This window comes from Amycolatopsis thailandensis, from assembly GCF_042723255.1.
Classification (GTDB): Bacteria; Actinomycetota; Actinomycetes; order Mycobacteriales; family Pseudonocardiaceae; genus Amycolatopsis; species Amycolatopsis thailandensis.
Genome location: NZ_JBHXJK010000071.1, coordinates 1 through 45943, shown reverse-complemented (window position 1 = coordinate 45943; position 45943 = coordinate 1). Strand labels below are relative to the sequence as shown.

Sequence of the window (45943 nt, the reverse complement as noted above, 5' to 3'; positions counted from 1 at the left end):
TTCTTGAGGCGGGCCGCGGGGACTCAGATGCCGAGAGCCTCGCGGACCGCGTCGGCCGAGGCGCTGACGGTGGCCTTCGGCCCGATCTTGTCCTCGACGGCGTCGAGGGTCTTGAGGCCGTCACCGGTGATCAGGAGCACGATCTCCTCGTCCGGGTTGAGCTTGCCGGTCTCGATGAGCTTCTTCGCCGTCGCGACGGTGACCCCGCCGGCGGTCTCGGTGAAGATGCCTTCGGTACGGGCGAGCAGCCGGATGCCCTCGACGACCTCTTCGTCGGTGACGTCTTCGATCGCGCCACCGGTGCGGTTGACCACGTCGAGGACGTAGGGGCCGTCGGCCGGGTTGCCGATCGCCAGCGACCGGGCGATCGTGTCCGGCTTGACCGGCTGGACGACGTCGTGGCCCGCGCGGAAGGCCGTCGAGACAGGGGAGCAGCCGGTGGCCTGCGCGCCGAACACCTTGTACGGCGTTTCGTCCACGAGGCCGAGCTGCCCGAACTCGCGGAATCCCTTGTCCACCTTGGTGAGCTGGGAACCGGAGGCGATCGGCACCACGATCTGCGAGGGCAGCCGCCAGCCGAGCTGCTCGGCGACCTCGAAGGCCAGCGTCTTGGAGCCTTCGGAGTAGTAGGGCCGGACGTTCACGTTGACGAACGCCCAGCTCTCCTGCTCGGCGGCGAGCTGGGTGGCGAGCCGGTTCACGTCGTCGTAGTTGCCGTCGACCGCGATCAGGTCGCCGTCGTACACGGCGGTGGTGAGGATCTTGGCGCGCTCGAGGGTCTTCGGGATGAGCACGACCGACCGCCAGCCTGCGCGGGCCGCCGCGGCGGCGACCGCGTTGGCCAGGTTGCCGGTCGACGGACAGGCGAGTACGTCGAACCCGAACTCACGGGCGGCGGCCAGGGCGACGGCGACCACGCGGTCCTTGAACGAGTGAGTGGGGTTGCCGGTGTCGTCCTTGACCCAGACCTTCTTGACGCCCAAGGCTTTCGCGAGCCTGTCGGCCTGGATGAGCCGGGTGGCGCCGGGTTCGGTGTTGGGGATTTCTTCGACGTTCGAGGGGACGGGCAGGAGCTTCTTGTAGCGCCAGATGTTCTTCGGCCCGGCTTCGATGTCCTCGCGGCGCACACGGCCGAAGTCGTAGGCGACCTCGAGCGGCGAGAAGTCTTCGGCGGAAACGAATTCGGGGGCGAGCGGCTGCCGGTGTCCCTCTTCCTTCGACACCAGTTCGACGGCCGGTCCGAGATCCGGGGTCTTGGTGGTGGAGGTCGTGCCGAGGGTTGCGGTCATCGCGAGGTTCCTTTCCTCATCTGCCCCGCCGGTGGCGGGCCGGAATTGGCACCGTGTTCGTCAGCTACCCCGCGATCGCGGGATGACAGGCTGACGCCGGTTGCCGGGGCTTCATCGGGCCGTTCCCTCTGCCCCTCTGGATGAGCGGTATTCGATTGTCGGCACGCGAATGATCGCGTCGCCTCGCCAACACCGTACGACATGAGGCTCAGGTGGGGCCACCGTGCCCGGAACACATCACCGGACAAAGCACACGAGAGGACGAGTGGCAGGATCGTCATCGTGACGACGCAAGCTTCCGCCCCATCGCCGCTGGTCCTGGTTCTCGGTGAGGAAGAGCTGCTGATCGAACGCGCGGTCCGCGCCGCTTCGGACGCGGCCAAAGCGGCCGATCCGACGGCGGATCTCACCCGTATCCGGGTGTCGGACCTCACAGTTCCCGCCCTCGCGGAGATGGTCAGCCCCTCGCTGTTCGCCGAGGGCAGGGTGATCGTCCTCGAATCCGCGCACGACATCTCGCAGGAGCTTTCCGACGGGGTGATGGCCTACGTCAAGGCGCCCGCCGACGGCATCGTGCTCGTCGTCGTGCACAGCGGAGGTGGCCGGAGCAAGGCCGCGAAGGCGCTTCCCGCTGCCTTGAAGAAGGCCGGGGCGGAGGTCGTCGAGTGCCCGAAACTGACCAAGGCCGCCGAGCGGGAATCCTTTGTCCGCAACGAGGTCCGCCGGGTCGGCGGGAAGATCGACGGCGCGGCCGTGCTCGCGCTGATCGACGCCGTCGGCTCGGATCTGCGCGAGTTGTCGTCGGCCGCGACCCAGCTCGTCGCGGACGCCGGTGGCACCGTCGACGAGCAGGCGGTCCGGCGCTATCACCGGGGCCGCGCGGACGTGAACGGGTTCGCCGTCGCCGAGAAGGCCGTCGCCGGTGACAGGACGGCGGCGCTGGAGTCGTTGCGCTGGGCGATGCAGCTGGGTGTTCCCCACGTTCTGGTCGCGGACGCCCTCGCCGACGCCGTCCGGACGATCGCGCGGGTGTCGGGTGCCGGTCGCGGGAACCCGAACCAGATGGCAGGCGAGCTGGGGATGCCGCCGTGGAAGGTCCGCAAGGCGCAGGGGCAGGCCCGCGGCTGGGGGCAGGACGGCCTCGCCACCGCGATGCGGGTCGTCGCGAGGCTCAACGCCGAGGTCAAGGGGGTCGCGGCCAATCCGGAGTACGCGCTGGAACGCGCCGTCCTGGAGGTAGTCGACGCCCACGGCACCAGCCGCTAGCACCTACCGGACCACGCCCACTGCTCAAACGCTCACTGGACCGAGCCCGACGATCAACGCGCCCACGAACCGGGACCGGCGGACTCGTCTCGCCGGAAGTGCGCCAGCGCGACGGCGAGACTTCACCGGTCGCGCGCCCTCTTTCGGGCCGAAGGCCCACGTAAACGCGATGAAGGGGCGCCTCTCCGCCCCACGTGAGTGGGAAGCGGATCGACGCCCCTTCGGCGCGTTTACGTCAGCGCGCGATTAGATCGCGCTGCGCGCGATTAAAGAGAGTTCGCGCGCTTCGCGAGCGCGGACTTCTTGTTCGCGGCCTGGTTGGCGTGGAGAACGCCCTTGGTCACGGCCTTGTCCAGCTTCTTGGCCGCGTCCTTCTGCAGCTCCAGGGCCTTGGCCTTGTCGCCGGCGTCGGCGGCCTCGCGGAACTTGCGGATCGCGGTCTTCACCGAGGACCGGATCGCCTGGTTGCGCTGACGCGCCTTTTCGTTGGTGGTGATGCGCTTGATCTGCGACTTGATGTTGGCCACGGGGGCGCTCCTCTTGTATCTCTCGGTGGTTTCACCGCCGCGCTGTGACCGGCCCTGCGCGCTCGTGAAAGCGGCGCGGGTTTCCTCCATGACGGAATGCCACACAACGGTGAAGGGCAAGCTTAACAGCCGCCCCGGGACGGATCGCGGCCGCCTCCGGAGGAGTGGTTGAGGTACGGTGAAGATCGTAGTGCCTAGGGTTCCGCCGCCTGCCCGTTCCGCGAAACACACAATCAGGGCAGGTGGGACAGGTCCGAGCGGCACCATCGGCGGGGCCGGAAGCGCCGCCGTTCATCTGACGGGACAAAAGCCTGGAGGACCGGTGTTTTCCGCATGCGCGGAAAACGTGAAAGGTCCGTCGTGAACGTCACCGCCCTGTCCTTCGTCATCGTCGCCGCCGTCATCCACGCGGGCTGGAACCTGGCCGCCAAGCGGATCCGCCGCGGCGGGGCCCGGTTCGTCTGGGCCTACTACAGCTTCTCCGCGGTCCTGCTCATCCCCGTCATGGCGGTGTCGCTGGTCGTCGAGCCGCAACGTCCACAGTGGACCTGGCTGCTCGCCGCCGCGGTCACCGCGGTGTTCCACGTCACCTATGGGGTCGTCCTCCAGCGGGGGTACGCCGTCGGTGACCTGTCCGTCGTGTATCCCGTCGCCCGCGGGACCGGGCCACTGATCTCGGTGCTCGCGGCCGTCGTGCTGCTCGGCGAGCGGCCGGGGGTACTGGGCCTGGTGGGCGCGTTCCTGGTGGTCGCCGGGGTGCTGGTCATCGGCAGCGGGCGAGGGCAGGCCCATGCCGACGAGGCTGCTCGCATCGCTCGCCGCAAAGGAGTCCTGTACGGCCTGCTGACCGGGCTCACGATCGCCGCCTACACACTGTGGGACGCGCATTCGGTCACCGGTCTCGGTGTCCCGCCGATCATCTACTTCGGAACCGGCGCGATCGTGCAGAGCCTGCTCATGGCGCCGTACGCGCTGAAGGACCGAGAAGAGGTTTCGTGGCTCTGGCGTGAGCACAAGCGCGAAATCCTCATCGTCGGCTTGTTCTCCCCCTTCGCCTACCTGCTGGTCCTCTACGCCCTCCAGATCGCCCCGGTGAGCCTCGTCGCACCCGCGCGGGAGCTGAGCATCGTCCTGGGCGGCGTGGCCGCCTGGCTGGTCCTGGGAGAGTCGAACGCCGCCCGCCGGCTGGTCGGGTCGGCGGTCGTGCTGGCGGGGATCACCGCGATTGCGATGGCCTGAACCCATCCGGTAGGGATGAGCCATGGACGTGCTGAGCAGCAGGGTGCTGATCCACCCGAAGGACCTCGACGTGTCGACGGCGTTCTATCGGGACACCCTGGGCCTCGCGATCGACAAGGAGTTCCCCGGCGGGACGGTGTTCTTCGCCGGGAACGGGTCGATCGAGATCGTCGGCACCGGGAAGACCGGTCCGACTCCCGACGTCGCGTTGTGGCTCCAGGTCCGGGACCTGCCCGCGGCGCTCGAAGAGCTCGCCGCGAAGGGCTTGGACCCGGTCCGTGGCGCACGCCGTGAGCCCTGGGGCCTGGACGAAGCGTGGATCGCCGACCCGGACGGCACCAGGATCGTGCTGGTCGAGGTGCCGCGTGAGCATCCGTTGCGCACCGACCCGCGCTAGGTCCGGGGCTTGATCGCGCGCAGCTGAGCGGCGAGGGAAGCGCCGAAGCCCGGCGGATCCCAGGTCCAGGTCTGAAGGTCGGTGAAACCGGCGGCCGCCGCTTCGTCGGCCAGCTCGTGCCGGGACACCGGCAGCCACTTCTCGTGCGACGACAGCAGCAGCCTGCCGCCGGGTCGCAGCACGCGGAACAGTTCGGCGAACCCGGCCGCCCGGTCCTCCCACAGCTGCACGTTGTTGACGGTCAGGACCACGTCGACGCTCTCGTCCGGCTCGCCCGTGGAGTCCGCGGTGCCTTGTCTCAGCTCCACTTCGTCGCCGCACCGCCGACGGGCGCGGGAAAGCATCTCCGGGGACGGGTCGACGCCGATCGCGCGACCCGCGGTCTCGGCCGCGGCCCGCAGGCCGACACCCGGGCCGGGACCCACGACCAGGACGGTTTCGCCGGACTCGAGCGACGCCAGTTCGACGACGCGAAGTTCGGTGGCAGCGTTGCCGTGCGCCATCGCCAGGCCACCGAACCGGCCGAGCAGTCCCCTGGGATGGCCGAACGTGCGATCGAGCATTTGGGACAGTGAAGTACTCATACTTCGAGGGCACCACAGCTCACCACGGGCCGCATCGGGGATGACCCCCACTCGCACCCGGAGCGGCATGGGAGCATAGAGGTGGCACACCCCGACCTTCGCGAGGAAACCCGTTGACGACGTTCGCCGACACGACCTTCACGCCCCCGGAGCTCATCCGGAACTTCTGCATCATCGCGCACATCGACCACGGCAAGTCGACCCTGGCCGACCGGATGCTGCAGCTCACCGGCGTGGTCGAGGAGCGGGCCATGCGCGCTCAGTACCTCGACCGCATGGACATCGAACGGGAACGCGGGATCACCATCAAGGCGCAGAACGTGCGCCTGCCCTGGAAGGTCGACGGTCAGGACCACGTCCTGCACCTGATCGACACCCCGGGCCACGTGGACTTCACCTATGAGGTCTCCCGGGCGCTGGAGGCCTGCGAAGGGGCGATCCTGCTGGTCGACGCCGCGCAGGGGATCGAGGCGCAGACGCTGGCGAACCTCTACCTCGCACTCGAGAAGAACCTGCACATCATCCCGGTGCTGAACAAGATCGACCTGCCGTCGGCCGACCCGGACAAGTACGCGGCCGAGCTGGCGCACATCATCGGTTGCGAGCCTTCGGACGTGCTTCGCGTGTCGGCGAAGACCGGTGTGGGGGTGACCGAGCTGCTGGACGAGTGCGTGAAGCAGGTCCCGCCGCCGGTCGGCGACGCGGACGCGCCCGCCCGCGCGATGATCTTCGACTCGGTCTACGACACCTACCGGGGCGTCGTGACCTACATCAGGGTCGTCGACGGCAAGATCACGCCGCGCGAGCGGATCAAGATGATGTCCACCGGCGCCACCCACGAACTGCTCGAGGTCGGGATCATCTCGCCGGAGCCCAAGGCCAGCAAGGGGCTCGGGGTCGGTGAGGTGGGTTACCTCATCACCGGGGTGAAGGACGTCCGTCAGTCGAAGGTCGGTGACACCGTCACCTCCGAGCGCAAGGGCGCCGAGGAGCCGCTCGCCGGCTACCGCGAGCCGAAGCCGATGGTGTACTCCGGCCTGTACCCCGTCGACGGTTCGGACTACCCGGAGCTGCGCGAGGCGCTGGACAAGCTCCAGCTCAACGACGCCGCGCTCGCCTACGAGCCGGAAACCTCCGTGGCGCTCGGATTCGGGTTCCGCTGCGGCTTCCTCGGCCTGCTGCACCTGGAGATCACGCGGGACCGGCTCGAACGCGAATTCGGCCTCGACCTGATCTCCACCGCGCCGAACGTCATCTACAACGTCGTGCTCGAGGACAAGAGCGAGATCGTGGTGACGAACCCGTCGGACTGGCCGACCGGGATGAAGATCTCCGAGGTCCACGAGCCGGTCTCCAAGGTGAGCATCCTGGCGCCTTCGGAGTTCGTCGGCACGATCATGGAACTGTGCCAGGCCAAGCGCGGCACGCTGCTGGGGATGGACTACCTCTCCGAGGACCGCGTCGAACTCCGCTACAACATCCCGCTCGCGGAGATCATCTTCGACTTCTTCGACACGCTGAAGTCGCGCACGCGCGGCTACGCGTCCCTCGACTACGAAGAGGGCGGCGACCAGATCGCCGATCTGGTCAAGGTCGACATCCTCTTGCAGGGTGAAACCGTCGACGCGTTCTCGGCGATCGTGCACAAGGACGCCGCCTACGGCTACGGCAACCGGATGGCGACCCGGCTGCGTGAGCTGATCCCGCGCCAGCAGTTCGAGGTGCCGATCCAGGCGGCCGTCGGGTCGCGGATCATCGCCCGCGAGACCATCCGCGCGATCCGCAAGGACGTGCTCGCGAAGTGCTACGGCGGTGACATCTCGCGTAAGCGCAAGCTGCTGGAAAAGCAGAAGGAAGGCAAGAAGCGGATGAAGACCGTCGGCCGGGTCGAGGTGCCGCAGGAGGCCTTCGTCGCCGCACTGTCCACTGAGGACCCCGGTAGCAAGAAGAAGTAGCCGGTACTCACGAAAAGGCCGCCCGGATCCGATCCGGGCGGCCTTTTCCATATCAGCGGTTACCGCTGACGCGGTTCGCCGTGACGAAGACGGCGACGCGGCGTTCGGCGGCCATCACGCGGTCGTACTCGTCCCAGTCGTCGTGGGTCCCGGTCGCGGCGATGAAGACGTCGCGCAGCAGCCGGGGGAGCCCGGCGGGGTCGAAGTCCGGGTCCGGGTCGTCCGGGCCGACGAGGTGGGTGCTTCCCTGGACCGCTGCCCATTCCCAGCCGCGCCGGAAGGTGATCGTGGCGTGGCCCGCCCGGCGGAACAGGTCGAGCTTCTTCACCCCGCCCATCGCGACGAAGGCGACTCCCGGTGTCTTGGTGACCGGGTCTTCGAACACCCCGGCGTTGACCACCGAGGAATGGACGGTGCCGTCCGCGCGAACCGTCGAGACGGTCGCGAGTCCGTTTTCGCGCAGGGAAAGAGTGCGGACGAGTTCGAGGTCAGCGGCCATGGATCCACCGTAGCCCGCCCGGCCGGTGAAGGGGGCCGAGCGGGCGGGCGGATCAGCAGGTGCCGTCGTCGCGCCAGACACCCCATTCGCCGGTGGTGCCGGGCTCCTCGCCGCGCGTCCACCACTTCGCGTACCACTTGTGCCCGTTGTGGGACACGCTCGTGCCACCGGTGTAGGCCGAGGCGCGATCCCACGCCGGGAGTGAGCAGGTGCCCGGGTTGCCGGACCCGGTCTCCCAGGGCACCTGGCTCGACTTGTAGTAGCCGAGGCCCTGTGCCTGCCAGCGCGGGGCCTGGGCGCCGAGGCGCACCCGGAAGGTGTTCCAGTCGTGGGTCGACCACGGCGACCAGCCGAGCTCGGCGTGGGCCGGGAGCCGCGGGAAGGCGAGGTAGTCGATGTTGGCCGGGGTCACCACGGTTTCGGTCCACAGCGGGGATTCGACACCGCGCACGGCGGATTCGGGCACGCCGGAGAGATAGGCGCCCGGGTTCCAGTTGTAGGCGTCCTGGACCTCGATGTAGCCCGCCCACGAGAGCCCGATCGGCGTGCTGGAGTTGTACTTCATGTCCAGGTACGCCTTGTTCGCCGGCGACATGATCACCTTGCTGCCGCGGGCGACGGCGTTCGTGACCTCCGTGCTGGACGTCGTCGTGCCCCAGAACTGCGGGGTCGCCGTGGCGGGCAGGGTGGCCTTGCCGATCTCGTGCCAGCCGACGACCTGCTTGCCCGCGGCGGCCACCATCGGCAGCACCCGGTTCATGAAGGTGCGGTAGTCCGCGTCGCTGGTGGCCTGGGCCTCGTCACCGCCGAGGTGGAAGTACGGTCCGGGGGTCAGCGCGGCGATCTCCCGGATGACGTCGTTGACGAAGGTGTAGGTGTTCTCCTTCGAGATGCAGAGCGAGCTGTAGCCGACCGCGGTGTCGGTGCGCAGCGGGGGAGCGGTGTTGTTGCAGTTCAGCTCGGCGTACGAGGCCTGGGCGGCGTTGGTGTGCCCGGGCATGTCGATCTCCGGGATGACCGTGATGAACCGCGAGGCGGCGTAGTTCACGATCTCCGAGTACTGCGCCTTGGTGTAGTAGCCGCCGGCGCCGCCGCCGACCTGGGTGCTGCCGCCGTAAGTGGCCAGCCGTGGCCAGCTGTCGATCTGGATGCGCCAGCCCTGGTCGTCGGCCAGATGCAGGTGCAGATTGTTGATCTTGTATTGCGCGAGCTGGTCGATGTACCGCTTCACCGTGGCGACGGGGTGGAAGTGCCGGGCGACGTCGAGCATCGCGCCGCGGTAGCCGAAGCGCGGGTAGTCCAGGATGGTGGCGCCCGGGATGGTCCAAGGCCCCTGCTGGACCGTAGGGCTTTCGATCTTGCCGGGCAGCAACTGCCGCAGCGTCTGGACGCCGCCGAAGAGGCCTTGCGCCGTCGTCGCGCGCAGGATGACTGAAGCGGACGTCGAGTTCAGCTGATAGCCCTGGTCGCCGACGCGCGCGTCGGCGCCGGACAGCAGGAGCGAGATGCCGTCGGCGGGCGTGCCCGCGGGGGCGTCGGAGACGGGCAAGGCGAAGCCGGTCGACGTGCGGAAGACCCCGGCGAGATAGTCCCCGACGGCCTTGGCCTGTGCCGAGCTGGCTTGGGTGTAGATCTTGGTGTTCTCGGTCAGGGCGTAGTCGGAGCCGGTCACCGCTTGGACCGACACCGGTACCGGGACGATCGCCTGCAACGGTGGAGTGGCCGCGTCGGCGACAGGGGCGGCTGCGGTGGTGGCGCCGGCGAGCAGCGCCACCCCGACGAAGGCGCGGCCCAGCCGCGCTCTCAAGGTCTTCACCGGGGCCTCCAAAAGGGCGGGGACGTGACCCGCGTCACGACTGGTCAGATCGTCGCACTTCCGGACCTAAAGGTCTAGACCACCAAGAGGGAACCTTGGCGTGACTCGAAGGTCACATTCCGTGTCGCCGGGAGAGGTCTATCGTCGGAAACGTGTTCGAGAACCTGCGTTTCCCGGTGATAGCGGCTCCGATGGCGGGCGGGCCGACCACTCCCGAGCTGGTGGCCGCGGTGACAGCGGCAGGCGGGTTCGGCTTCCTGGCGGGCGGCTATCTGAGCGCCGATGCCCTCCAGGACCGGATCGCGAAGACGGCCGAACTCACCGGCGAGCCCTTCGGTGTGAACCTCTTCGTCCCGGGTGGCGCGGGAAAGGCGGACCTCGGCGGTCACATCGAGCGCTGGCGCGCGGAGGCCGAGCGCTACGGCGTCGAGCCCGGCGAGCCGGACTGGGATGACGACGGCTATGCCGCGAAGCTCGAGGTCGTGCTGGAGCGGAAGGTCCCGGTCGTTTCCTTCACCTTCGGCACGCCCTCACCCGAGGACGTAGAACGCCTGCAAGCCAACGGAAGCAAGGTGGCCGTCACCGTCACCAGCCCGGCGGAGGCCGATCAGGCCGTGGCGGTCGGCGCGGACGCTCTCGTAGTGCAGGGATTCGAGGCCGGGGCGCATCGGGGGCTCTTCGCCGACGAGGCCGGAGCCGACGGCGGGGGAGCGCAGTACGGCGCGCTCAGCCTGCTTCGCCTGGTTTCGGCGCGGACGGATTTGCCGCTGGTCGCCACCGGTGGGCTCGTGCACGGCGCCGACATCGCGGCGGTGCTGGCGGCGGGAGCCGTCGCGGCCCAGCTGGGGACAGCGTTCCTGCGGGCGGACGAGGCCGGGACGCAGCCCGCGCACCGGCAGGCGCTCGCGGACGGTGGGAGGCCGACGGCGTTCACCAGGGCGTTCAGCGGACGTCCCGCGCGCTCGCTGGTCAACCGCGCGGTCGCGGACTTCTCGGCCACCGCACCGTCGGCGTATCCGCAGGTCAACAACCTGACCAAACCGATCCGCGCGGCGGCGGGGAAGGCGGGCGACCCTGAAGTCATGTCCCTCTACGCGGGACAGACCTACGAACTCGCGGGCTCCGGCCCGGCGGCGTCGATCGTCGAACGCCTCCAGGCCGAAGCCCGCGAAGCCGCTACGCGGTTGAGTCGTCTCCGCTGACCTGCTTCGGGTCGCCGTTGTTCGCGTTCAACGCGGAGTGACGGCGGCTGTAGGCGAAGTAGATGATCAGGCCGATGGCGAACCAGGCCGCGAACCGCAGCCAGGTCTCCGGGTTCAGGAACGTGATCAGCCAGATCGAGAAGACGATCCCGATGATCGGCACGATCGGCATCCCCGGCGTCTTGAACGACCGGGGCAGGTCCGGCTGCTTGTAGCGCAGCACGATCACCGCGACGCAGACGACGACGAACGCGAGCAGGATGCCGATGTTCGTCAGTTCGGCGGCCTCACCGATGGGCAGCAGCCCGGCGATGATCGCCGACGCGCCACCGAGCACCCAGGTCATCCGGTTCGGCACCTTGCGCACCGGGTGGGTCTTGCCGAACCACTTGGGCAGCAGGCCGTCGCGGCTCATCGAGTAGCCGACCCGGCTCGCGCCCATGAGGAAGGTGAACAGCACCGTGGTGATGCCGATGATCGCGCCGACCGCGATGATCAGGCCGAGCCACTTCATGCCGAGACCCGCGAAGGCGCTGGAGAAGGCGGCTTCGCTGTCGATGTCCTTGTAGTTGACCATCCCGGTCAGGACCAGGCAGGCCAGCACGTAGAGCACCATCGAGATGGCGAGCGAGTAGATGATCGCCTTCGGCATGTGCTTCTGGGAGTCGGTCGATTCCTCGGCCGCGGTCGACATGGCGTCGTAACCGAAAACGGCGAAGAACACCGTCGCGGCTCCGGTGAACGCGCCGCTGAGACCGAACGGGAAGAAGTTCGAGTAGTTGTCGGTGTTGATGTGGAAGACGCCGACGACGATCACCAGCAGGACCAGGCCGACCTTGAGGTAGACCAGCAGCGTCTCGAAGCGGGCCGCGTTCTTCATGCCTTGGTTGAGGATGAAGGCGATCAGCAGGCAGAGCAGGACGGCGAACAGGTTGATCTTGTAGGACCCCGGTTCGACACCGGCCTTCTCCGTGCCCGGAGCGCCCAGCATCCAGGTCGGGAGGTCGATGTTCAGGTAGCCCAGCAGCTCGTTGAAGTAGCCGGAGATGCCGATCGCGACCACCGCCACGATCGCCGTGTACTCCAGCAGCAGGTCCCAGCCGATGAACCAGCCGACGATCTCGCCCAGCACGGTGTAGCCGTAGGTGTAGGCCGATCCGGCGCGGGGGATCAATCCGGCGAACTCGGCGTAGGAGAACGCGGCGGCCGCGCTGGCGATACCCGCGATGAGGAACGAGATCAGCACGGCGGGGCCCGCCGTCGTGTTCGCGACCGCGCCGGCCAGGGAGAAGATCCCCGCGCCGATGATGCCGCCGACGCCGATCGCGGTCAGCTGGCGCAGGCCCAGCGTGCGTTGAAGCCCGCCGCCTCCACTGAGTTCTTCGATCTGCTCGATCGGTTTGCGGCGGAATACCCCGGATCCCGAGCCCAGGCTGCGCGGTGCGGACATCGTCGTCTCCCAACAGGTTGTGCTTTTCCGACTGGGTCACAGTCCGAAGGGCACGGTAGCGGGAGTCGGGACTTCGCACCTATCCGGCGACGGTGTCCTCGCTCACTTCGGCGGCCACGCGAGCGGCGATCTTCGCCGGCCTGGACGCGTCGGCGGAGAAGTAGGTCAGCAGTTCCGAGATCTCGACGGGGTCGTCCAGCTGCGGGCAGTGACCCCAGTCTTCGCGCACCATCAGCCTGCTGTGCGGGACCAGCGCGTGCAGCTGCCGCCCGGAGGCGGCGCTGACCAGCTTGTCCTTGCCGCAGACGACCACCAGAAGCGGGATGCGGACCTCTTCGAGCCGGTACGCGTTCGCCAGCTCCTCGACGAGTTGCCTCGCCTGTTCGAGCCGGGTGGTGGTGGAGCGGTAGTCCGGGAACAGTGCCGTGAACCGGCGCACCTGTTCGGCGTCCGCGGCGGTGGCGTCGGCGTAGAGCAGCCGGGGGACGACCTGCTCGGCGACGGCGCGCACGAGGAAGCCGGGGATCGGCAGCGGCAGGGCGGAGTACATCCGCAGCGGCAGCGGATAGCGGGCCACGGTGCGGATGAGCCAGCTGTCCACGAAACCGGGTGCGGCGATCGACACCACGCCCGAGACCGGCAGCCGGTGATTCTCGGCGGCACGCAGGCTCATCGTGCCGCCGAGCGAGTTGCCGGCGAGCACCACCGTGCCGAGTACGGCCTGCTCCTTGATCACCGCCGCGGTGAAGGCGTCCAGTTGCGGGAGCATCGGGCCCGGCCGGAGTGGCTGAGCGTCACCGAAGCCGGGCAGATCGACCGCGACCGCCGGGACACCGGCGGCCGCGAGCAGCTCCAGAACCGGGCGCCAGGTGTCGGCGCTGTCGCAGTAGCCGTGCAGCAGCACCAGCCTCGGCGCCGTCGGCTTGGCCTGCCCGCGGGTGGCGGCCCGCTTGCCGAGCACCCGCCGAGGCGTGCGGTCGACGGGAGCGGGCGGCTGCGGGCCGACCTCGAGCACTCTGGTGCGCACTCCGGCATAGCGCCGGAAAGAGACGCGGATCGGGTCGGCGTCGGTGGTGGTCCGGCCCCCCGGGTCCGCCGGTTCGGGCCGCTGCGATGCGGTCATGGTTTCAGGTTAACCGCGAGAGGTCGGATTTTGGTCGAACTTTGGTCGTGAGAATCTTGCTGAGTCATAACGTTCTTGACACTTGACAAGACTGCGAAATGACTGTTTGACCTGCGCGGAACGCGCGGACGTGCGCAAATGTGCGCGCTTGATCATGGCGGCGGCAAGATCCGCACCCATCCGATCAATGTGCGAAGACGACCTTTCCTGAAGTTTCCCCGTCCAGCATGTTCTTAAACCCGGTTTCGGCTTCCGGGAACGGCAATTCGGCGCCGATCTGCGGACGGACCCCGGTGAGCTCCAGATAAGCGAGGAGATCGGTCAGTTCGTCCCTGGTCCCCATCGTCGAACCCGCGATACGCAGTTGCAGAAAGAACACGCGCTGCAACTCCGCGTGAGCGTCCGGACCGCTGGTCGAGCCCGAAACGACGATGATCCCGCCCGGTTTGAGCGACTTCACCGAGTGGGACCAGGTCGCCTTCCCGACGGTTTCGAAGACCGCGTCGACCCGCTCCGGCAGTCGCGCGCCGGACTCAAAGGTCTGATGTGCGCCCAGATTCTCTGCCAGCGCACGCTTTTCTTCGCTACGCCCAGTCACCCAAACCCGGAATCCGGCCGCACGCCCGAGCTGCACGAGGGCGGTCGAGACGCCGCCGGAGGCACCTTGGACGAGCATCGTCTGTCCCGGCCGCAGTCCGGACTTCACGAACAGCATCCGGTACGCGGTCAGCCAGGCCGTGCCCATGGTCGCGGCTTCGGCGAAGCTCAGGCTCGCCGGCTTCGGCACGACATTGCGCGCCGGGACCACGACCTGCTCGGCGAAGGTGCCCTGGTGCTTCTCGGTGAGGAGGGTGCGTTTCGGGTCGAGCGTGTCGTCGCCCTGCCAGCCCGGGGCGTTGATCACCGAGTGGACGACGACCTCGGTGCCGTCGTCGAGGGTGCCCGCGCCGTCACAGCCCAGGATCATCGGGAACTGCTCGGGTTTGATCCCGACACCGCGCAGGGTCCACAGGTCGTGCATGTTGAGGCTGGCGGCCTTGACGTTGACCCGCACCCAGCCTTCGGGCACCTCGGGCTCGGGTCGCTCGCCGATCACGAGCGAGTCCAGCGGCTTTTCGGCGTTGGGTTCGGAAGCGTAAACGGCGAACATGTCAGCAACCTACATGGCCTGATCGGCGGTGGCAGTGGGTGCGAGCGTAGGCTTACAGGGTGTTCAACGGGCTCGCAGACTGGTGGGACGGCGTCGAGCTGTGGCTCGCGCAGGCCCCGTTTCCCGTGCAGTTCGTGCTGGTCATGGTGGTCGTGGTGCCGCTGTGCCTGGTCGCGGCCTGGCTGCTCGACACGCTCTTCGGGAAGGTCGCCCGGGCCTTCGGCTCGGCCCGCGATGCGAACGACCCCGACCGGTCCTCCTAAGCTGGCGAACCATGTTCAACCGTAGGCGGATCACCGCCGCCCTGATCGGCCTGATCGTGCTGGTGCTCGCAGGCTGGTTCGTCAAGGACGGCATCAGCGGTGACGACACGAAGAGCTCTTCGGCTCCGGCGAGTTCGTCGGCTCAGGCCAAGCCGTCGGGTGCGGCGGCCAAGGGCAAGGTCGCGGGCGAGGAGTCCGGTCTCCCGGTCAAGCCGCTCACGGGATTGCCGTCGCAGGCGTCCGACACCTGGAAACTCATCGAAGCGGGCGGGCCGTACCCGTATCCGCGCAATGACGACGTCACCTTCCAGAACCGGGAGAAGGTCCTGCCCGCCAAGAATTCCGGCTACTACCGGGAGTACACGGTCAAGACGCCGGGCAGCCCCGATCGCGGGGCCAGGCGGCTGGTGACCGGCACCGGCAAGGAGCTGTACTACACCGAGGACCACTACAAGTCCTTCGTCGTAGTGGACCCCAGCCGATGAGCGCGGGCAAGGACGCGGCGGACAAGGCGTTCGCCCGCGGCGCGCATCCACACCTGATCGACGGCGCGCGGACGGTCGACAAGGCCTCGGCGCTCGACGCGATCGCGGAGGCGCTGTCCTTCCCTGACTACTTCGGGAAGAACCTCGACGCGCTCTACGACTGCCTCACCGACCTGTCCTGGCTCCCGCCGGGGGAGCACGTGCTGATCTGGGCCGGTTCCTCGGCGCTCAAGGAGCAGGACCCGAAGGCGTACCTGGCTGTCCGAAGCGTGCTTTCGGACGCGCAGCGGGCGCTGGGTCCGTCCGGGGACCGGACGGACTCCCGGCGCCTCACCCTCGTCCTGCCTGACTAGCTTTCGGGAACCCAGCTCGGCTTGCGCTTCTGCGCGAAAGCCGTGATGCCCTCCTGACCCTCTTCGCTCGCGAAGAACCCGGCGGACAGCTTGTTCATGGCCTCGAAGCCTTCGCCGGGTGTCGCCGGGCGGGGCTTGCTGAGCAGGTCCTTCGTCGCCGCGAGCGCTTTCGGTCCGCCGAGGGCGAGCGCCTTCACATAGCGGGCGACTTCGCTGTCGAGCTCATCCGCGGAGACGGACGAGTTCAGCAGGCCGATCTCGACGGCGCGCTTCGCGTCGAAGGTGTCGCCGGTCAGGAACAGTTCGTGCGCGGCGCGGGCGTTGAGCCGCGGCAGCACGGTGAGCGAGATGACGGCGGGCACGACGCCGATCCGCACCTCGGAGAAGGCGAAGGTCGCTTCGTGCACGGCGACGGCGATGTCGGTCGCGGCCACCATGCCGATGCCGCCCGCCCGCGCGGGTCCCGCCAGCTTCGCCACGACAGGCTTGGGGCTGGTCCACAGCTGTTCGAGGATCTTCGGGAACTCGTTGACGCCCTGGTCGCCCGCACCGGCGCCCCGGGCCTCTTTGAGGTCCATGCCCGCGCAGAACACCGGCCCGGTGTGGGTGAGCACGATGACCCGGACCGCGTCGTCGGCCTGCGCCTTGTCCAGCGACTCGCTCAGTTCACGCCGCAGCTGGGCGGAGAGCGCGTTGCGGTTGTGCGGGGAGTCCAAGGTGATCGTGGCGGTGCCGCCCACCACGTCGTAGTGCACCAGTTCGTCAGCCATGCCCCACCTTCGCACGGGCGAAGTCGGGCCGGGCAGTGGCCTGCGCCACCATGGCGGTGGTGGCGCAGGCGCCGCTCAGCCGATCGTCGTCGTGGTGAAGGTCGGGCTCGGGTTGGGGAAACAGGCTGTCGGCGCTGAGACGTCGAAGCCCGCGCTGACCACGGCGGTGAACGTCAGGCCCGGGTCGGCGTAGCCGGCGCCGCCCAGTTTCGTCTCGATGGTGCCGGACGCGCCCGCGGTGAGATGCGCGGTCACGGTCGGCAGTTCGAACGTCGAGCCGCCCGCGATCGGGCCGGGGAAGCTCAGCGTCGCGACGTTGCCGGAGACGGTGATCTTCGGCGGGGTCGAGCCGATGCCCGAGCCGCCCGCGAGGTCGGCGCCGACCCAGGTCGAGTTGGCCGGGATCGGGATCTTCAGGGCGAAGTCCTTGATGTTCTTGACCTTGTAGCCGCTCACCTCGGCCGGGACGGTGTTGGCCGCCGGGTCGATGACGACGTCGAGCGCGGCGCCGGGCGCGACCGTGGCCGGCGCGGTGACGTCGGCGTCCTGGTTCAGCTTGAGGTACTTGTTGCCGACGAGCGGCGGCTTCGCCTCGCAGTCGAAGACGACGGTCGTCGCCGCCGAAGCCGGGACAGCTATACCGACTAGCGGGACGAGTACGGCCGAGGCGCAGACGAGGGCACGGATGGCAGCCTTCATGTTCCACCTACCAGGGGGGTTCGATGGGGAGAAAGGATGCTGCGCAGCGTTTAGAGAGTTACCGGCAAGTTAAGTAACTCGTCAAGAAATCTCCGTTCCCATACGCGGGGAGTCACGGAACTGGGAACGAGACCCTCCGAAGATCGGCATCAAGTGTCCGAACGGGACGGGTCATGCTACTGAGCCGATGAATGATCAGGCGGCGAGCCGGGCGGCGGCGACGTCGTAGCGTTCCAGGACGAGCCCGGCGATCCGCGGATCCGGTCCCAGCGGTCCGGCGACGATCACCGACGGGTCGGCTTCGCGGGCCAGGCGCGCGATCCGGTCCGGCAGCAGCCCCGGCGCGAGGAACCATCCCGCGACCGCGAGCCGTTGGGCGCCGTTGAGCCGCAGCCGCGCGATGGCGGCGGGCACGTCCGGCTGCGCGGCGCCGGCGAACGCCGGTGTCGCGAGCAGTCCGCGACGCAGGTGCCAGCGGGTGGTGATCCCGGCGACGGCGTCGTTCGCCGCGACGTTCGACGAGCCGACGCCCGCCAGCAGGACACCCAAGCCGGGATCGTCCAGGTCCGCGCCCGCCTCGGTGAGCCGGTCCAAGGCGACCGTCTCGATGAGCGGGTCGATGCCCAGCACCGCGGAAACCCGCACGTCGAGGCCCGGGCGGTCCGCGGTCACCTCGGCGACGAGCGCGGGAAGGTCGACCCGGGCGTGATAGGCCACGCCGAGGAGCAGCGGCACCACGACGACCTCGCGGTGCCCTTCGGCGTGGAGACCGCGCAGGACATCGGTCAGCGACGGCTCCGAGAGGTCCAAAAAGGACTCGCGGATGTCGAGACCCGGCGCGAGCCCGCGGGAGACGTCGAGCAGGGCGCGGATGGTCGCCGCGGACCGCGGATCGCGGCTGCCGTGGGCGACGGCTACCAGTGGCGGTGGGGTCATGCGAACCTTTCGCCGACGAGTCCGGCGGCGAGGGTGTCGCCATCCTTCGGGTCGATGACCAGGAACGCGCCCGTCCGCGGGCTGACGCCGTAGTCGTCCACGCCGATCTCTTCGGCCAGCCTCAACGTCACCCTGCCGATGTCGTTGAGCTCCAAGGTAGCCGGATCGTCCACACTGGACAACGTCTGCTCGTCGAACCGGGCGTGGAGCTCGCCGACCAGGGCCTGCACCGTCCGCGTGCCGTGCTTCACCAGTACCCGCGCGCCCGGTTTGAGTGCCTTGGCCGAGAGCCAGCACAGGGTCGCGGTGATCTCGTCGGTCACCGTCGGCTGCCGGTCGGCGGCGGCGATCAGGTCGCCCCGCGAGATGTCGAGGTCGTCCGCGAGCAGCAGGGTCACCGAGGTGCCCGCGCCGGCTTCGGCGAGCGGCCCGTCGGCGGTGTCGATGCCTTCGACCCGGCTGCGGATCCCCTGCGGGAGCACGACGATCTCGTCGCCCGGCCGGACGGTGCCCGCCGCGATCTGTCCCGCGTACCCGCGGTAGTCGGGGTGGTCGGCCGTGCGCGGCCGGATCACGTACTGCACCGGGAACCGGAACGCCGAATCGTGCGGATCCGGCGCCACGGGCACGGTCTCCAGATGCTCCAGCAGGGTCGGGCCGGAGTACCACGGGGTCTTGTCCGACTTCTCCGCCACGTTGTCGCCCACCAGCGCCGAAACCGGCACCGCGAGCACGGAACCCCGCTCGTAGCCCAGGGACGCGGCGTGCTCGGCGAACTCCTCGGCGATCACGGTGAACGTCGCCTCGTCATAGCCGACGAGGTCGATCTTGTTCACCGCCAGCACCAGATTCGGGACGCCCAGCAGGGCGAGTACGGCGGCGTGACGGCGGGTCTGCTCGATGACGCCCTTGCGCGCGTCGACCAGCAGCACGGCCAGCTGCGCGGTGGACGCCCCGGTCACCGTGTTCCGCGTGTACTGCACGTGGCCGGGGGTGTCCGCGAGCACGAAGCTGCGCTTCGGCGTCGCGAAATACCGGTACGCCACGTCGATCGTGATGCCCTGCTCGCGTTCCGAGCGCAAGCCGTCCACCAGCAGCGAAAGGTCCGGAGTGGACAGTCCTTTGTCGACACTGGCGCGGGTGACCGCGTCCAGCTGGTCGGCGAGGACGGATTTGGTGTCGTACAGGAGCCGCCCGACCAGGGTCGACTTCCCGTCGTCCACACTGCCCGCGGTCGCGAGCCTGAGGAGGCTGGACATCAGAAGTACCCTTCCCGCTTGCGGTCTTCCATCGCCGCCTCCGACATCCGGTCGTCGGCGCGGGTGGCGCCGCGTTCGGTGAGCCGGGAGGCCGAGACCTCGGCGATGACCTCGTCCACCGTGGCGGCGGTCGATTCGATGGCGCCGGTGCACGAACCGTCGCCGACGGTCCGGTAGCGCACCGTGAGTTCCCGGACGAGCTCGCCCGGCCGCGGCCCGCCCCAGGGGCCTTCGGTCAGCCACATGCCGTCGCGCTGGTAGACCTCGCGACGGTGCGCGTAGTAGATCGACGGCAGTTCGACCTTCTCCCGCGCGATGTAGTTCCAGACGTCGGCCTCGGTCCAGTTGGACAGCGGGAAGACGCGGACCTGCTCGCCGGGGCGGTGACGGCCGTTGTAGAGGTTCCACAGTTCGGGGCGCTGGCGACGCGGTTCCCACTGGCCGAAAGCGTTGCGGAGACTGAAGATCCGCTCCTTGGCGCGGGCGCGTTCCTCGTCGCGGCGCCCGCCGCCGAAGACCGCGTCGAACTTGTTCTCGGCGATCGTGTCGAGCAGCGGAGTGGTCTGCAACGGGTTGCGCATCCCGTCGGCGCGCTCTTCGAGCCTGCCGTCGTCGATCCAGTCCTGCACCTTCGCCACGAGCAGCCGCAGCCCGTGCTGCTCGACCACCCGGTCGCGGAAGTCGATGACCTCGTCGAGGTTGTGCCCGGTGTCCACGTGCAGCAACGGGAACGGCACCGGCGCGGGCCAGAACGCCTTGATCGCCAGGTGCAGCAGGAGCGTCGAGTCCTTGCCGCCGGAGAAGAGGATCACCGGCCGGTCGAACTCACCCGCCACCTCGCGGAAGATGTGGATGGCCTCGGATTCCAGCGCCGCCAAGTTGTCCTGAGCGGCATCCGCGGCCGGTTCGAGCGTGGTCATTTCGTCCCTTCTCACCCGTGCAGGCCGCATTCGGTCTTGCCCTGACCCGCCCAGCGGCCGCTGCGCGGGTCTTGACCCGGAGCGACCTTCGCGGTGCACGGCGCGCAGCCGATCGACAGATAACCGATGGACACCAACGGGTTCTCGAGGATCCCGTGTTCGCTGATGTAGCCGTTGAACTCGTCGTCGGACCAGGGCGCGATCGGGTTGATCTTCACCAGCCCGTTGCGGTCGTCCCAGGTGACGATCGGGGTGTTCGCGCGGGTCGGCGCGTCGACGCGGCGGACGCCGGTCACCCACGCCGAGTACTTCGCGAGCGTGTTCCGCAGCGGTACGACCTTGCGGAGGTGGCAGCACTGGTTCGGGTCGCGCTCGTGCAGTTTCGGGCCGTACTCCGCGTCCTGTTCGGCGACGCTCTGCGCGGCCTCGGCGTTGACGATCCGCACGCCGGGGTAGACGGCCTGCACCGCGTCACGGGTGCCGATGGTCTCCGGGAAGTGGTAGCCGGTCTGCAGGAACAGCACGTCCACGTCGGATTTGACCTTGGTGGCCAGATCGATGAGGACGGCGTCCTGCATGTTCGAAGCGACGATGAAGTCGTCGCCGAACGTGTCCGCGGTCCAGCGCAGGGCCTCGGTCGCGGTCGCCTCCGCGAGCTCCTTCGAGGCTCGTTCGGCGAGGGTCTTGTAGTCGGCAGTGGCGGTCATCCTTGCGACACCTCCGGAAAGGACAGTCCGAGGAACTTCACGGTGAAGACCCGGCGGCAGCCCGAGCACAGCCAGGAGCCGCCCTCTTCGGGACGCAGGTCTTCATCGCCGCAGAAAGGGCAGTAGTACGGCGTCGCCCGCTCGGTCATTGCAAGAGGCCTTCGTCGGCCCGCAGGACCCACTGGGGGAATCGCTCGCCGGGTTCGCGGCCGGAGACGTACGCCCGCACGACCCGTTCGACGTACGCGGTCAGCTCCGACGCGGTCACCTTGTGCCCGCGCAGTTTCCGGCCGAAGCCGGCGTCGAGGCCGAGGCCGCCGCCGAGGTGCACCTGGAAGCCTTCGACCTGGTTGCCGTCGTCGTCGGTGACGATCTGGCCCTTGAGCCCGATGTCGGCGGTCTGGACCCGGGCGCAGGAGTTCGGGCAGCCGTTGAGGTGCACGGTCACCGGGTTCTCGATCTCGGCCTGGATGTCGGCCAGGCGCTTCTCCAGGTCGGTGACCAGTTCGATCGCGCGGGCCTTCGTCTCGACGATCGCGAGCTTGCAGAACTCCAGGCCGGTGCAGGCCATGATTCCGCGCCGCCACGGCGACGGCTCGGTCTGCAGGCCGAGGTCGGCCAGTTCGGTCTTCAGCCCGCCCACTTCGGCCTCGGGGACGTCGAGGACCACGAGTTTCTGGTGCGGAGTCAGGCGGACCCGGTTCGATCCGGCCCGCTCGGCCGCCTTGGCGACCGCCAGCAGGGTGGCCCCGGAGACGCGGCCGGCGACCGGCGCGGCGCCGACGTAGAACTTGCCGTCGATCTGCGGGTGCACGCCGACGTGGTCGATCTGGGTCGCGGGCACCTCGGGCGCGGGGCCGTCGGCCAGCTTGCGCTTGAGGTACTCGTCCTCCAGTACCTGGCGGAACTTCGCGACACCCCAGTCCTTCACCAGGAACTTGATCCGGGCGCGGGCGCGGAGCCGCCGGTAGCCGTAGTCGCGGAAGACGCTGATCACGCCTTCCCAGACGTCGGGGACCTCGTCGAGCGAGACCCAGGCGCCGAGCCGCTGGCCGATCATCGGGTTGGTGGACAGCCCGCCGCCGACCCAGACGTCGAACCCAGGGCCGTGTTCGGGGTGGTTCACGCCGACGAAGGCGACGTCGTTGATCTCGTGCACGACGTCCTGCTGCCCGGAGACCGCGGTCTTGAACTTGCGCGGCAGGTTCGAGTAGCGCGGATCGCCGATGTAGCGGCGTTTGATCTCGTCGATCGCGGGCGTGCCGTCGATGATCTCGTCGGCGGCGATGCCGGCCACCGGGGAGCCGAGGATGACGCGCGGGCTGTCGCCGCAGGCCTCCATCGTGGTCATCCCGGCCTTCTCCAGCTTCGCCCAGATCGTCGGGACGTCCTCGATCCGGATCCAGTGGTACTGGATGTTCTGCCGGTCGGTGATGTCGGCGGTGTCGCGCGCGTGGGTCTGCGAGATCTCGGCGAGCACGGCGAGCTGCTCGGTGGTCAGCGCGCCGCCGTCGAGCCGGACCCGCAGCATGAAGTAGCGGTCGTCGAGCTCCTCGGGCTCCAGCGTCGCGGTGCGGCCGCCGTCGATCCCGGGCTTGCGCTGGGTGTAGAGGCCGAACCAGCGGAACCGGCCGCGGAGGTCGCCGGGGTCGATCGAGTCGAACCCGCCGCGGGCGTAGATGTTCTCGATCCGCGCACGGACGTTGAGCGGGTTGTCATCCTTCTTGGACCGCTCGTTGGGGTTGAGCGGTTCGCGGTAGCCCAGTGCCCACTGTCCCTCGCCCCGTTTCTGTTTGACCCGGGGCGTGCGGGCAGGGGTCTCGCGCGTGGGCGACGACATGGGAGTCCTCCGGCTGATCGTGGTGGTGGCGGGGAGTCAGCGGTTCGTCGCACAGAGCGCGCTCGCCACACGACGGAGATCCACGTGGCGGCGTGCCACGAGGCTGATTCCGGCGCGGGTCATTCATTCAGCGTGCCACGCGCCCACTATGTGGTCTAGGCCGGTCCGAATGCTGGGAACAAGGTCCGAAGTCGACTGTTTTCGCAGGTCATGGACCTGTTTTGCGGGTCAAGCCCGGACTCGTCACGGCCACTGTGACGCAGAACGCGCACGGCTCAAGAAGGCAGGACGCGGTCCACGAGGATGCGGATGACGTCTTCGTCGGTGACGTCCGCGAGCACCTCCGGCAGGGTGAGCCGTTCGACGGTGAGCCCGGTCAGCGCGAGGTACATCAGCAGCACCTCGGCGCGCCCGCCCGGCATTCCCGCCGCGACGTGCCAGTCGACGCTCATGTCGATGCCCTCGCGGACGGTCTTCGTCAGCTCCGCCGAAAGATCCGGGCGCCGGGTGGCTTCGAGCCGGAGTTCGAGCAGGGCGAGATAAGGCTCGCGATGGCCGGTCAGCCGTCCCATGAGCTCGCCCAGCAGGACGCCGACCCGGTCGTGGGACGGCGACTCCGCCTGCGGGTTCTCCATCACCTCGGCCGGTGCCGACAGCCGCTCCTGCACGCGGACGCCGACTTCGCCGAGCAACTGGTCCCGGTTGCGGAAGTAGTTGGACGTCGTTCCCGGCGGGACGTCCGCCTCGACGTCCACGGCGCGGTAGGTCAGCCCGCGGGCGCCCTCGCGGGCGAGGACGGTGATGGCGGCGTCGGTGAGCGCGGTCCGGCGCTCCGGGTTCTGTCGCATCGGAACATTCTCCTTGCCTCATCCAAACCACTATGCTTATAGTACTACACGTCAAGTGGTTCGAACTGGGAGGAAACACCAGATGCAACTCAACGGTTTCGGTGCCTGCGTGGTCGTCGACGACATCGCCGAGACCACCGCCTGGTGGAAACGGCACCTGCAGCTGACGGTGACGATCGAGCTGGACTGGTTCTCCAGCCTCAACGTCGGCGCGGAGGGCTATGAGATGAGCTTCGTGAAGCGCGGTCACAAGGCCACGCCGGAGCCCTGGCGGGCGCAGGAGCCCGCCGGGTCGATGGTCGGGCTGATGGTCGCCGACGCGGTGGGCGAGTACGAGCGCCTGCGCGGAGAGGGGGTCAAGTTCGTGACGGAACTCGTGGACGAGGACTTCGGGCAGCGGCACTTCTACATCGAGGACCCGAACGGCTTCCTGATCGACATCATCGAGCCGATCCCGCCGTCCGCGGAGTGGTTGGCCGCTAACGGGTTGGCCTAGTACCGCTTCGGGTGAGTGAGCCCGCGCCCGGCCCTCGTCGCCGCTAGCTTCGGTCTCCGATCCACAGAGGACGGAGGAGTTGCGCATGCGCCGATGGGTGGTCGCCGCGATGGTGCTGGCGTCCCTGCTGATCCCGGGTACGGCTTCCGGGGCTCAGCAGGGATGCAGACTGGTTTCGCCCGAAGAGGGGGCGGTGCTGCCCAAGGGTGGCTCGCACCGGTTCGAGGCGGTCGGCTGCTCGCCGAACGTGCGGGGGCATCTGTCCCAGATGGTGCTGGTCGAGGTGGCCATGAGCCGTGACGCCGCCACGGACGACAACGGCGACTGGTCGCTCGACTACGTGGTCAACGACTACTCGATGAGCCTGGAGACCCTCGTCTGGGTGCGGTTCGAGGACGGCACCCGTTCGACCTCGGTCAAGGTGTACATCGCCGACAGATAGCGCGTTCCGTGAAGGCCTCTTTCCCCGGGGAAGGAGGCCTTCACGGCGTGGGGGACACTGGGGTGTGCCCGCTCTGCTGCCCGTAACCACCACGCCCGTCGAGTCGGCGCTCCCCGAGAGCGCGCTGGAAGGACTCGGCACCCGGCCGTTCGGCGTCTACGTGCACGTCCCCTTCTGCGCGACCCGCTGCGGCTACTGCGACTTCAACACCTACACCGCCGGAGAGCTCGACAGCGCTTCGTCGCCCCAGTCCTGGCTCGAAGGCCTCAAGCGCGAGTTCGACCTCGCCGCGCGCGTGCTGGGGAAGCCGCCCGCGGTCGACACCGTCTTCGTCGGCGGAGGAACGCCGTCCCTGCTCGGCGCGGACGGGCTCCGAAGCGTCCTCGACGCCGTCCGGGACACCTTCGGACTCGCGCCGGACGCCGAGGTGACGACCGAGTCCAATCCGGAGTCCACCTCGCCGGAGTTCTTCGCGGGCATCCGCGACGCCGGGTACAACCGGATCTCGCTCGGCATGCAGTCGGCCGCCCAGCACGTGTTGCGGATCCTGGACCGCGTGCACACCGCGGGCCGTCCGGTCGCGGCCGCCGAGGAGGCGCGCGCCGCCGGATTCGAGCACGTCAACCTCGACGTCATCTACGGCACGCCGGGGGAGCGGATCGAAGACCTCCAGGCCTCGCTGGACACGGTGCTCGCCGCCGGTGTCGACCACGTCTCGGCGTACGCGCTGATCGTCGAGGAGGGCACCGCGCTCGCTCGCCGCATCCGCCGCGGCGAACTGCCCGCGCCGGACGACGACGTGCTGGCCGCCGACTACGAGATGATCGACCGCGTCCTCGCCTCGGCCGGTCTGCGCTGGTACGAGGTGTCCAACTGGGCGACCTCGGAAGAGGCCCGCTGCCGGCACAACATCGGCTACTGGCGTGGCGGTGACTGGTGGGGCGCCGGACCCGGCGCGCACAGCCACGTCGGCGGCGTCCGCTGGTGGAACGTCAAGCATCCGGCCCGGTACGCCGCCTCGCTCGCCGCCGGTGAGTCGCCTGCCGCGGGCCGCGAACTGCTGACCGGGGAGGACCGGCATCTGGAACGCGTGATGCTCGAACTCCGACTGTCCGAAGGACTTCCGCTCGACGCCCTCGACGACGACGGCCGCGCCGAAGCCCGCGCCGCCGCCGCCGAAGGATTGCTGGATCAGTCCGCTTTGGACGGTCAGGGGCGAGCGGTGCTGACCGACCGCGGGCGGTTGCTGGCGGACGGCCTGGTGCGACGGCTCACCTGAGCCCCAGGGGCGCAAGCGTCCTTCAGCTCCTGGACACCAGCCCGGCGAGGAACAGGTCGATGGCGAACTCGAAGCGCTCCTGCGCGGTCTCCTCGGTGAAGTACTCGCCCGCGCTCAGCAGGTTCGGGAACGCGCCGGGCGGGAACGATGTCATGTACTCGACCATCCGCTTGCCGCGTTCCTCCTGCTCGGCCAGGTCGATGTCGCCGTGCTGCCAGCCGGCCCCTTCGTAGGCGAAAGCCTTGGCGTAGAGCCATAACGCGTCGGCGGCGAACAACGCCCGCTTGAGGTCGAGCCCGCCCGCGCGCAGCACCGCGAGCATGGCTTCGGCCTGCTGGAGGGCGTTCGCGCCGACCGGTACGGGGATGGCCCACGCGATCTTGGCGATGCCCGGGACCGACGTCAGCGCGCGCACGTTGTCCCGCAGCAGGCCCTTCGCCTGCTCCACCCATCGCTCCGGATCGGGTTCGGGGAACGGGCCGAAGGCGAGGACGTGGTCGACCATCAGCTCGTGGAGCTCTTCCTTGTTCGCGACATGGGCGTAGAGCGACGCGGGACCGGTTTCCAGCGCCTGGGCCACACGCCGCATGCTCACCGCCTCCAGCCCTTCCGCGGCGAGGAGGTCCAGTGCCGTCTTCACCACGAGCTCCTGGGACAGCACGGGTTTCTCGGCGCGACGCCGGGGCCTGCTCACTTCGTTCGCCTCCTGGTCCGGGGTTCCGCCGGGAACTCTACTTGACGCGAACGCCGTTCGTCTGTAGAACGGTGTTCGTAAAACGAACGCCGTTCGTCTAACTGGAGGACATCATGACCGAACGACAGAACGAAGTCCTGGCGGTGCTGGGCCGGCTCACCGACGCGTGGAACGACGGCGACGCGGCCGCGTACGCGCGGCTGTTCACCGAGGACGCCGACTACGTGACCTTCTTCGGGATGAACATGCCGGGCCGCGCGCTCATCGAAAGCTCGCATCGGGCCCTGTTCGAGGGGCTGATGAAGGGATCGAAGCTGGTGCCGGGCGGTGAAGAGCCCACGGTGCGGTTCATCCGGCCGGACGTCGCGATCGTCGTGTCCGGCGGCGGGTCGTCGCTGTCGGGTGCCGACAAGCCCGAGCCGGGCCGGGAATCGACGCTGACCTACGTGCTCGTGGAGGAACCCGAAGGCTGGCGCGTCGCGTCCTTCCAGAACACCCGGGTGAGTGATCCGGCCGCGGGCGCCCGCCCGGGCGGCGAGGGGCGTACGCTCGGTTAGGTTCACCTAACCCAGGAAAGGAATCGTGGATGGCCGAGGCGCGGAGAGCGGTATCGGCGACCCGGTTGCGGGTGCTGCGCACCGAGCGGATCACCCCGCACATGGTCCGGATCGTCGCCGGGGGCGAAGAGATCTCTTCGTTCCGGCCCAACGAATTCACCGACGCCTACGTCAAGGTGCACTTCCGGGTGCCCGGCGTCGATTATCCCGAACCGTTCGACCTGGCGCGGGTCCGCGAAGAACTGCCGCGTGAGCAGTGGCCGCGGATGCGCTCCTACACCGTCCGGGCCTTCGACCGCGATCTCGGCGAGCTGGTGCTCGACTTCGTCCACCACGGTGACGAGGGCGTCGCCGGACCGTGGGCCGCCGCCGCGAAACCCGGCGACGAGCTGCTGATCTCCGGACCCGGGGGAGCGTACGCGCCGGGCGAGGAGGCCGACTGGCATCTGCTCGCCGGGGACGAGAGCGCCCTTCCGGCCATCGCCGCTTCCCTCGAAGCGATGCCGGCGGGCGTTCCCGTGCACGCCGTCATCCTCGTGGAGGACGAGGCCGAAGAGCAGACGCTGACCACCAAGGGCGACGCGCGGATCACCTGGCTGCACCGGAGCCGTGGCGACGACCTCGCGGCCGCCGTTCGCGCGATCGAGTGGCGTGACGGCGTCGTGCAGGCATTCGTCCACGGCGAGGCCGGGTTCGTGCGGGATCTGCGCCGTCACCTGCTGGACGACCGGGGGATGCGGCGCGACCTGCTGTCGATCTCCGGATACTGGCGGATCGGGAAGACCGACGAGGCGTGGCGACTGGAGAAACAGGCCGAGCGGAACGCGTAGCCTCGGTCACATGATCGAGCTGAAGGTGGACGTCGACCCGGCCGAGGTGGGTTTCGACGCGGAGCGGCTGCGACGGATCGACGAGCACTTCGACGGGTACCTGGAGCGGAATCTGCTTCCCGGGTACCTGGCCGTGGTGACCAGGAACGGGAAGGTCGCGCATCTCGCGTCGAACGGGATGCGCGACATCGAAGCCGGGCTGCCGGTCGAGACCGACACGATCTGGCGGGTCTTCTCGATGACGAAGCCGGTCACCTCGGTCGCCGCGATGATGCTCGTCGAAGCGGGACTCATCGACCTCAAGGACCCGATTTCCCGCTGGTTGCCCGAATTCGCGGAGCCGCGGGTCTTCACGGTCGGATCGTCGGTCAAGATGATGACCGAGCCCGCGACCGAGCCGATCCGCCTCTGGCATCTGCTCACCCACACCGCGGGGCTGACCTACGGGTTCCACCGCACGCATCCGGTCGACTCGTCCTACCGCGAAGCCGGATTCGACTGGGGGACCCCGCCGGGGCTCGACCTGGCAGGGTTCTCCGAGGCGATCGCGCGGCAGCCGTTGCTGTTCCAGCCCGGTTCGGAGTGGAACTATTCGGTCGCGACGGACATCCTCGGCAGGCTTGTCGAGGTCGTCTCCGGGCAACCGCTCGACGCCTTCTTCCGCGAACGGATCTTCACCCCGCTCGGCATGACCGAGACCGGGTTCCAGACCGATCCGGACGCTTTGGGCAGGCTGGCCGCGCTCTACGTGCCCCACCCGGCGACCAAGGCGCCGTTCCGGCACGACGAGATGGGCACCGTCGGCCGGGTCGCGCCGTCGTGCTTCTCGGGCGGCGGTGGTCTGGTCGCGACGGCGGGCGACTACCACCGTTTCACACAGATGCTGCTGCGCGGCGGCGAACTCGACGGCGTCCGGCTGCTCGGCCCGCGCACGGTGCGGCTCATGGCCACCAACCACCTGCCGGGCGGCGTGGATCTGGAGACCTACGGAAGCGGCGTGTTCTCCGAGGCGCCGTACGACGGTTTCGGCTTCGGGCTGGGCTTTTCCGTGCTCGACGACCCGGTGAAGGCGAAAACCCTCGCCAGCGCCGGGGAATTCGCCTGGGGCGGCGCGGCGAGCACCGCGTTCTGGGTCGATCCGGACGAGGACGTCACGGTGCTGTTCTTCACCCAGCTGCTGCCGTCCACGACCTATCCGATCCGCGTCGAACTGCGCAATCTCGTGTACCAGGCCCTGGTCGACTGACGGGAATCCGGCCACACTGGGACTCAGCCGAGGGGAGGGGTCCTCATGCGCCGGATCGTGGTGGTCGGGGCCGGGCAAGCCGGCCTGGTCCTGGCCCTGGGCCTGCGGAGACACGGGTACGCCGTCACCGTGGTCACCGACCGCGACGCCCGAACGATCCGCGCGAGCGGGCTCATCTCGAACCAGTGCCTCTTCCACTCCGCCTTGACCCGGGAACGCGCGCTGGGGATCAACTTCTGGGACGGGACGGCCCCGGAGATGCTCGGCGCGTCGTTCGGGCTCGCCGGGGGCTCCGCGGAACCGGCGATCGCCTGGCAGGCCCGGTTCGACCATCCCGCGCAGTCGGTCGACCAGCGGGTCAAGGTGTCCGACTGGCTGACCGTGTTCGCCGAACGCGGCGGCGAGGTGAGGTTCGGCAAGGTGACGTCCGACGGGCTGGAGGAGTACGCCCGCGAGTTCGACCTCGTCCTGGTCGCGGCCGGGCGTGGTCCGCAATTCGACAGTCTGTTCCCGCGTGACGACGCGCGTTCCCCGTACCGTGAGCCGCGGCGGACCATCGGGATCATGTACCTCGTCCCGGGAACCGACGAGCCGTTCCCGGTGTATCCGGGCCTGACCTTCGGGCTCTCCCGGGCCGGGGAGCTGTTCGGGTTGCCGGTCCAGTCCGTTCGCGGGCCTGTCTTCGGTCTCGGGTTCTTCGGTGTTCCCGGCGGGCCCATGGACGTCTGGGACGACGTCACCGATACCGACGAACATTTCGAACTCGCGATGAGGTTGCTGCGCGAGCGGTTCCCGTGGGTCGAGGAGTCACTCGCCGGCGCCCGTCCGAGCGGTCCGCTGGACGCCCTGCGCGGCCGGGTCCTGCCGATCGTGCGCGACCCGGTCGGGACACTGCCGTCGGGGGCGAAGGTGCTGGCGATGGGCGACACCGCGGTGACGAACGACCCGATCGCCGGGCAGGGCGCGAACATGGCGGCGCACGCGGCCGCGGTCTACGAACGGCGCATCCTCGACCACGGCGACCGTCCGTTCGACGAAGCGTTCCTGCGCGGCACTTTCGACGAATACTGGGAAAAGGCACAGCACGCGACCCGGCTGAGCAACGATCTGCTCGCCCCGCCATCGGATCACGTGCTGGCCACTTTGGAGGCCGCGCAGACGGCGCCCGAGGTGGCGCGCCGGTTCGCGAACATCTTCTCCGACCCCGCCGACTACGCCGGCTGGCTCACCGACGAGGAGACCGCCCGCGCCTACCTGGCGTCGAACGGCGCGTGATCCGGAGCGCAGACGGTGCCGCGCGCGGGAAGACGGCCGTAGGCCAGATACGCGTCGAGTGCCGCGTCGACACATTCGCTGCGGTTCGCGGCGCCGTGACCCCAGGCGTCCAGCGTCAGGAGCCGGGCGTTGCCGAGGATGCGTTCGGTCCTTTTCGCTCCGGCGTACGGCGTTTCCGGGTCGCCCTTCCCGTTGGCCAGCAACAGGATCGGCGCGGTCGGCCGGTTCCACGGCCCCGTGTGGCGGGCAGGGTCGGCGACGGGCCAGAAGGCGCACGGCATCGAGAGATACGTGTCGTAGGAACCGAATCCACGGCTTTCCTTGTCGGCGTCGCGGGCGGCGCGAGGCCAGGCCGCCGGGTCACGCGGGTTCGTGGTGTCCGCGCAGATCGTCCCGCCGCCGCCCAGCGCGGAGTCGAAAGGTGTCACGATCGCCTTCGTGGCCGAGGGTTTCGTCGCTGACTGAAGGAACTCCGCCAGCGCGGGGGAGTTGGCCTCGTCGGTCAGGGCGTTGTGGGTGCGCCGGATGACGTCCTGATAGGTGATCGGTCCCGGCGCGGCTTCGAGCCGATCGAGGAGCGCGTCGTACTTGGCCCGCAAGTCCGTTCCGGGCTCGCGGAACGCGCACCGGGTGTCGGCCGCGCAGGTGTCGAGAAACGCCTGCAACGCGCGGTCCGCGTCCCGGAAGCCGCCGAGCCTGGCGCTGAAGGGGATGTTCGCGTCCTCCGGGCGGTGCCCGGTGGACCAGGCGATCGGATCGTCGACGGCGTCCAGGGCCAAGGCGCCGACGCGATGCGGGAACAGGTTGGCGTACACCTCGCCGAGATAGGTGCCGTACGAAAGGCCGTAGTAGCGCAGGCGGGGCTCGCCGGCGGCTTCGCGCAGCCTGTCCAGGTCCCGGGCGACGTTCGCGGTCGACAGGTGTCCGAGCAGCGGTCCGGCGTTGCGGCCGCACGAGGCGGCGACCTCGCGGACGTCGGCGGTATGCCGGGTCTCCTGCTCGGTGGTGATCGGGAAGGTGCCCAGAACCCGTTTGAGCGGCTCGGTTTCCGCGTCGTTCGCGAAACAGCGGATCGGCGTGCTGGCGCCGACTCCGCGCGGGTCGAAGCCGACGATGTCGAACTGCCGGTGCAGCGACGGGGTCTGGAACTCGCTGAAGCGGCCCGGATTCCCAGGGCCGCCGGGATTGGTGAAGACGGTGCCGCGTTTGTGCTTCCGATCCGTCGCGGGCAGACGGCCGAGCGCGAGGGTGATCCGAGGGCCGTCCGGGTCCTGATAGGACAGCGGGACGGCGATTTCGGCGCAGTCGTAGCCCGCCGGTGAACCTGCCGGGCAGGGACCCCAGGCGATGCCCTTCGGCGCGGCCGAGGCCACGGGCGCGATCGTGACGGTGGTGAGTGCGGTGAGCGTGAGCAGAACTGCGGTGCGGACTCCGGTGGTGGTCACCGGCCCAGCGTCCCGCCTCGCGGGCGCGCGATCCCTGGGGCGCGTACCCGGAAACATGGTGGGGTGAACCCCTCCATGTTCAACATATAGCGCACCGGGGGGCTTGCGGCAAGACCCCGGTCCTGCCGCAGAATCCTCGGCTGTAGCTGGAGCAGGCCGAACAGGAGTGAAGATTTGACCGACGTCGATGTGATCATCGTGGGGGCCGGGCCGACCGGTCTGATGCTGGCCGCCGAACTGCGGCTGGCCGGTGCGTGCCCGCTGGTCCTGGAACGGCGGCCGGAACAGGGCAAGACACCGAAGGCCCACGGCCTCAGCGGGCAGATCCTGGACCTGCTGCACTATCGCGGCCTGCTGGAGCGGGTGCGGGGACTCGTCACCGACCCCGTCCCGCCCCACCGGTTCCCGTTCGGCGGGGTGCACGTCGACCTCACCCGGTTCGAGGAGCCGCCGCTGAAGGCGCTCTCGGTGCGCCAGCCGCTGTTGGAGCGGCTGCTGGAGGAGCACGCCACCGAACTCGGCGCGGAGGTCCGGCGCGGGCACGAGGTCGTCGGACTGTCCCAGGACGACACTTCCGTGACCGCCCGGGTCCGCGGTCCGGAGGGGGAGTACGAGGTGACCGCGCCGTACCTGGTGGGGTGCGACGGCGGGCGCAGCCCGGTCCGGTCGATGGCCGGGATCGGGTTCCCCGGCACCACCTATCCCGAGGTCAACCGGATCGGGCAGGTCAAGATCCCCGAGGGGCTGACCGTGCACGACGACGGCGACATCGAGACGCCGGAACTGGGCCGGATCAAGGCGGGCTTCACCCGCACCGACACCGGTGTGTTCGCGCTCGGCTCGCTCACGCCGGGGATCGTGTTCATCCAGACCACGGAGGACGATCCCGGCGAGGTCGACGACGACGTGCCGATGACCCTGGCCGAATTCGGGGAGAGCATCCGCCGCGTCCTCGGCAAGGAGGTTCCGCTGGGCGAGCCGGTCCGGCTCTCGCGTTACCAGTTCTCCGCCCGTCAGGCCGAGCGCTACCGCGAGGGCAGGGTCTTGCTGGCGGGCGACGCGGCCCACCTGCTGCCGTCCACCGGCACGGCGATCAACGTCGGCATGTCCGACTCGGTCAACCTCGCCTGGAAGCTGGCCGCCGAGATCCAGGGGCGGGCTCCGGAGGGCTTGCTGGACACCTATCACGCGGAACGGCACGCCGCCGGTGCCCGCGCGCTGCTGCAGTCCCAGGCGCAGGTCGCGTTGCGGCGCGGGCACGACGAGGCCGCGGAGGCGCTCCGCGCGGTCTTCCAGGAACTGCTGGACGACGAGCAGGCCGCGCGACGGCTGTCCGCTCACGTCGCCGGGACCGACCTGCGCTACCCGATGCCCGGTTCCGAACACGCGCTCGCCGGCACGTTCGTCCCGGATCTCGCGCTGGAGACCGATCAGGGCGCGACCAGCGTCGCCGCACTGCTGCGTGCGGCGCGGCCGGTTCTGCTCGATCTCGCGGGGCGGCCGGAACTGCGTGAACTCGCGGCATCGGCGGGCGTCGACGTCTGCACCGCGAAAGCCGAGGACCGGCCGGCCGATGTCCTGCTGATCCGCCCGGACGGGTACGTCGCCTGGGCTGGAGACGGCGACGGCCTTCGCGAAGCGCTGGCCGCCTGGTTCGGCTGAGGGCCCCACGCGTTTCGTCCTCTGGATGCGGTACTTGCTTGTGGGAGGCCGCATTCAGAGGACGAAACGCGGGTGGAGTCAGCGGCCGATGACGTCCGAGCCGTACCGCTTCAGCGTCTCTTCCCGCTGATCGTGCATGAGGTACAGCGAGAACTGGTCCACACCCAGCGAAGCCAGCTCCTCCAGCCGCTCCACATGCGCCGAAGGCGGGCCCATCAGGCAGAACCGGTCGACGATCTCGTCCGGCACGAAGTCGGTCGAGGGGTTCCCCGCCCGCCCGTGATGCGAGTAGTCGTAATCCTGCCGCTCACGGATGTAGTCGGTCAGCTCGCGCGGCACCGGTCCGGAATCGCCGTAGCGCGCCACGAGATCCGCGACGTGGTTGCCGACCATCCCGCCGAACCAGCGCAGCTGTTCCCGCTGATGCGCCAGATCGTCCCCGACGTAGGCCGGGGCCGCGAGGCAGATCGTGATCCCGCCGGGATCCCGCCCCGCCGCACGGGCGGCCTCGCGGACCGAACCGATGGTCCATCGGGCGATCGCGGGATCGGCGCACTGGAGGATGAAGCCGTCCGCGTGTTCGCCGACTGTCTTCAGCGCCTTCGGCCCGTATCCCGCCATCCACATTTCGAGCCGTCCGTTGCGGACCCAGGGGATCTGGACCGGTTTGTCCCGCAACAGGACCTCGCGTCCCTCCGCGAGTTCCTTGACCACGTGCATGCAGTCGCGCACAGTGGCCAAAGTGGACGGTGGCATGCCGACCACCCGGTGCGCCGAGTCGCCGCGGCCGATGCCGCACACCGTCCGGTTGCCGTACATGTCGTTGAGCGTGGCGAAGGTCGACGCCATCACCGACCAGTCCCGCGTCGCCGGGCTGGTCACCATCGGGCCCACGATCATCGACGACGTCGCCGCGAGGATCTGCGAGTAGATGACGAACGGTTCCTGCCACAGCACGCACGAGTCGAACGTCCAGCCGTAGCGGAAGCCCTCGTCCTCGGCGGCCTTCATCAGCCGCACGAGGTCGCGTGCGGGCGGGTCGGTCTGGAGCACAATCCCGAAGTCCACGGCCACCGCCTCAGTTCAGGTACTGGTTCAGATCGCGCGAGAGGAATTTCCCGTGCGTCGTACTCCCCGAGAAGCCGGACGGCGACACGACCACGCGGCCGCGCGAAAGCACCGTCTCGACCTTTCCGGTGATCTCCAACCCTTCGTAGGCCGAGTAGTCCACGTTCATGTGGTGCGTCTCGACCGACAAGGTCTGCTTCGCCGCCGGGTCGTAGATGACGATGTCCGCGTCCGAACCCGCCGCGATGACACCCTTGCGCGGGTACAGCCCGAACATCCGCGCCGGGGTGGTCGAGCAGGTCTCGACCCAGCGGCCGAGGGTGAGCTCGCCCGCCACGACACCCTGGTGCAGCAGGTCCATCCGGTGCTCGACGCCGGGGATCCCGTTGGGGATCGCGCGGAAGTCGCCGCGACCGAGCTCCTTCTGGTCCTTGAAACAGAAGGGACAGTGATCCGTCGACACCACCGAGAGGTCGTTGGTGCGCAGCCCTCGCCACAGATCCGCCTGATGCGACTTCTCGCGCAACGGGGGAGAAGCGACGTACTTGGAGCCTTCGAAATCCGGCTTTGCCAAGTCCTCGATGGACAGATAGAGATACTGAGGACACGTTTCCGCGAAGACGTTCTGCCCCTCATTGCGCGCCTCCGCGACCGCCGCCAGCGCCTGCGACGCCGAGAGGTGCACGATGTACAGCGGCGCCCCGGTCACCTTGGCCAGCTGGATCGCGCGCGAGGTCGCCTCGCCCTCCAGCTCCGGCGGCCGGGTGAGCCCGTGCTGCACCGGGTCGATCTTCCCGGCGGCGAACGCCTGCGCGGCCAGCTGGTCGATCGCGATGCCGTTCTCCGCGTGCATCATGATCGTCGCGCCGATCTCGCGCGCCTTCTGCATGGCCAGCAGGATCTCGCCGTCCGTGGAGTAGAAGACCCCCGGATACGCCATGAACATCTTGAAGCTGCCGACCCCGCCGTCGACACAGGCCTGCATCTCCTTCAACGACGAATCGTTGACGTCGGAGACGATCATGTGGAACCCGTAGTCGATGGCGCAGTTGCCGTCGGCCTTCGCGTGCCACTTGTCCATAGTGGACAGTAGTGAAGTGCCCTTGGCCTGGACTGCGAAGTCGATGATCGTGGTCGTCCCGCCCCACGCCGCCGCCGTCGTCCCGGTGCCGAAGGTGTCGACGGAATGCGTCCCGCCGAACGGCATCTCCATATGGGTGTGCGCGTCGATCCCGCCGGGCAGCACGTACTTCCCGGTGGCGTCGATGGTCTCGTCGGCCGGTCCCAGCGTGCCGGGGGCGCCGACGGCCGCGATCGTCTCGCCGTCGACGAGGACGTCCGCGGCCGACGCGCCCGCCGTCGACAGCACCTGACCGCCGCTGATCAGGGTGGTCATCACGCCTCCGCGAGGGGTCCGTAGCTGTCGGGACGACGGTCTCGGTAGAAGGCCCACAGATCCCGGACTTCGGCGAGTTTCGCCATGTCGAGGTCGCGGACGACGATCTCCTCCTCGGTGTCGGACGCGGCCTCGCCGATCAGCTGACCACGCGGGTCGGCGAAGTACGTTTGACCATAGAAGTCGTTGTCGCCCAGGGGTTCCACGCCGACACGGTTGATCGTGCCGACGAAGTACTCGTTCGCGACAGCGGCCGCGGGCTGTTCCAGCCGCCACAGGTACTCCGACAGGCCGCGGCTGGTCGCCGACGGGTTGAACACGATCTTCGCGCCCGCCAGGCCCAGCGCGCGCCAGCCCTCCGGGAAGTGCCGCTCGTAACAGATGTAGACGCCGATGCGGCCGACGGCGGTGTCGAACACCGGGTAACCCATGTTCCCGGGGCGGAAGTAGAACTTCTCCCAGAAGCCCTTCACCTGCGGGATGTGGTTCTTGCGGTGCTTGCCGAGGTAGGTGCCGTCGGCGTCGATCACGGCGGCGGTGTTGTAGTACACGCCGGGCTGCTCGACCTCGTACATCGGCACGACCAGCACCACACCGTGGCGTTCGGCGACCTCCTGCATGAGCTTCGTCGTCGGCCCGTCGGGGATGCCCTCGGTGTAGGAGTAGTAGTCGGTGTCCTGCACTTGGCAGAAGTAGGGGCCGTAGAACAACTCCTGCAGGCAGATGACTTGAGCCCCCTGCGACGCGGCCTTGCCGATGGCTTCGACCGCGTTCGCGATCATGGACTCCTTGTCACCTGTCCACCGCTGCTGGATCAATCCGGCTCGGACCACGTCGCTCACTTGCATCCTCCTCGATATCGGTGGTGCGGTTGCGTTCAGGCAGGGACAGCAGCAGGTAGACGACGAAAGCGCCCGCCAGGCCGACGACCCAGTTGTAGTCGTAGAGCGGTTTGAGGGCCGGGATCAGCCCGTCGGCGGGGAACGGCCCGCCGTACGCGCCGCCGACCGCGAGCACGGCACCGACCAGTGTCGCGACCAGCGCGCGCCAGTTCCAGCCGCCGTTGAACCAGTAGACGCCGCGTTCGGAGTAAAGGTCCCGCAGTTTCAGTTCGGTGCGGTTGACCACCCAGTAGCCGGCGACGAGCACCCCGGCGATGGCGCCGAGCAGGCCGCCGTAGAAACCGAGCCACGCGAAGATGTAGATGTTCGGGTCGGAGTAGAGCCGCCACGGCTGGATGAGGATGCCGATGATCCCGGTGATCAGCCCGCCGACGGCGAAGGTGATCTTCTTCGGGAACGCGTTGGAGAAGTCGTAGGACGGGCTGACCACGTTGGCCGCGAGGTTCGCCGACACGGTCGCCAGCACCAGCGCGATCAGCGCGACCACCACGACGACCGGGGAGTCGAACCGGTCGGCCAGTTTCGCCGGGTCCCAGATCTGCTCGCCGTAGAGGACGCTGCCGCCCGAGGTGGTCAGGATGGCCACGATCGCGATGAACGTCATCGTGGTCGGCAGGCCGAGGAGCTGGCCGCGGACCTGTTTGCCCTGGCTGCCGCCGAAGCGGGTGAAGTCCGGCATGTTGAGCGAAAGCGTCGACCAGAACGCGATCATCGCCATCAGCGACGGCGCGAACACCTTCCAGAAGTCCGGTCCCCAGCCGAGTTTCCCGGGTTCGGACAGGATCGGGCCGAGCCCGCCCGCCTTGACGAGCACGTAGCCGAGCAGGATCAGGAAGCCGACCGACACCAGCGGCGCCGTCCAGTTCTCGAACCGGCGAACCGCCTCCATCCCGCGCCAGATGATGATCATCTGGAGCAACCAGAACAGTCCGAAGGAGAGCCACAGCGTCCAATGCTGGCCGAGGACGACCGCGGAGTCCTTCCAGCCGGAGCCCGCGAGCCGCCCGACGATGATGTAGATCGCCTCACCGCCGACCCAGGTCTGGATGCCGAACCAGCCGCACGCGATGAACGCCCTCAGCAACGCCGCCAGATTCGCGCCGCGCATGCCGAAGAACGCGCGGGCGAACACCGGGAACGGAATGCCGTACTTCGTCCCGGCGTGGCTGTTGAGCAGCATCGGGATCAGCACGATCAGGTTGCCGATGGTGATCGTGATCAGCGCCTGGACCCAGTTCATCCCGAGCGCGATCAGCGACGCCGCGAGCGCGTAGGACGGGATGTTGTGCGCCATGCCCATCCACAGCGCGAAATAGGTGTACGTGGTCCAAGTCCGCTTTTCGACCGGAACCGGGGCGAGTTCTTCGTTGTAGAAGCGGCTGTCCTTCAAGGACTCGACCTCGCCGAGTTCGACCCGGCCATCAGGATGCACGTGCTGCGTACCGCGTGCCGTCGGCTCCATTGCGGAATCGTGCTCGTCCGCCCCGCGTGGGTGGGACTGGCAGACTGTTCACTGTTGATGGTGTCGGAGCGCAGACTGTCGATTGCTTTCGAAGGATCGCGGTGCATGACGTGCGTCACACACACGGTCGCAGCAATCCGGCAAACCGGCTGAAACATCTCCACAGGATCTCCACAGCTCACCCGGATGGTCTCCACGGCCGGTGCTTACAGTCATCCCCATGGAACTGGGAGGACGCCGGGTGCTGGTCGTCGAGGACGACGTGACCATCGCCGAAAGCATCGCCGCGCGGTTGCGGGCCGAGGGATTTTCGGTGGACCTGGCGCACGACGGCCCGTCCGGGGTCGAGACGGACGCCGAGCGGGAGCCGGACCTGGTGGTGCTCGACGTGATGCTGCCGGGGTTCGACGGGCTGGAGGTCTGTCGCCGCATCCAGGCCCGCCGCCCGGTCCCGGTGCTGATGCTGACCGCCCGTTCGGACGAGACGGACATGCTGATCGGGCTCGGCGTGGGCGCGGACGACTACCTCACCAAGCCGTTCTCCATGCGGGTGCTCTCGGCCAGGGTGCACGCGCTGCTGCGCCGCGTCGAACGGTCCGCCCGCACCGACGTGAGCGAAGCGGGCACGAAGATCGTGCTCGGCGACCTCGAAATCGACGTCGACCAGCGGCGCGTCACGAGGGCGGGCACGCAGGCCCAGCTGACGCCGATCGAGTTCGACCTCCTCGTCCACTTCGCGAAGCGCCCGCGGGCGGTGCAACCGAGGGAACGCCTGCTGAGCGAGGTCTGGGACTGGGATGTCGCGGGCACCGGTTCGGGCACCCGCGCGGTCGACAGCCACATCAAGGCACTGCGCCGCAAACTGGGCGCGGACCTCATCCGCACCGTGCACGGCGTCGGCTACGCCCTGGAGGTGGGCTCGTGAAGCTCCGCCCGCTGTTCGGCCGGATCGTCGACGCGCTGCCGAGGCCGCTCGACCCGGTCCGCTCGATCAAGCTCAAGCTCGCGATCCTGCTGGTGTCCTCGGGTGGTATCGCGTTCGCGTTCTTCAACTGGCAGATCGGCTGGCTGCCGCCGAGGACCACGATCGCGGCCATGGTGCTCGCCGTGGTCACCTCGCAGATCCTGGCGCACGGGATGACCCGGCCACTGCGCGAGATGACCGCCGCCGCCCGCGCGATGGCCAAGGGCGACTACACCCGCCGCGTCCGGGCGACCGCCCGCGACGAGGTCGGGGAGCTGGCGCACGCCTTCAACCAGATGGCCGCCGATCTCGACGCCTCGGATCAGCGCCGCCGTGAGCTGATCGCGAACGTCTCCCACGAACTCCGCACGCCGATCACCGCGCTGAACGGGGTGCTGGAGAACCTGGTCGACGGGGTCGCGAAACCCGACCCGGCGACGTTGAAGACCGCGCTGCAGCAGACCGAACGGCTCGGCAGGCTGGTTTCGGAACTGCTCGACCTCTCGCGGATCGATGCCGGCGCGTTCCCGTTGCAGCTGGAGGAGTTCGACCTCGAACTGCTGCTGGAGGAGGTCGCCGCCGAAGCGGGGGCCACCGGCCGGGGGGTGCGGTTCACCGTCGACGTCCAGCCGCCCGGCGCGACAGCCGTCGCCGACCGCGGCCGGCTCTACCAGGTCGTGGTCAACCTGCTCGACAACGCCGTCCGGCACGGACCTTCCGGGGGAGAGGTCCGCGTGCGGGCCGAGGCCCGCGGTGCCGACGTCGTCATCGAGGTCGAAGACGAAGGACCCGGGATCCCGCCGGGGGAACGGGACAGCGTGTTCGAACGGTTCACCCGGGGCGAGCGGGCGGGTGGCGGGGGCACCGGCCTCGGTCTCGCGATCGCGCGCTGGGTGGTCGACCTCCACGACGGCAGCATCGCCGTCGTCACACCCGAACACCGGACGGGCTGCGTCATCCGCGTCGTCATCCCCGTTCCGTAGCTCCGGCCGTGTTTCCTTCGACGGCCGCTCACATCCCACGAAATGTGCTTTCGCAAACTGGAGGATTCGATGAGCGAAGATCAAGAGGAGAAACAAGCGCACGCGTCGCCGCCGTCCGCGACCGCCACCTTGCCGCCCGCGCCGCAGGTCCCGATCTTGATGCGGCCACGGGTGCCGCCGAAGTCGTCGATCGTGCCGCTGCCCGGTTCGGTGCTGCCCGCGGCGGTCGCGGCCGGGCTGATCGCCGCCGTGGTCATGCCGGACGATCCCGGCGTCGGCTGGTTCGTGGCAGGGCTCGCCTTCGCGGTGGCCGTCTATTTCGCCGACAAACGAGCCCGCCGCGACACCGAACCGCATTTCGGCCTGGGCAGCGCGTTGTGGGCGGTGGCCGCGCTCGGGTTGCTCGCGGTCGGCGTGTTCCGGGCGTCGGTGTGGCTGAACGTGCTGTGCGTGCTGGCCGCCTGCGTCGCGGGGTCGCTCGCGGTGGTCGGGAAACGCACCGTCAACACGATCGTCTACGACGTCTTCGCGGTCCCGATCGAAGCGCTGCTTTCGGTCCCGTGGATCGGACGCGGGCTGGTGAAGATCGGCAAGAAGACGGAAGGCGGCGGCAGGCCGAAGTTCCTGGTGCCCGTCCTGGTGAGCGCCTTGCTGCTGCTCGTGTTCGTCCCGCTGCTGCGTGGCGCGGACGCCGCTTTCGCGAGCGTGGTCGACGCGGTGATCCCCGAACTGAACCCGGGAACCTTCGTGCGCTGGGGTTTCCTCTTCGTGGTGGCCGCGTTCGCCGTCGCCGGGGCCTGCTACCAGCTGGCCGCGCCACCGCTGCCCGCCGACGACGACGCGCCGCGCAAACGGCTGGCGCACCGGCTCGAATGGACGTTGCCGCTGGGTGTCCTGGTGCTGCTTTTCACGAGTTTCGTCGTGGTGCGGCTCGTCGTGTTGTTCGGCGGCAGCGAATACGTCCTGGCCACGAGCGGTCTGACGGCGGCCGAGTACGCGAGGAGCGGGTTCTGGCAGCTGTCCGCGATCACCGTGCTGACCCTGCTGCTGGTCGCCGCCGCGCTGCGGTGGGCGCCGAAGTCCTCGGTGGCCGATCGTGCCTGGCAGCGCGGGCTGCTCGGGGCGCTGAGCGTGCTCAGCCTGGTGCTGGTCGCCTCTGCGTTGAGTCGCATGTGGACATACCAGCAGGCGTACGGGTTCACCGTGCTGCGACTGCTGGTGGAGGTCTGCGAGCTGTGGATCGGCCTGATCTTCTTGCTGGTGCTGGCATCCCTGGCCCCGCTGCGGTCGTCCTGGCTGCCGCGCGCGGCCATCGGTGCCGCCGTCGTGGCGCTGCTGGGGCTGGCCGTCCTCGACCCGGAACGGTTCATCGCCGACCGCAACATCGACCGGCTCGCCCACGGCAAGACACTCGACACCGGTTACCTGTCACGGTTTTCCGCCGACGTCGTGCCGTCGGTGGACCGGCTGCCGGAACCGCTGAGGTCCTGCGTGCTCAAGCCGGTCGTGACAGGAATTCCGGAAGATGATTGGCGCGGATGGAACCTGAGCCGGTCCCTCGCGCGTCAGACCCCCGTTGCCGCGAGAGACGGGATCGGGTGCCGGTACCTGACCCGTCCCTGAGCCGTGACACCACGGCCTTGATCGCCCTCTTGGGGGTGAGGGCGATCAAGGCGGTGGTGAACGACGGCCGCTGGGCCACCGAGGGGGTGGCCCAGCGGAAGCCTTCCGTGGCAACGGTTTCGGGTTGGACCGAAGGCCTGTTTCGCGACGTCCCGCTTTGCCGGTCGGGTCAGAAGGTGAAGACGCCGGCCGACTCGGTGTCGGCGACGCAGCGGTTGGCGTACGAGGTGCGATAGGTGACCGGTTCGCCGCGCCACTTCCCGACCGCGGAGACGTCCACCGGGTTGTACTCCAAGGTGCAGGAACGCGGTTCGGCGCGCAGCCTGTCGAATTTTCCGTCCACTTCGGACAGTTTGGCGCAGGCGCCACCGCGTGCCGGGTGGGAACCCCCGGTGGGCTCGCAGGTGAGCGAGACGGTGCCGACCCGGCCTCGTGCGTCGTGGCTGGTCAGTTGGAACGTGGATTCGGCGGGTTGTGCCGGGGCCATACAGGCCAGCGCGAGCACACAGGCGCCGATCGGTTCGAAGAAAGCCATATCAACACTATCGGCTGACGTGACCCGATCACTGTGTTCCACGCTCGGGTGAGATTTACTCACCCGGACGTGTGGTCGTCCGCTTCTCGGATGTCGTGCGCGAGCAAGGCGACATAAAGGGAGAGCATCGACTCCGGATCTTCCAGCCGCACCCCGAGGACCTGCTCGATCCGGGCCAGCTGCTGGTAGTACGCGGTGCGGGAGGTGTGCGCGGCGGCCGCGGCCGCCGACTTGTTGCCCCCGTGCTCGCAGTAATGCCTCAACGCCTGAACGAGTCTGCTGCCCTGCGCCGCGTCCCTGCTCAGCAAGGGACCGAGCTCCCGCGCGGCGAACGCGGTGATCCGTTCGTCGCCCGCCAGCAGGTGCAGCAGCCCGCGCAACCGGACGTCGTCGAGGCGGTGGAGCACCCGGTCCGCGTTCTCGGCGAGCGCCGCGGCGGCGACCTGGGCGGCTTCGACGAGTGTCCGGCGCGCTTCGGCGGGCCCGTTGCCCGTGGTCCCGACCGCGACCACGGCGGGCGCGCCGGAGCGCGCCTCGTGGACGTCGCCGGCCAGTCGTCGCAGGACCGCCTCGACCCCCGCCTCCGGTGAAAGCGCGATCAGCGCGCGTACCTGCGTGTCGTCGCCGGCGACGAGCGCGGAGACCTTGGCGTGCCGGGCGGCGAGCACGGTCGCCTCGGCGAGTTCCCGCAGCAGCACCGGTGTGGACTGCGTGGTCTTGGCGGTCACCGTGATCCGGGGCCGTACGGCGACCCCGACCAGCAGGCGACCCGTCAGCGGGACACCCAGCGCGGACGCCCGCGCGGTCAGTTCGGCGGGCGGCACCGGATTCGCCAGCAGTTCGGTCAGGATCGCGCGGTGCGCCTGGCGTTCGAGGCTGTCGGTGTCCTTGGCGACCAGGCGGTGCACCGCGAGAGCGGACGCGGCGCGCTCGGCGACCACGACGTGCCGGTGCGGCGGCGGATCCCCGCAGACGAGAACCAGCCGCCCCCAGTCGTGCCCGCGCGCGCCGACCACGGTGATCAGCCAGCCCGCGCCCGGGTGGAAGCCGGTCCGCTCGCCGACCTGCACCGGTCGCGACCGCGACGGCCAGCCGGGCAGCAGTTCGCCGGGGTCGGTGCCCGCCGTGTCGTAGGCGAGGACCTCGTGCGACAGCGTCTCCAGCACGACGGGATGTTCGGTGAGCCTCGCGACCTCGCGCAGGATGTCGCCCGGCTCGGCGCCGGCGATCGTCAGCGCGGTGAAGGTCTCGTGGACCCGTTCCGCCGCGCGGAGTTCGTCGACCTGGGCGTCGACGATCAGCCCGTTCACCGCCTCGGTGACCGCCACGAAGCGTGTCTCGCGCGAAAGGGTGATCAGCGGGACGCCGTGCCGGTCCGCGGCCTCGACCAGCGCGGGCGGCAGCTTCTCGCTCCAATGCCGGACCAGTTCGACGACGACCCCGGCCACGCCGACGCCCGCGAGGTCGGCGACGTACCGGGCGAGCGCCTGGCCGTCGTCGGGCAGCGCGACCCCGGTGGTGAGCACGAGTTCCCCGCCGCGCAGCAGCGGGGCGATGTCCGCGACCTCGGCGACGTGCGCCCAGCGGACCGGCGCGTCCAGTCCCGCCGCCCCCGCCACCACATGGGGTCTGCCCTGTCGCAGCACCGGCAGCGCGAGCACCTCGGCGACGGTCGGGTACATCGGCCTCCCACCTGGTCGGAACGCAGAGAGACAGACTGTACGGCCGGGACCGGGAGTCCGTACACGTTGCCGATGGCGTCGGTGTGGCGCCCGCACCCAGACTCGACCGGGAGCAGGCACCCGGACCAGGAAGGCGGACCCCGTGACCGACCGGATCAACCACTGGATGGACGGCAAACCGTACGAAGGCGTGAGCGAACGATCCGGTGACGTCTTCGACCCGGCCACCGGCCAGGTGCGGGCGAAGGTCGCGTTCGCGGCGAAGGAAGACGTCGACGCCGCCGTCGAGGCCGCGTCCGTGGCGCTCCCGGGCTGGCGCGGGACGTCGCTGGCAGGACGGACGCGGGTGCTGTTCGCCTTCCGCGAGCTGCTTTCGGCGCGACGTCACGAACTGGCGAAGATCGTCACCAGCGAACACGGCAAGGTCGAATCCGACGCGGCGGGCGAGGTCGCGCGCGCCATCGAGAACGTCGAGTACGCCTGCGGTGCCGCGCAGATGCTCAAGGGCGGGTTCAGCGAGAACGCCTCCACCGGCGTCGACGTCTACTCGATCTCGCAACCGCTCGGCGTGGTCGGCGTGATCTCGCCGTTCAACTTCCCGGCGATGGTCCCGCTGTGGTTCGTGCCGAACGCGCTCGCCTGCGGCAACACCGTCGTGCTCAAACCGAGTGAGAAGGACCCGTCCGCGGCCGTGTTCATCGCGGAACTGTTCGCCGAGGCGGGCCTGCCCGACGGCGTCCTCAACGTCCTGCACGGGGACAAGGTCGCCGTCGACGGGCTGCTGGAACACCGCGACGTCAAGGCGATCTCGTTCGTCGGGTCGACACCGATCGCGAAGTACGTCTACGAAACCGGGACCAGGCACGGGAAACGCGTGCAGGCGCTCGGCGGCGCGAAGAACCACATGGTCGTCCTCCCCGACGCCGACCTCGACCTCGCCGCCGACGCGGCCGTCTCCGCCGGCTTCGGCTCGGCGGGGGAGCGGTGCATGGCGGTGTCGGTGGTCGTCGCGGTCGACCCGGTCGGCGACGAACTGGTCGCGAAGATCGCCGAGCGGATCTCGCGGCTGCGCGTCGGCGACGGCAGGCGGCCCGACTCGGAGATGGGCCCGCTCGTCACCGCCGCCCACCACGAACGCGTCGAGTCCTATGTGGAGGCGGGCGTCGAGGCCGGCGCGCGGCTCGTCGTCGACGGCCGCGGCATCGAGGTGGACGGCGAGGACGGCGGTTTCTGGCTCGGCCCGACGCTGTTCGACCACGTCACGCCGGGTATGTCGGTCTACACCGACGAGATCTTCGGGCCGGTGCTGGCTGTCGCGCGGGCCGACGGTTACGACGCGGCGCTGGAGTTGATCAACGCCAACGCCTACGGCAACGGGACCGCGATCTTCACCAACGACGGGCGGGCTGCGCGGCGGTTCCAGAACGAGGTCGAGGTCGGGATGGTCGGCGTGAACGTGCCGATCCCGGTGCCGGTCGGCTACTACTCGTTCGGCGGGTGGAAGGACTCGCTGTTCGGGGACAGCCACGCTTACGGGCCGGAGGGGTTCCACTTCTTCACACGGACGAAGGTCGTCACGTCGCGGTGGCCGGATCCGTCGCAGGGCGGGGTGAACCTCGGGTTCCCGCGCAACAGCTGAGCTTCGGGTCTCGTGAGGGGCAAGGCCGGTTCTGACGGACTCGTCTGTCAGCGGTCGTGACCGGTACGACCTTGATCAACGGAGGATCGGGGACGTTGAGTCTTAGGTATCTACTGGGTTCGGCCACGGTCGGTCGCAGGCATGGTCCGTGAAGGCCTCCTTGAGGGACCCCAAGAACCCACATGT

At 69.0% G+C, this 45943-nt stretch carries 46 protein-coding genes and 1 riboswitch; of the genes, 20 read left to right on the top strand and 26 right to left on the bottom strand.

The genetic code is table 11. From position 1 onward, the window contains the following. Window positions 1–23: 23 nt before the first annotated feature. Entirely contained in the window at window positions 24–1289 is a 1266-nt protein-coding gene (gene thrC, locus ACFWMR_RS26145; RefSeq protein ID WP_093937571.1) for a threonine synthase, read from the bottom strand. Window positions 1290–1302: 13 nt separating this feature from the next. Further along, window positions 1303–1436: riboswitch (SAM riboswitch) on the bottom strand. A gap of 135 nt (window positions 1437–1571) precedes the next feature. Between thrC and holA the strand changes: the two genes are divergently transcribed. Continuing rightward, on the top strand, window positions 1572–2555 hold the full coding sequence (gene holA / locus ACFWMR_RS26140; RefSeq protein WP_093937572.1) for a DNA polymerase III subunit delta: 984 nt from the start codon (window positions 1572–1574) through the stop codon (window positions 2553–2555). Window positions 2556–2821: 266 nt separating this feature from the next. Here holA and rpsT read toward each other — a convergent pair whose 3' ends face one another. Continuing rightward, window positions 2822–3082: a 30S ribosomal protein S20 gene (gene rpsT, locus ACFWMR_RS26135; protein WP_007034798.1), complete on the bottom strand. Its 261-nt coding sequence runs from the start codon at window positions 3080–3082 to the stop codon at window positions 2822–2824. A gap of 333 nt (window positions 3083–3415) precedes the next feature. Between rpsT and ACFWMR_RS26130 the strand changes: the two genes are divergently transcribed. Continuing rightward, window positions 3416–4321, top strand: coding sequence for an EamA family transporter (locus tag ACFWMR_RS26130; protein ID WP_378380258.1), 906 nt, complete (start codon window positions 3416–3418; stop codon window positions 4319–4321). A gap of 22 nt (window positions 4322–4343) precedes the next feature. Continuing rightward, a complete protein-coding gene (locus ACFWMR_RS26125) occupies window positions 4344–4718 on the top strand; it encodes a VOC family protein (RefSeq protein ID WP_101606023.1) in 375 nt (124 codons plus the stop codon). Here ACFWMR_RS26125 and ACFWMR_RS26120 read toward each other — a convergent pair. Further along, on the bottom strand, window positions 4715–5302 hold the full coding sequence (locus ACFWMR_RS26120; RefSeq protein WP_378380257.1) for a class I SAM-dependent methyltransferase: 588 nt from the start codon (window positions 5300–5302) through the stop codon (window positions 4715–4717). The genes ACFWMR_RS26125 and ACFWMR_RS26120 overlap by 4 nt on opposite strands. Before the next feature lie 113 nt (window positions 5303–5415). Here ACFWMR_RS26120 and lepA point away from each other — a divergent pair, with 113 nt between their 5' ends. Further along, the gene (lepA, locus tag ACFWMR_RS26115) at window positions 5416–7257 is read left to right on the top strand and encodes a translation elongation factor 4 (RefSeq protein WP_378278461.1); all 1842 of its coding nucleotides are present in this window, start codon (window positions 5416–5418) and stop codon (window positions 7255–7257) included. Window positions 7258–7309: 52 nt separating this feature from the next. Here lepA and ACFWMR_RS26110 read toward each other — a convergent pair whose 3' ends face one another. Both ACFWMR_RS26110 and ACFWMR_RS26105 read right to left on the bottom strand, forming a co-directional pair. Beyond that, window positions 7310–7756 (bottom strand): pyridoxamine 5'-phosphate oxidase, encoded by a 447-nt coding sequence (locus tag ACFWMR_RS26110; RefSeq protein ID WP_378380255.1) that lies wholly within the window; start codon window positions 7754–7756, stop codon window positions 7310–7312. Window positions 7757–7808: 52 nt separating this feature from the next. Beyond that, on the bottom strand, window positions 7809–9572 hold the full coding sequence (locus ACFWMR_RS26105) for a family 20 glycosylhydrolase (protein ID WP_378380254.1): 1764 nt from the start codon (window positions 9570–9572) through the stop codon (window positions 7809–7811). A 152-nt stretch (window positions 9573–9724) separates the two neighbouring features. Between ACFWMR_RS26105 and ACFWMR_RS26100 the strand changes: the two genes are divergently transcribed. Further along, window positions 9725–10774: an NAD(P)H-dependent flavin oxidoreductase gene (locus ACFWMR_RS26100; protein ID WP_378380253.1), complete on the top strand. Its 1050-nt coding sequence runs from the start codon at window positions 9725–9727 to the stop codon at window positions 10772–10774. On the opposite strand, the gene ACFWMR_RS26095 is transcribed toward ACFWMR_RS26100, so the two are convergent. The 3 genes from ACFWMR_RS26095 to ACFWMR_RS26085 form a co-directional block, all read right to left on the bottom strand. Further along, window positions 10749–12224, bottom strand: coding sequence for an amino acid permease (locus tag ACFWMR_RS26095; protein ID WP_378380252.1), 1476 nt, complete (start codon window positions 12222–12224; stop codon window positions 10749–10751). The genes ACFWMR_RS26100 and ACFWMR_RS26095 overlap by 26 nt on opposite strands. Before the next feature lie 79 nt (window positions 12225–12303). Further along, complete coding sequence (locus tag ACFWMR_RS26090; RefSeq protein ID WP_378380251.1) at window positions 12304–13347, bottom strand: alpha/beta hydrolase; 1044 nt, start codon at window positions 13345–13347, stop codon at window positions 12304–12306. A 184-nt stretch (window positions 13348–13531) separates the two neighbouring features. Then, window positions 13532–14497, bottom strand: coding sequence for a zinc-binding dehydrogenase (locus ACFWMR_RS26085; RefSeq protein ID WP_378380250.1), 966 nt, complete (start codon window positions 14495–14497; stop codon window positions 13532–13534). A gap of 59 nt (window positions 14498–14556) precedes the next feature. On the opposite strand from ACFWMR_RS26085, the gene ACFWMR_RS26080 reads away from it, so the two are divergent. From ACFWMR_RS26080 to ACFWMR_RS26070, 3 genes are read left to right on the top strand one after another with little or no spacing between them, the layout of a single operon-like run. After that, window positions 14557–14760 carry a hypothetical protein gene (locus ACFWMR_RS26080; protein ID WP_093937582.1) on the top strand — a complete coding sequence of 68 codons (204 nt, stop codon included), beginning with the start codon at window positions 14557–14559 and terminating at the stop codon, window positions 14758–14760. 11 nt (window positions 14761–14771) lie between these two features. Beyond that, window positions 14772–15245, top strand: a complete 474-nt coding sequence (locus ACFWMR_RS26075) for a ribonuclease domain-containing protein (RefSeq protein WP_378380248.1) — start codon at window positions 14772–14774, stop codon at window positions 15243–15245. Then, window positions 15242–15598 carry a barstar family protein gene (locus ACFWMR_RS26070; protein ID WP_378380247.1) on the top strand — a complete coding sequence of 119 codons (357 nt, stop codon included), beginning with the start codon at window positions 15242–15244 and terminating at the stop codon, window positions 15596–15598. The genes ACFWMR_RS26075 and ACFWMR_RS26070 overlap by 4 nt, the downstream gene beginning before the upstream one ends. Here ACFWMR_RS26070 and ACFWMR_RS26065 read toward each other — a convergent pair. From ACFWMR_RS26065 to ACFWMR_RS26020, 10 genes are all read right to left on the bottom strand, one after another. Beyond that, the gene (locus tag ACFWMR_RS26065) at window positions 15595–16368 is read right to left on the bottom strand and encodes an enoyl-CoA hydratase family protein (protein WP_378380245.1); all 774 of its coding nucleotides are present in this window, start codon (window positions 16366–16368) and stop codon (window positions 15595–15597) included. The two genes, ACFWMR_RS26070 and ACFWMR_RS26065, sit on opposite strands and share 4 nt — an antisense overlap. 75 nt (window positions 16369–16443) lie before the next feature. Next, window positions 16444–17067 (bottom strand): cyclase, encoded by a 624-nt coding sequence (locus ACFWMR_RS26060; RefSeq protein WP_378380244.1) that lies wholly within the window; start codon window positions 17065–17067, stop codon window positions 16444–16446. 195 nt (window positions 17068–17262) lie between these two features. Continuing rightward, window positions 17263–18003 (bottom strand): sirohydrochlorin chelatase, encoded by a 741-nt coding sequence (locus tag ACFWMR_RS26055; protein ID WP_378275073.1) that lies wholly within the window; start codon window positions 18001–18003, stop codon window positions 17263–17265. Continuing rightward, window positions 18000–19262 carry a sulfate adenylyltransferase subunit 1 gene (locus ACFWMR_RS26050; RefSeq protein WP_093935349.1) on the bottom strand — a complete coding sequence of 421 codons (1263 nt, stop codon included), beginning with the start codon at window positions 19260–19262 and terminating at the stop codon, window positions 18000–18002. The genes ACFWMR_RS26055 and ACFWMR_RS26050 overlap by 4 nt, the downstream gene beginning before the upstream one ends. Next, window positions 19262–20182: a sulfate adenylyltransferase subunit CysD gene (gene cysD, locus ACFWMR_RS26045; protein ID WP_093935350.1), complete on the bottom strand. Its 921-nt coding sequence runs from the start codon at window positions 20180–20182 to the stop codon at window positions 19262–19264. Before cysD ends, ACFWMR_RS26050 begins: the two co-directional genes overlap by 1 nt. An 11-nt stretch (window positions 20183–20193) precedes the next feature. Further along, a complete protein-coding gene (locus tag ACFWMR_RS26040; protein ID WP_093935351.1) occupies window positions 20194–20889 on the bottom strand; it encodes a phosphoadenylyl-sulfate reductase in 696 nt (231 codons plus the stop codon). After that, complete coding sequence (locus ACFWMR_RS26035) at window positions 20886–21038, bottom strand: hypothetical protein (protein WP_034316341.1); 153 nt, start codon at window positions 21036–21038, stop codon at window positions 20886–20888. The genes ACFWMR_RS26040 and ACFWMR_RS26035 overlap by 4 nt, the downstream gene beginning before the upstream one ends. After that, window positions 21035–22729: a nitrite/sulfite reductase gene (locus tag ACFWMR_RS26030; RefSeq protein WP_093935352.1), complete on the bottom strand. Its 1695-nt coding sequence runs from the start codon at window positions 22727–22729 to the stop codon at window positions 21035–21037. The genes ACFWMR_RS26035 and ACFWMR_RS26030 overlap by 4 nt, the downstream gene beginning before the upstream one ends. 36 nt (window positions 22730–22765) lie before the next feature. Then, window positions 22766–22852 carry a putative leader peptide gene (locus ACFWMR_RS26025; RefSeq protein ID WP_350573702.1) on the bottom strand — a complete coding sequence of 29 codons (87 nt, stop codon included), beginning with the start codon at window positions 22850–22852 and terminating at the stop codon, window positions 22766–22768. A 152-nt stretch (window positions 22853–23004) separates the two neighbouring features. Continuing rightward, window positions 23005–23577: a TetR/AcrR family transcriptional regulator gene (locus ACFWMR_RS26020; protein ID WP_093935353.1), complete on the bottom strand. Its 573-nt coding sequence runs from the start codon at window positions 23575–23577 to the stop codon at window positions 23005–23007. Between the two features lie 82 nt (window positions 23578–23659). On the opposite strand from ACFWMR_RS26020, the gene ACFWMR_RS26015 reads away from it, so the two are divergent. The 3 genes from ACFWMR_RS26015 to hemW all read left to right on the top strand — a co-directional run bounded on the left by ACFWMR_RS26015 (window position 23660) and on the right by hemW (window position 25794). Continuing rightward, window positions 23660–24073 carry a VOC family protein gene (locus ACFWMR_RS26015; RefSeq protein ID WP_378275068.1) on the top strand — a complete coding sequence of 138 codons (414 nt, stop codon included), beginning with the start codon at window positions 23660–23662 and terminating at the stop codon, window positions 24071–24073. 85 nt (window positions 24074–24158) lie between these two features. Beyond that, window positions 24159–24515: a hypothetical protein gene (locus ACFWMR_RS26010; RefSeq protein WP_378380243.1), complete on the top strand. Its 357-nt coding sequence runs from the start codon at window positions 24159–24161 to the stop codon at window positions 24513–24515. Window positions 24516–24579: 64 nt separating this feature from the next. Further along, window positions 24580–25794, top strand: coding sequence for a radical SAM family heme chaperone HemW (gene hemW, locus ACFWMR_RS26005; RefSeq protein WP_378380241.1), 1215 nt, complete (start codon window positions 24580–24582; stop codon window positions 25792–25794). 22 nt (window positions 25795–25816) lie between these two features. Here hemW and ACFWMR_RS26000 read toward each other — a convergent pair whose 3' ends face one another. After that, a complete protein-coding gene (locus ACFWMR_RS26000; protein ID WP_378380240.1) occupies window positions 25817–26488 on the bottom strand; it encodes a TetR/AcrR family transcriptional regulator in 672 nt (223 codons plus the stop codon). 113 nt (window positions 26489–26601) lie between these two features. Between ACFWMR_RS26000 and ACFWMR_RS25995 the strand changes: the two genes are divergently transcribed. From ACFWMR_RS25995 to ACFWMR_RS25980, 4 genes are read left to right on the top strand one after another with little or no spacing between them, the layout of a single operon-like run. Continuing rightward, on the top strand, window positions 26602–27045 hold the full coding sequence (locus ACFWMR_RS25995; RefSeq protein ID WP_378380239.1) for an SgcJ/EcaC family oxidoreductase: 444 nt from the start codon (window positions 26602–26604) through the stop codon (window positions 27043–27045). Window positions 27046–27074: 29 nt separating this feature from the next. Continuing rightward, the gene (locus tag ACFWMR_RS25990; protein ID WP_378380238.1) at window positions 27075–27875 is read left to right on the top strand and encodes a siderophore-interacting protein; all 801 of its coding nucleotides are present in this window, start codon (window positions 27075–27077) and stop codon (window positions 27873–27875) included. A 10-nt stretch (window positions 27876–27885) separates the two neighbouring features. After that, a complete protein-coding gene (locus ACFWMR_RS25985; protein WP_378380237.1) occupies window positions 27886–29121 on the top strand; it encodes a serine hydrolase domain-containing protein in 1236 nt (411 codons plus the stop codon). 45 nt (window positions 29122–29166) lie between these two features. Further along, a complete protein-coding gene (locus ACFWMR_RS25980) occupies window positions 29167–30396 on the top strand; it encodes a styrene monooxygenase/indole monooxygenase family protein (protein WP_378380236.1) in 1230 nt (409 codons plus the stop codon). Here the strand turns inward: ACFWMR_RS25980 and ACFWMR_RS25975 are convergent. Further along, complete coding sequence (locus tag ACFWMR_RS25975) at window positions 30372–31841, bottom strand: alpha/beta hydrolase (RefSeq protein ID WP_378380235.1); 1470 nt, start codon at window positions 31839–31841, stop codon at window positions 30372–30374. The genes ACFWMR_RS25980 and ACFWMR_RS25975 overlap by 25 nt on opposite strands. Window positions 31842–32015: 174 nt before the next feature. Between ACFWMR_RS25975 and ACFWMR_RS25970 the strand changes: the two genes are divergently transcribed. Continuing rightward, window positions 32016–33503 carry an FAD-dependent monooxygenase gene (locus ACFWMR_RS25970; RefSeq protein WP_378380234.1) on the top strand — a complete coding sequence of 496 codons (1488 nt, stop codon included), beginning with the start codon at window positions 32016–32018 and terminating at the stop codon, window positions 33501–33503. Window positions 33504–33581: 78 nt separating this feature from the next. Here the strand turns inward: ACFWMR_RS25970 and ACFWMR_RS25965 are convergent, their stop codons facing one another. The 4 genes from ACFWMR_RS25965 to ACFWMR_RS25950 are packed head-to-tail and all read right to left on the bottom strand — an operon-like array spanning window position 33582 to window position 38331. Then, window positions 33582–34571, bottom strand: a complete 990-nt coding sequence (locus ACFWMR_RS25965; protein ID WP_378380233.1) for a TIGR03842 family LLM class F420-dependent oxidoreductase — start codon at window positions 34569–34571, stop codon at window positions 33582–33584. Between the two features lie 10 nt (window positions 34572–34581). Further along, window positions 34582–35967 carry a dihydropyrimidinase gene (gene hydA, locus ACFWMR_RS25960; protein WP_378380232.1) on the bottom strand — a complete coding sequence of 462 codons (1386 nt, stop codon included), beginning with the start codon at window positions 35965–35967 and terminating at the stop codon, window positions 34582–34584. Further along, a complete protein-coding gene (locus ACFWMR_RS25955) occupies window positions 35967–36809 on the bottom strand; it encodes a nitrilase-related carbon-nitrogen hydrolase (RefSeq protein WP_378380231.1) in 843 nt (280 codons plus the stop codon). Before ACFWMR_RS25955 ends, hydA begins: the two co-directional genes overlap by 1 nt. Beyond that, window positions 36760–38331: an NCS1 family nucleobase:cation symporter-1 gene (locus ACFWMR_RS25950; RefSeq protein ID WP_378380230.1), complete on the bottom strand. Its 1572-nt coding sequence runs from the start codon at window positions 38329–38331 to the stop codon at window positions 36760–36762. The genes ACFWMR_RS25955 and ACFWMR_RS25950 overlap by 50 nt, the downstream gene beginning before the upstream one ends. A 241-nt stretch (window positions 38332–38572) precedes the next feature. Here ACFWMR_RS25950 and ACFWMR_RS25945 point away from each other — a divergent pair, with 241 nt between their 5' ends. The 3 genes from ACFWMR_RS25945 (at window position 38573) to ACFWMR_RS25935 (ending at window position 41901) form a co-directional block, all read left to right on the top strand. Continuing rightward, entirely contained in the window at window positions 38573–39256 is a 684-nt protein-coding gene (locus ACFWMR_RS25945; protein ID WP_167406196.1) for a response regulator, read from the top strand. Continuing rightward, complete coding sequence (locus tag ACFWMR_RS25940) at window positions 39253–40278, top strand: HAMP domain-containing sensor histidine kinase (RefSeq protein ID WP_093935364.1); 1026 nt, start codon at window positions 39253–39255, stop codon at window positions 40276–40278. The genes ACFWMR_RS25945 and ACFWMR_RS25940 overlap by 4 nt, the downstream gene beginning before the upstream one ends. A 69-nt stretch (window positions 40279–40347) precedes the next feature. Continuing rightward, a complete protein-coding gene (locus ACFWMR_RS25935) occupies window positions 40348–41901 on the top strand; it encodes a DUF4153 domain-containing protein (RefSeq protein ID WP_378380229.1) in 1554 nt (517 codons plus the stop codon). A gap of 169 nt (window positions 41902–42070) precedes the next feature. Here the strand turns inward: ACFWMR_RS25935 and ACFWMR_RS25930 are convergent, their stop codons facing one another. Then, window positions 42071–42436, bottom strand: a complete 366-nt coding sequence (locus ACFWMR_RS25930; protein WP_378380228.1) for an SSI family serine proteinase inhibitor — start codon at window positions 42434–42436, stop codon at window positions 42071–42073. Between the two features lie 59 nt (window positions 42437–42495). Then, window positions 42496–44118: a PucR family transcriptional regulator gene (locus tag ACFWMR_RS25925; RefSeq protein WP_378380227.1), complete on the bottom strand. Its 1623-nt coding sequence runs from the start codon at window positions 44116–44118 to the stop codon at window positions 42496–42498. 142 nt (window positions 44119–44260) lie between these two features. Between ACFWMR_RS25925 and ACFWMR_RS25920 the strand changes: the two genes are divergently transcribed. Further along, window positions 44261–45757 (top strand): CoA-acylating methylmalonate-semialdehyde dehydrogenase, encoded by a 1497-nt coding sequence (locus ACFWMR_RS25920; RefSeq protein WP_378380226.1) that lies wholly within the window; start codon window positions 44261–44263, stop codon window positions 45755–45757. The last annotated feature ends 186 nt before the right edge of the window (window positions 45758–45943 follow it).

Coding starts and splice junctions, on each gene's coding strand:
- thrC (WP_093937571.1), bottom strand. CDS start 1,289: ATGACCGCAACCCTCGGCACGACCTCCACCACCAAGACCCCGGATCTC.
- ACFWMR_RS26020 (WP_093935353.1), bottom strand. CDS start 23,577: ATGCGACAGAACCCGGAGCGCCGGACCGCGCTCACCGACGCCGCCATC.
- ACFWMR_RS25990 (WP_378380238.1), top strand. CDS start 27,075: ATGGCCGAGGCGCGGAGAGCGGTATCGGCGACCCGGTTGCGGGTGCTG.
- ACFWMR_RS26125 (WP_101606023.1), top strand. CDS start 4,344: ATGGACGTGCTGAGCAGCAGGGTGCTGATCCACCCGAAGGACCTCGAC.
- ACFWMR_RS26060 (WP_378380244.1), bottom strand. CDS start 17,067: ATGAAGGCTGCCATCCGTGCCCTCGTCTGCGCCTCGGCCGTACTCGTC.
- ACFWMR_RS26090 (WP_378380251.1), bottom strand. CDS start 13,347: ATGACCGCATCGCAGCGGCCCGAACCGGCGGACCCGGGGGGCCGGACC.
- ACFWMR_RS26070 (WP_378380247.1), top strand. CDS start 15,242: ATGAGCGCGGGCAAGGACGCGGCGGACAAGGCGTTCGCCCGCGGCGCG.
- ACFWMR_RS26065 (WP_378380245.1), bottom strand. CDS start 16,368: ATGGCTGACGAACTGGTGCACTACGACGTGGTGGGCGGCACCGCCACG.
- ACFWMR_RS26015 (WP_378275068.1), top strand. CDS start 23,660: ATGCAACTCAACGGTTTCGGTGCCTGCGTGGTCGTCGACGACATCGCC.
- ACFWMR_RS26120 (WP_378380257.1), bottom strand. CDS start 5,302: ATGAGTACTTCACTGTCCCAAATGCTCGATCGCACGTTCGGCCATCCC.
- ACFWMR_RS26075 (WP_378380248.1), top strand. CDS start 14,772: ATGTTCAACCGTAGGCGGATCACCGCCGCCCTGATCGGCCTGATCGTG.
- ACFWMR_RS26030 (WP_093935352.1), bottom strand. CDS start 22,729: ATGTCGTCGCCCACGCGCGAGACCCCTGCCCGCACGCCCCGGGTCAAA.
- ACFWMR_RS25930 (WP_378380228.1), bottom strand. CDS start 42,436: ATGGCTTTCTTCGAACCGATCGGCGCCTGTGTGCTCGCGCTGGCCTGT.
- ACFWMR_RS26010 (WP_378380243.1), top strand. CDS start 24,159: ATGCGCCGATGGGTGGTCGCCGCGATGGTGCTGGCGTCCCTGCTGATC.
- ACFWMR_RS26130 (WP_378380258.1), top strand. CDS start 3,416: ATGCGCGGAAAACGTGAAAGGTCCGTCGTGAACGTCACCGCCCTGTCC.
- ACFWMR_RS26055 (WP_378275073.1), bottom strand. CDS start 18,003: ATGACCCCACCGCCACTGGTAGCCGTCGCCCACGGCAGCCGCGATCCG.
- ACFWMR_RS26110 (WP_378380255.1), bottom strand. CDS start 7,756: ATGGCCGCTGACCTCGAACTCGTCCGCACTCTTTCCCTGCGCGAAAAC.
- ACFWMR_RS26050 (WP_093935349.1), bottom strand. CDS start 19,262: ATGTCCAGCCTCCTCAGGCTCGCGACCGCGGGCAGTGTGGACGACGGG.
- ACFWMR_RS25995 (WP_378380239.1), top strand. CDS start 26,602: ATGACCGAACGACAGAACGAAGTCCTGGCGGTGCTGGGCCGGCTCACC.
- ACFWMR_RS25925 (WP_378380227.1), bottom strand. CDS start 44,118: ATGTACCCGACCGTCGCCGAGGTGCTCGCGCTGCCGGTGCTGCGACAG.
- ACFWMR_RS26095 (WP_378380252.1), bottom strand. CDS start 12,224: ATGTCCGCACCGCGCAGCCTGGGCTCGGGATCCGGGGTATTCCGCCGC.
- ACFWMR_RS25950 (WP_378380230.1), bottom strand. CDS start 38,331: ATGGAGCCGACGGCACGCGGTACGCAGCACGTGCATCCTGATGGCCGG.
- ACFWMR_RS26035 (WP_034316341.1), bottom strand. CDS start 21,038: ATGACCGAGCGGGCGACGCCGTACTACTGCCCTTTCTGCGGCGATGAA.
- ACFWMR_RS25980 (WP_378380236.1), top strand. CDS start 29,167: ATGCGCCGGATCGTGGTGGTCGGGGCCGGGCAAGCCGGCCTGGTCCTG.
- ACFWMR_RS25985 (WP_378380237.1), top strand. CDS start 27,886: ATGATCGAGCTGAAGGTGGACGTCGACCCGGCCGAGGTGGGTTTCGAC.
- hydA (WP_378380232.1), bottom strand. CDS start 35,967: ATGACCACCCTGATCAGCGGCGGTCAGGTGCTGTCGACGGCGGGCGCG.
- ACFWMR_RS26085 (WP_378380250.1), bottom strand. CDS start 14,497: ATGTTCGCCGTTTACGCTTCCGAACCCAACGCCGAAAAGCCGCTGGAC.
- ACFWMR_RS26040 (WP_093935351.1), bottom strand. CDS start 20,889: ATGACCGCCACTGCCGACTACAAGACCCTCGCCGAACGAGCCTCGAAG.
- ACFWMR_RS26025 (WP_350573702.1), bottom strand. CDS start 22,852: ATGACCCGCGCCGGAATCAGCCTCGTGGCACGCCGCCACGTGGATCTC.
- ACFWMR_RS25935 (WP_378380229.1), top strand. CDS start 40,348: ATGAGCGAAGATCAAGAGGAGAAACAAGCGCACGCGTCGCCGCCGTCC.
- cysD (WP_093935350.1), bottom strand. CDS start 20,182: ATGACCACGCTCGAACCGGCCGCGGATGCCGCTCAGGACAACTTGGCG.